49 protein-coding genes and 4 tRNA genes (1 of these 53 running past the window's edge) are annotated in these 57,671 nt (G+C 36.6%); 10 read left to right on the forward strand and 43 right to left on the reverse strand.

Annotated features, from left to right (window positions below; all coding sequences use genetic code 11):
• Positions 1–378: 378 nt before the first annotated feature.
• A complete protein-coding gene (locus FD31_RS09480; RefSeq protein ID WP_057892542.1) occupies positions 379–1,044 on the forward strand; it encodes a hypothetical protein in 666 nt (221 codons plus the stop codon).
• A 102-nt stretch (positions 1,045–1,146) separates the two neighbouring features.
• Entirely contained in the window at positions 1,147–2,121 is a 975-nt protein-coding gene (locus FD31_RS09485) for a hypothetical protein (RefSeq protein ID WP_147007350.1), read from the forward strand.
• On the opposite strand, the gene FD31_RS09490 is transcribed toward FD31_RS09485, so the two are convergent.
• On the reverse strand, positions 2,118–2,318 hold the full coding sequence (locus tag FD31_RS09490; RefSeq protein WP_057892544.1) for a hypothetical protein: 201 nt from the start codon (positions 2,316–2,318) through the stop codon (positions 2,118–2,120). The genes FD31_RS09485 and FD31_RS09490 overlap by 4 nt on opposite strands.
• Before the next feature lie 204 nt (positions 2,319–2,522).
• Here FD31_RS09490 and FD31_RS09495 point away from each other — a divergent pair, with 204 nt between their 5' ends.
• Positions 2,523–3,650 (forward strand): site-specific integrase, encoded by a 1,128-nt coding sequence (locus tag FD31_RS09495; RefSeq protein ID WP_057892545.1) that lies wholly within the window; start codon positions 2,523–2,525, stop codon positions 3,648–3,650.
• Positions 3,651–3,806: 156 nt separating this feature from the next.
• On the opposite strand, the gene FD31_RS09500 is transcribed toward FD31_RS09495, so the two are convergent.
• From FD31_RS09500 to FD31_RS09510, 3 genes are all read right to left on the reverse strand, one after another.
• Positions 3,807–3,880 (reverse strand) — tRNA-Arg (locus tag FD31_RS09500).
• Positions 3,881–3,931: 51 nt separating this feature from the next.
• Positions 3,932–5,158, reverse strand: a complete 1,227-nt coding sequence (locus FD31_RS09505) for a DEAD/DEAH box helicase (RefSeq protein WP_057892546.1) — start codon at positions 5,156–5,158, stop codon at positions 3,932–3,934.
• 1 nt (position 5,159) lies between these two features.
• On the reverse strand, positions 5,160–6,155 hold the full coding sequence (locus FD31_RS09510; protein WP_057892547.1) for a Gfo/Idh/MocA family protein: 996 nt from the start codon (positions 6,153–6,155) through the stop codon (positions 5,160–5,162).
• 122 nt (positions 6,156–6,277) lie between these two features.
• On the opposite strand from FD31_RS09510, the gene FD31_RS09515 reads away from it, so the two are divergent.
• The 5 genes from FD31_RS09515 (at position 6,278) to FD31_RS09535 (ending at position 12,273) form a co-directional block, all read left to right on the forward strand.
• A complete protein-coding gene (locus FD31_RS09515) occupies positions 6,278–7,627 on the forward strand; it encodes an APC family permease (RefSeq protein WP_057892548.1) in 1,350 nt (449 codons plus the stop codon).
• A gap of 277 nt (positions 7,628–7,904) precedes the next feature.
• Entirely contained in the window at positions 7,905–9,233 is a 1,329-nt protein-coding gene (locus FD31_RS09520; protein ID WP_057892549.1) for a PTS transporter subunit EIIC, read from the forward strand.
• The gene (locus FD31_RS09525; RefSeq protein ID WP_057892550.1) at positions 9,233–10,126 is read left to right on the forward strand and encodes an alpha/beta hydrolase; all 894 of its coding nucleotides are present in this window, start codon (positions 9,233–9,235) and stop codon (positions 10,124–10,126) included. Before FD31_RS09520 ends, FD31_RS09525 begins: the two co-directional genes overlap by 1 nt.
• Before the next feature lie 277 nt (positions 10,127–10,403).
• Entirely contained in the window at positions 10,404–11,513 is a 1,110-nt protein-coding gene (locus tag FD31_RS09530) for a sensor histidine kinase (RefSeq protein ID WP_057892551.1), read from the forward strand.
• Between the two features lies 1 nt (position 11,514).
• Positions 11,515–12,273 (forward strand): response regulator transcription factor, encoded by a 759-nt coding sequence (locus tag FD31_RS09535; RefSeq protein WP_057892552.1) that lies wholly within the window; start codon positions 11,515–11,517, stop codon positions 12,271–12,273.
• A 175-nt stretch (positions 12,274–12,448) separates the two neighbouring features.
• Here the strand turns inward: FD31_RS09535 and FD31_RS09540 are convergent, their stop codons facing one another.
• The 17 genes from FD31_RS09540 to rbsD all read right to left on the reverse strand — a co-directional run bounded on the left by FD31_RS09540 (position 12,449) and on the right by rbsD (position 32,223).
• Positions 12,449–12,661 carry a helix-turn-helix domain-containing protein gene (locus FD31_RS09540; RefSeq protein WP_057892553.1) on the reverse strand — a complete coding sequence of 71 codons (213 nt, stop codon included), beginning with the start codon at positions 12,659–12,661 and terminating at the stop codon, positions 12,449–12,451.
• An 877-nt stretch (positions 12,662–13,538) separates the two neighbouring features.
• Positions 13,539–14,897 carry a 23S rRNA (uracil(1939)-C(5))-methyltransferase RlmD gene (gene rlmD, locus FD31_RS09550; protein ID WP_057892555.1) on the reverse strand — a complete coding sequence of 453 codons (1,359 nt, stop codon included), beginning with the start codon at positions 14,895–14,897 and terminating at the stop codon, positions 13,539–13,541.
• Positions 14,898–14,956: 59 nt separating this feature from the next.
• The gene (locus FD31_RS09555; RefSeq protein ID WP_057892556.1) at positions 14,957–15,970 is read right to left on the reverse strand and encodes a diacylglycerol kinase; all 1,014 of its coding nucleotides are present in this window, start codon (positions 15,968–15,970) and stop codon (positions 14,957–14,959) included.
• A gap of 12 nt (positions 15,971–15,982) precedes the next feature.
• Positions 15,983–17,413 (reverse strand): Asp-tRNA(Asn)/Glu-tRNA(Gln) amidotransferase subunit GatB, encoded by a 1,431-nt coding sequence (gene gatB / locus FD31_RS09560; protein WP_057892557.1) that lies wholly within the window; start codon positions 17,411–17,413, stop codon positions 15,983–15,985.
• The gene (gene gatA, locus FD31_RS09565; protein WP_057892558.1) at positions 17,413–18,870 is read right to left on the reverse strand and encodes an Asp-tRNA(Asn)/Glu-tRNA(Gln) amidotransferase subunit GatA; all 1,458 of its coding nucleotides are present in this window, start codon (positions 18,868–18,870) and stop codon (positions 17,413–17,415) included. Before gatA ends, gatB begins: the two co-directional genes overlap by 1 nt.
• Positions 18,870–19,169 (reverse strand): Asp-tRNA(Asn)/Glu-tRNA(Gln) amidotransferase subunit GatC, encoded by a 300-nt coding sequence (gene gatC, locus FD31_RS09570; RefSeq protein WP_057892559.1) that lies wholly within the window; start codon positions 19,167–19,169, stop codon positions 18,870–18,872. The genes gatA and gatC overlap by 1 nt, the downstream gene beginning before the upstream one ends.
• A 12-nt stretch (positions 19,170–19,181) precedes the next feature.
• Positions 19,182–20,315: a CamS family sex pheromone protein gene (locus FD31_RS09575; protein ID WP_057892560.1), complete on the reverse strand. Its 1,134-nt coding sequence runs from the start codon at positions 20,313–20,315 to the stop codon at positions 19,182–19,184.
• Between the two features lie 10 nt (positions 20,316–20,325).
• A complete protein-coding gene (ligA, locus tag FD31_RS09580) occupies positions 20,326–22,344 on the reverse strand; it encodes an NAD-dependent DNA ligase LigA (RefSeq protein ID WP_057892561.1) in 2,019 nt (672 codons plus the stop codon).
• A 15-nt stretch (positions 22,345–22,359) separates the two neighbouring features.
• The gene (gene pcrA, locus FD31_RS09585) at positions 22,360–24,594 is read right to left on the reverse strand and encodes a DNA helicase PcrA (RefSeq protein WP_057892588.1); all 2,235 of its coding nucleotides are present in this window, start codon (positions 24,592–24,594) and stop codon (positions 22,360–22,362) included.
• Positions 24,595–25,309: 715 nt separating this feature from the next.
• Complete coding sequence (gene purB, locus FD31_RS09590; RefSeq protein WP_057892562.1) at positions 25,310–26,605, reverse strand: adenylosuccinate lyase; 1,296 nt, start codon at positions 26,603–26,605, stop codon at positions 25,310–25,312.
• A gap of 3 nt (positions 26,606–26,608) precedes the next feature.
• Positions 26,609–27,739: an ATP-grasp domain-containing protein gene (locus FD31_RS09595; protein ID WP_057892563.1), complete on the reverse strand. Its 1,131-nt coding sequence runs from the start codon at positions 27,737–27,739 to the stop codon at positions 26,609–26,611.
• Positions 27,740–27,757: 18 nt separating this feature from the next.
• Complete coding sequence (locus FD31_RS09600) at positions 27,758–28,339, reverse strand: xanthine phosphoribosyltransferase (RefSeq protein ID WP_057892564.1); 582 nt, start codon at positions 28,337–28,339, stop codon at positions 27,758–27,760.
• Between the two features lie 54 nt (positions 28,340–28,393).
• Entirely contained in the window at positions 28,394–29,041 is a 648-nt protein-coding gene (locus FD31_RS09605) for a glycoside hydrolase family 73 protein (RefSeq protein ID WP_083483639.1), read from the reverse strand.
• An 88-nt stretch (positions 29,042–29,129) separates the two neighbouring features.
• Entirely contained in the window at positions 29,130–30,326 is a 1,197-nt protein-coding gene (locus FD31_RS09610) for an MFS transporter (protein WP_057892565.1), read from the reverse strand.
• A 191-nt stretch (positions 30,327–30,517) separates the two neighbouring features.
• Positions 30,518–30,718, reverse strand: coding sequence for a cold-shock protein (locus FD31_RS09615; protein WP_041500642.1), 201 nt, complete (start codon positions 30,716–30,718; stop codon positions 30,518–30,520).
• A 188-nt stretch (positions 30,719–30,906) separates the two neighbouring features.
• Positions 30,907–31,815 (reverse strand): ribokinase, encoded by a 909-nt coding sequence (gene rbsK, locus FD31_RS09620; protein WP_057892566.1) that lies wholly within the window; start codon positions 31,813–31,815, stop codon positions 30,907–30,909.
• A 12-nt stretch (positions 31,816–31,827) separates the two neighbouring features.
• The gene (gene rbsD / locus FD31_RS09625; protein ID WP_057892590.1) at positions 31,828–32,223 is read right to left on the reverse strand and encodes a D-ribose pyranase; all 396 of its coding nucleotides are present in this window, start codon (positions 32,221–32,223) and stop codon (positions 31,828–31,830) included.
• 510 nt (positions 32,224–32,733) lie between these two features.
• On the opposite strand from rbsD, the gene FD31_RS09630 reads away from it, so the two are divergent.
• Positions 32,734–34,137, forward strand: coding sequence for a DUF6056 family protein (locus FD31_RS09630; RefSeq protein WP_057892567.1), 1,404 nt, complete (start codon positions 32,734–32,736; stop codon positions 34,135–34,137).
• Between the two features lie 18 nt (positions 34,138–34,155).
• On the opposite strand, the gene FD31_RS09635 is transcribed toward FD31_RS09630, so the two are convergent.
• The 15 genes from FD31_RS09635 to FD31_RS09710 all read right to left on the reverse strand — a co-directional run bounded on the left by FD31_RS09635 (position 34,156) and on the right by FD31_RS09710 (position 49,200).
• The gene (locus FD31_RS09635) at positions 34,156–35,607 is read right to left on the reverse strand and encodes a PH domain-containing protein (protein ID WP_057892568.1); all 1,452 of its coding nucleotides are present in this window, start codon (positions 35,605–35,607) and stop codon (positions 34,156–34,158) included.
• A complete protein-coding gene (locus tag FD31_RS09640) occupies positions 35,597–36,082 on the reverse strand; it encodes a PH domain-containing protein (RefSeq protein WP_057892569.1) in 486 nt (161 codons plus the stop codon). The genes FD31_RS09635 and FD31_RS09640 overlap by 11 nt, the downstream gene beginning before the upstream one ends.
• A gap of 201 nt (positions 36,083–36,283) precedes the next feature.
• Entirely contained in the window at positions 36,284–37,864 is a 1,581-nt protein-coding gene (locus FD31_RS13950; protein WP_157049162.1) for an SLAP domain-containing protein, read from the reverse strand.
• A 437-nt stretch (positions 37,865–38,301) separates the two neighbouring features.
• Positions 38,302–38,829, reverse strand: a complete 528-nt coding sequence (locus FD31_RS09655) for an SLAP domain-containing protein (RefSeq protein WP_057892572.1) — start codon at positions 38,827–38,829, stop codon at positions 38,302–38,304.
• 367 nt (positions 38,830–39,196) lie between these two features.
• On the reverse strand, positions 39,197–39,700 hold the full coding sequence (locus FD31_RS09660; RefSeq protein WP_057892573.1) for an SLAP domain-containing protein: 504 nt from the start codon (positions 39,698–39,700) through the stop codon (positions 39,197–39,199).
• 129 nt (positions 39,701–39,829) lie between these two features.
• Positions 39,830–40,675 carry a helix-turn-helix domain-containing protein gene (locus tag FD31_RS09665; protein WP_268872425.1) on the reverse strand — a complete coding sequence of 282 codons (846 nt, stop codon included), beginning with the start codon at positions 40,673–40,675 and terminating at the stop codon, positions 39,830–39,832.
• Positions 40,676–40,888: 213 nt separating this feature from the next.
• A tRNA-Leu gene (locus FD31_RS09670) sits at positions 40,889–40,974 on the reverse strand.
• Between the two features lie 125 nt (positions 40,975–41,099).
• Positions 41,100–41,561, reverse strand: a complete 462-nt coding sequence (locus FD31_RS09675; protein ID WP_057892575.1) for a SprT family protein — start codon at positions 41,559–41,561, stop codon at positions 41,100–41,102.
• Complete coding sequence (locus FD31_RS09680) at positions 41,561–41,995, reverse strand: hypothetical protein (RefSeq protein WP_057892576.1); 435 nt, start codon at positions 41,993–41,995, stop codon at positions 41,561–41,563. Before FD31_RS09680 ends, FD31_RS09675 begins: the two co-directional genes overlap by 1 nt.
• A 5-nt stretch (positions 41,996–42,000) precedes the next feature.
• Positions 42,001–42,981, reverse strand: a complete 981-nt coding sequence (locus FD31_RS09685; protein WP_057892577.1) for a glycosyltransferase family 2 protein — start codon at positions 42,979–42,981, stop codon at positions 42,001–42,003.
• The gene (locus tag FD31_RS09690; RefSeq protein WP_057892578.1) at positions 42,974–44,428 is read right to left on the reverse strand and encodes a glycosyltransferase family 39 protein; all 1,455 of its coding nucleotides are present in this window, start codon (positions 44,426–44,428) and stop codon (positions 42,974–42,976) included. Before FD31_RS09690 ends, FD31_RS09685 begins: the two co-directional genes overlap by 8 nt.
• A 1-nt stretch (position 44,429) precedes the next feature.
• A complete protein-coding gene (locus FD31_RS09695) occupies positions 44,430–45,623 on the reverse strand; it encodes an aminotransferase class I/II-fold pyridoxal phosphate-dependent enzyme (protein WP_235805349.1) in 1,194 nt (397 codons plus the stop codon).
• Between the two features lie 109 nt (positions 45,624–45,732).
• Positions 45,733–46,554, reverse strand: coding sequence for an ammonia-dependent NAD(+) synthetase (nadE, locus tag FD31_RS09700; RefSeq protein WP_057892579.1), 822 nt, complete (start codon positions 46,552–46,554; stop codon positions 45,733–45,735).
• A 2-nt stretch (positions 46,555–46,556) separates the two neighbouring features.
• Entirely contained in the window at positions 46,557–48,032 is a 1,476-nt protein-coding gene (locus FD31_RS09705) for a nicotinate phosphoribosyltransferase (protein WP_057892580.1), read from the reverse strand.
• A 94-nt stretch (positions 48,033–48,126) separates the two neighbouring features.
• Entirely contained in the window at positions 48,127–49,200 is a 1,074-nt protein-coding gene (locus tag FD31_RS09710; protein ID WP_057892581.1) for a glycosyltransferase, read from the reverse strand.
• A gap of 58 nt (positions 49,201–49,258) precedes the next feature.
• Here FD31_RS09710 and FD31_RS09715 point away from each other — a divergent pair, with 58 nt between their 5' ends.
• Positions 49,259–49,987 (forward strand): WecB/TagA/CpsF family glycosyltransferase, encoded by a 729-nt coding sequence (locus FD31_RS09715; protein ID WP_057892582.1) that lies wholly within the window; start codon positions 49,259–49,261, stop codon positions 49,985–49,987.
• A 224-nt stretch (positions 49,988–50,211) separates the two neighbouring features.
• Here FD31_RS09715 and FD31_RS09720 read toward each other — a convergent pair whose 3' ends face one another.
• From FD31_RS09720 to glpK (FD31_RS09750), 7 genes are all read right to left on the reverse strand, one after another.
• Complete coding sequence (locus FD31_RS09720) at positions 50,212–51,606, reverse strand: O-antigen ligase family protein (protein ID WP_057892583.1); 1,395 nt, start codon at positions 51,604–51,606, stop codon at positions 50,212–50,214.
• A gap of 202 nt (positions 51,607–51,808) precedes the next feature.
• On the reverse strand, positions 51,809–52,510 hold the full coding sequence (locus tag FD31_RS09725; protein WP_057892584.1) for a GntR family transcriptional regulator: 702 nt from the start codon (positions 52,508–52,510) through the stop codon (positions 51,809–51,811).
• A gap of 133 nt (positions 52,511–52,643) precedes the next feature.
• A tRNA-Gln gene (locus tag FD31_RS09730) sits at positions 52,644–52,715 on the reverse strand.
• A 5-nt stretch (positions 52,716–52,720) separates the two neighbouring features.
• Positions 52,721–52,803, reverse strand: a tRNA-Tyr gene (locus tag FD31_RS09735).
• Positions 52,804–53,560: 757 nt separating this feature from the next.
• The gene (locus FD31_RS09740) at positions 53,561–55,036 is read right to left on the reverse strand and encodes a peptide MFS transporter (RefSeq protein ID WP_057892585.1); all 1,476 of its coding nucleotides are present in this window, start codon (positions 55,034–55,036) and stop codon (positions 53,561–53,563) included.
• A 154-nt stretch (positions 55,037–55,190) separates the two neighbouring features.
• Positions 55,191–56,687 carry a glycerol kinase GlpK gene (glpK, locus tag FD31_RS09745; protein ID WP_057892586.1) on the reverse strand — a complete coding sequence of 499 codons (1,497 nt, stop codon included), beginning with the start codon at positions 56,685–56,687 and terminating at the stop codon, positions 55,191–55,193.
• A 39-nt stretch (positions 56,688–56,726) separates the two neighbouring features.
• Positions 56,727–57,671, reverse strand: partial view of a glycerol kinase GlpK gene (gene glpK / locus FD31_RS09750; RefSeq protein WP_057892587.1) — the 3' portion only. Its footprint extends 564 nt past the window's final position; the window shows 945 of its 1,509 coding nt (coding positions 565–1,509); its start codon lies beyond the right edge, outside the window; the stop codon is at positions 56,727–56,729.

Here is a 57,671-nt window from a genome sequence, read left to right on the forward strand (position 1 = left end):
TAACTTGTTATTGAAATTTTCGAATTAATATCTGGACAGGAATTCTAGATATTATCAACTGTGTTCTATTCGCCGTTTCATGGCCTATTATTTTTAGTACAGCTGCAAGTGACGCTTTTGGTGGCACTAACCTAACAAGTGGCACTGGTACATTCTTTTATGTAATGGCTGCTATTGGAATTATTTTGAATCTTATTGCCCTTATTCAAAGCAAACAACATAATATTTCAATTGTAGGACCCGTTTTAGGACTGATTGGTAATGCATTATTCTTAATATCTGCTGCAATGGCATTTCCTGCTATTGTTATTTTGATTATCGGAATAGTATTCATCTTTCTACATCACCCATCAAAAAATGTTAAGGCGGTGAACTAATATGAATAAAGATAAACCATTTTACAAAATTTGGTGGTTTTGGTTAATTGTTGTTATTTTAGTAGTTATTATTTTCGGTATGTTTGGCAGTGGTGGTTCAAGTAATGATGATTCTAGCTCTAACGTAAAGCAAACAAATACATCAAATACTACCAAAGATGCTGATGATTCAAATTCCGCAAAAAGTAAATCCAAAACTATAGACTTAGATAACGATGAAGCAACCATAATTAAAGAAATTAATTATGACCCTAATTACACTGACAATTCATGGGCTGGAACAAATGTAAATATTGACAGAGTTAAAGTTGCAACAATTAAACCCTTTAAAGATGAAGAAGAAAAAAACAATATATACAAGGGAATTGTTATCGTTCACTTCAATGTTGAGGCTTCAAGGGATATAGACTTTTATCCTACACAAGGTACTCTGGTAACTAGTGACGGGCAACAGGTTGATGCAAATTCTTATTCTAGTGATAATTTTGATGGTGAAATTGCTAAGGGTGCCAAGAAATCAGGTAATGTTCTATTTACCTTGACAACTTTGAATAATCCTAAAGATTTAAAAAATATCAGATTAAAATGGGACGCAGATTATCAAACAGATGATTTAGATGATGATGCTTCTAATAAAACATATGATATTACAATCAATTTAAATTGAAATAATTAGCCGGAAACGGCTTTTTTTAATAATAAAAGAAACAAATTTTGGGTATATAAAAAGCCATACCCTGAGGTATGACTAGATGATATGGTGACTAATATGGAAATATTTAAGGACCTAACAGATGCGGATCTAATCGAAAATGCAAAGGAAACCTATAACAAGGAAATAGATTATATTGGTATGGACGATTTATCCATATTCTCATGGAAAAACAAACATTTGAAATTAACTATGTTAAAAGTGTTTTGGGATAATGGCAATGATAATATGGCAATGTTTATGTATGCTGAAATATCAGACAAAGATGACTTTATTTATTCAGATATTACTGACCGTACTCACAATATTCAATTTGAAACATCCAACAATAATCTTGAAAGATTCGCATACATAAAAAGAAATATAATCAAAGATGCTAAGCCTATTTTTTCTTCATTGTTTACACATACGGGTAGTAGTTATAGCCTACATAGTTCATATACAGAAGATGGATCGAACATACTTGCTGAAATGGCTCCTTATTACTGGGGAAAAGAATTTGCAAAGAATGAATATTTGAAAGCTTCTAAGAACCTTAGTAAAAATTTGCTTGATGATTCCCTAGACTTAGTTAATAACAAATACTATACTGACAGATTTCATTTCAATGAAATTCTAAATGATATAAATAGCGAACAGTTCACACTTGAACTTAATGATTGCTTAAAGGCATATGAACATGGATTTTGGTTTGTATGTGCGACAGGTATTGGCAGTGTGATAGAACATCTCCTCTACTTATCTCTGAAACGATTAGATAATAAATATAAGGCAGAGCATACAGTAAAGGAATACATAAAAAAACATCCTCTCAAAGGACTATCAAAAGATCCAACTAAAATGGACTACATTAATCGTTTTGAACAATATGACAAAGATTTTAATTATAGAACCGAAAATCATATCAATTCAACATTCATACTAAGAAATTCCATAGATCATTATAGTTCTGGATATTCAAGTAAGAGTATCTGCGATATGATGTTTCAAGGCATTGCTGACTTCTATGAGGGTATTTATTTAAGATACTAAAGCTTTTTTAAAATGCCTTTTGCTATCGGTAAATTACCTAGCTCACAATTATCATATGAAAGGGTTCCATCTGGCATATAATAATATGGTTTACCATTAACGTCGTGATGTAAATCTTCTGCGTAATCTAAAATTTCACTATTTAAAATTTCACATAGATAGATTAATTCGTTTTCGGATAATTCAATTTTTTTCATCACTATCACCTTCTATTAAAATAACAATAATAATCATTTCTAAAAACATCAAGCCTAATTGGCTTTTTATTTTTAGTTCTCCAAGAACATACGTGCCCCTAAATCTTACACTTATATAAACAATGTAAAGCAATTATTAAAAAATACATCTAAATATTTTGAAATGTGGCCCTAAATCTTACATTGAAAGGAGGTGAGTAAAGTATGGCTCAAATTTACAAACGAAATAATTCCTGGGCATTTAGAATTTCATACTCCGACAGCACTGGTGAAAGGCACACGATAAACAGACAAGGTTTCAAAAAGAAAAGTGATGCTATCAACGAAGCTCGTGTTGTTGAAGTTAAAAAAAATCAAGTTGGCATATTCAGACAAAATGAAACTATCTCCCTAGCCGATTACTTCAAAAATTGGATTGAAACATACAAAATCGGCCGTTGGTATAAAAATACTGAAGGTAAATATCTTGCTGCAGAAAAATTCATTCGTGGATATTTCAAAAATACGCCTCTAAAGAAGATAAAAAAATCCGATTATCAGAAAATGCTTGATAAGTATGCTGAAACACATGTTAAAGACAGTGTGTCCCTCTTGAACTCCTATATCAGGACTTCAATCAAGGATGCGCTTGAACAACAAATAATCTATTTTGATTTCACCAGGAATATTCAAATTCAATCCAAAAAAGTTACTGATAAGAAAATTAAATATTTTGAGGTTGATGAAGCTAACGAGATCAGAAAAGAATGTCTGGAAACGGCCAGTATGAGGTATATCACTAAATATGAAATTGCTTTGGCCATTGCCACTGGAATGAGATACGGTGAAGTCACCGGTCTCACTTGGAAAGACATAGATTTTGAGACTAATAAAATCAATATCAACAAAACGTATGATTATCATAAGCGAACTGGATTTAAAAAAACTAAGACTGTCTCTTCAAATAGAATTATTGATATTGATCCAATAACTATAAATATGCTTAAACGTCTAAAGTATGAACAAGCTGAATTATTTCTTAAACAAGGCTATAGAAATGATATCGGTTTAGTTTTTAATAACTATGCTCATATGATTCCGACTGATAATGGAGCTAATAAAGCTTTAAAGAAAATTCAGCAAGAACTAAAAATAAAAGACGGCCACGAACTGACATTTCATTCACTCAGACACACCCATGCCTCTATTCTAATTGCTAATGATGTGAGTTTGGAATATGTGGCAGCTCGATTGGGACATGCAGATACTTCTATAACGTCTAAGGTTTATGTTCATTTATTGAAAGATAAACAAGATACTGAAGCAAAAAAGACCGTTACAATATTTGGTTAATCTGTGTGCAATTACGTGTGCGTGTACGCAAATGTGTGCGAATTTCATTTCATCTTTGCCAAAAGCCTATAACGATAAAAAAGAGGTAAATACCGTATTAATGGTATTTATCTCTTTTGTGAATTATTTGTGCATAACGTATGCCGAACGCTGTCAAGAACCCTCCCGGAATCGAACCGGGGACCTACTGCTTAGGAGGCAGTTGCTCTATCCAACTGGGCCAAGGGACCATAAACACACTTTTTATTTTACCGCAAAAAGTGTGTATTTTATAACTTAATTTAATCTTGTTTCTTGTGGAAACTACGTTTCCCTTTGTTCTTCTGATCACGTAAACGTTTCTTTGGCTTTGCAGTCTTAGCTTGCGTTTTACTATCGTTACGACGCTTATTCTTATCAAAAACAGGTTTCTTTGATAATTTACCTTCGTGATCAACATAGGCTTTAGTAATCTCTACATCGACAACATCTTGCAAATTTCGCATATCATGACTGTTACCGAAAGTAATTACATTACCGCTCTTACCCATACGACCAGTCCGACCAGCACGGTGAACATATTCACTGTCATCTCTTGGAATCATATAATTAACAATCATATTAACATCATCAATATCCATCCCACGGGCAGCAACATCAGTTGTTAACATCATGTTAACTTTCTTAGTTGAAAAGAGTTGTAACGCCGTTTTACGTTGTTGTGATGACATCTTACTGTCAAGTGACACAAAGTTAGTCTTGTTGTGATTCATATCACTGATGGCCTTATGTAATGATCGTGAATTATTAAAGAACACAATACCCAAGAATTTTTTGTTATGCGCTAGTTCACGCAAAATTGCATTTTTGATAAATTCATTGTTGGCATCCACAAAGTAGTGCTTGATTCCAGCTGTATAACTTGTATCGTGTCGTTGATCAATAACTAAGAAGTCTTGACCGAACCATTTGTGCATATCTTGAAAAATATCATTTCCAGTCGCAGAGAAGAATGTCATTTGCACATCAGCTGGCATTTGTGAAATTGTCTTACGAACACTTTCCAACTTGGTTTCGTTCAACATTTCATCGGCTTCATCAACGATTACGGTATTTATATTACCTAACTTAACTTTGCGTGATTCAGTTAATTCATTCAAACGGCCCAATGTTGCAACAATGATTTCAGGTTTTTCTTTCAACTTCTTCAATTGACGTGTGGGATTAGCACCACCAGTTAAAGCTTGAACTTTGCAATCAACTAATTTAGCTAATGGTTGAATGACATCACGAACTTGCATTGCGAGCTCTTGTGAGGGTTCTAGGATCAATACTTGCAATCCATCTTTGGGAACTAACGTTTCCAACATTGGCATAACGAAGCCTAATGTTTTTCCGGAACCTGTTGGTGCCATAGCGACTAAGTCTTTACCCTCCTTGAAAGGCATATAGACTGCGTCTTGAATCTTTGTTAATGTTTCAAATTGTTTTTCTTTAAAGTAGTCTTGATATAATTTTGGTATTTCCAATTTATTTTTCCTCATCTGCATCAAAAACAATGCCTGCGCTTGTTCTTGCCTGCTCTAGAATTCTATTTACCGTTCTAGCGTATTGTAATAGTTTATCATAACTTGCATGATCGTTCTCTGTCATTATTCTGGCAAATTCACGAGCTTCTGAGTCCATTGGATTTTCACTCTTAGTTGTTGGAATATCTGTAATATTTTTATTATCATCAGCCCAGTCAAGATGGTTAATATCCCCACCATTGTCGAGTAGTAACGTATCACGTCCAAAATATACTTCGGATGACATGTAAGAATTCTTGGTCTTACCAATAATTATATTGACGTCAAAGTTTGAATATTTCAAAGTCAAAGCGCCACTGCCATCAACTCCTGAATCAAGAAATTCAGCGTCATAATCAACTTTTTCAGGTTGTCCAAAGAGTACCACGGCATCGTAAACAGTATAGACACCTAAGTCATACAAAGCTCCACCAGAGAATTTAGTTGTGAAGACATTTGGATTCTTGCCTGCTTGATAAGCGTCATAACGGCTTGAATATTTCATATACGAGAATGTTGCTCCACTTAAATCATCACGGTGTTTCTCAACAACTTCCTCAATCTTCTTAAAAATTGGTTCGTGAATATGACGGGCGGCCTCAAATAAATAAAGCCCTTTTTCATGTGCTAATTTCTCTAAAATCGTAAATTCTTGAATCGTTGAAGTGCTTGGCTTTTCAACAATTACATTCTTACCATTCTCTAGAGCCTTTTGAGCTTGCGAGAAATGTAGTGCATTTGGTGAAGCAATATAGACTGTATCGAAGTCCTCTTTGAAGAAAGCATCTAAATCGGTACTGATTTTAATATTTTCCTTCTCTAAATCTTCAATGAAGCTTTCAGCCTTTGCCTCAGTACGTGAGTAGACATGCGTTAATGCAAAAGTTTTGGTTATATCGGTTGCCCTAACAAATTGTTCTGTGATCCAGTTTGTTCCTATTATTCCTAAACTAATCATAAAATCACCTCTGTTTTAATTTTACTGATATGTAAGCGTAATTACCAACAAAAAAATTCTCGAAATTTAATATTATGGTATATAATTTTACTTTAAACCATTGAGGGGAGTATTTTTGTTTAATGAACAATGAATCAGACAAATTTAGCCTGAAACGAGACCTCGGTTTCTTTCCAGCGCTATCAACAGTAATGGGTCTTGTAATCGGAGGAGGAGTTTTCTTCAAAATCTCCAGCGTTACAGCCGCTACTGGATCAGCTAGTTTAACTATTTTTGTATGGATCTTAGCTGGTTTTATCACAATCAATGCCGGTTTAACAGTTGCTGAACTTGCTTCGGCACTGCCTGTTGCTGGTGGTATTTACAAATACATCGAATATATTTATGGAAAAGTTCCTGCCTTTTTATTAGCTTGGGCCCAATCGGTTATCTACTATCCAGCTGGTATTTCGGCATTATCAATCATCTTTGCCACACAAGTTTTGAACCTTTGTAACTTGCCCCAAACTTGGCAAATTCCGATTGCCATTTCACTAGCTATTTTCCTATATTTGGTTAATCTCTTAGGTGCCAAAGTCGGTGGTAGAATTCAATCAATTGCTTTGATTGCTAAATTGATTCCAATCATTGTAATTATTGTGGTTGGTATTTTTACACCATCTGCTCACCCTGTATCACTTTTCCCAATTACATCTGGAAGTCACTCCGATTTCTGGTCTTCTATGGGTGGTGGCTTGTTGGCCACAATGTTTGCCTTCGATGGTTGGATGAATGTTGGTAACTTAGCAGGTGAAATGAAAAAGCCTGAAAAAGATCTTGCTAAATCAATTATTGTTGGTCTTTTCTTTATTACAGCAATTTATGTATTAATCAGCTTTGTTTTCATCAAAGAATTACCATTTCATTTAATTCCTGGAAATCAAAATGCCGCCTCAGAAGCAGCAATTAAGATTTTTGGTGATATTGGCGGCAAAATCGTCACAATCGGTATTTTAGTTTCAGTCTTTGGTTCAGTTAACGGCTACACAATGACAGGCCCTCGTGTGAGTTACGTTTTAGGTGTCGATGATGAAATCGTCTTTTCAAAATTCTTCGCCAAACTTACTAAAAATACCCGTGTACCAGCAAATGCCGGTTTCATTCAAACAATCATTGCTATCGTAATGATTTTCATGGGAAGTTTCGATTATTTAACTGACATGCTAGTTTTCGTCATGTGGATTTTCTCAATAATGATGTTCATTGGAGTCTTTATTCTACGTCGCAATGAACCAGAGCTTGAAAGACCATATAAAATAAGTTTCTACCCAATCCCACCACTCGTGGCTCTTCTAGGTGGAAGTTACATCATCATCTCAACCTTGTTCCGTCAACCTGGATTAGCATTTATGGGTATCGGTATAACTTTACTTGGCCTACCTGTCTACTACATCCATTATCTGAATAAGAAAAGAAACAAAAATAACATTTAGAAAAATAATAATAAATAAACACGACTAGTATTCCTATTTTGGACTGCTGGTCGTGTTTATTTATTATTCAATTGAGTGCTGAACCGCCTCCAGAAGCAAGAAATTTAGATTCATGTAAAGACTTTAGTCGGAAGAATCGAGAATAGTTACTGGAGACGGCATTTTTAACTAGCACCATACGTATATTATTAATAAAAAGGACGCTTTGATGGCAGCTTTTTTTATTGGAGGTTATAATTTTTGTGGAATCTATATTTGAAACAAAGCAGGTGCTTTCATGAAAGTACAATTCAACAGTAAACTTGAGGAAAATCTGGTTCGAGGGACCTTAAAAATTCAAAAGTTATTGATCTATCGAGTAATTCAAAAAACTTTACTCCTAATTTTTCCATTCGCGTTATTCGGTAGTTTCGTTAAAATAATTCAAACCGTCGTCATTGGCAAAGAAGGTTTCCTCACCGATATTTTGCCTCCATTTGGTAATGACGCTATTTTTCGTTTGATCGACAATGTAACTAACGGTTTATACAACTTATCACTGGGGTGGGTTTCCGTTATTGCTATTTTTGGAGCGGCCAAATATACTGCCAAGTATTATCATCGTGATGATCAATTGGCTGGTATTACCGGTATTAGTACTTTGCTTATCATGGATTACACATACTCCAAAACACAACCAATTTCCTTTCATGCTCAAATTTTAGGAATGCGGGGACTATTGTTTGCCATTATCTCAGGCATGGTAATTGGTTGGGTCTTCAAAATTTTCAGTCGTTCCGCACCCAATTTAGAAAAGAATCAGCTCTCAAATAGCATCTTGGAAAGAACTTTTATTTCATTACGTCCGATTATCATTACATTCATTCTTGCAATTATTTTCAGTACTTTAATTAATGTGACTTACTATTCTGAAGCTCCAGGCAACTTCATCAATGCCTTATCAACTGAAACCACACCTAGCAACGATTGGGCACAACTTGGTAAAACATTAATTTTTTCTATTTATACACTCATCATGTCATTTTTCGGATGGTCAGGAACTTATTCTGCACTCGGTGTAGAAAAAATGGATGCTTTATCGACCATTAATTTAAATTATGCCTTACAAAAACATACTGCTTGGAATGCTCCTAATCCTTTTACTAGTGCGACTCTCTACCACGCCTTTGCGACTTATGGTGGTACCGGCGCAATTCTCGGACTCATCATTGCAATCTTGATTATTTCAAAAGATAAAGACTTTCAAACTGTAGCTCGCTGGGCAATGATTCCGAGTTTATTCAATATAAGTAGCGGCGTTATGACGGGTATTCCCATTTTGTTCAACGTCATCTTCCTAATTCCATTTATCTTAGCTCCTTTGGCAAACATGTTGATGGCAGCCTTAGCTATTGCTCTGCATTTAATGCCACCAAGTGTCTATCCAGTTCCCATTGGGACTCCCGGGCCACTAACTGCATTCATTGCCACCAATGGTAGCTGGCAGGCTCTAGTCTTCTCTGTCTTGGCTATAATTCTCTCAGTGTACATTTACTTACCTTTCGTCAAAATGGCTGCTAAGGTGAAATTATTGGACAATTTGGGCATCGAAGAAGGTGAATCCTAATGCGTTTAAAATTACGAAATTTACGGAAGAATAAAAATTTTAAGTACTTAGTCGCATTATTTACAATTCTGATTTTATTAGGTATCCCTTCATACCTTTGGACAAAGAGTAATGTTACCACCTTAGCTGGACGTTATAATTCGCCAATGTCACCTGTCATTATGATTCCTGGTAGTAGTGCAACGGCCAATCGATTCGATGATTTAGTTAAAACAGTCAATCGTCAATACGGTGAACATCATAGTTTGTTAAAAATGACTGTCCATCCAAACGATAAAATCACCTACACAGGAAGTATCCGTCCCAATGACACACGTCCCTTCATCGTCGTTGGCTTTGAAAATAACAAGGATGGCTACGCTAATATTAAGAAACAGGCTGCTTGGTTCAACATTGCTTTTAATAAACTGAAAGATCGATATCGTTTCAACAACTTCAACGCCTTTGGTCATTCCAATGGCGGATTAATTTGGACATATTTCTTGGAACACTATTTCGATGATTCAACGATTACGATGAATCAAATGTTGACTGTTGGGACACCATATAATTTTGAAGAAAAGAGTACTTCGAATCGAACACAAATGTTAAACGACCTCGTTAGGGACCGTGACAAAATTCCTGAAGCACTAACATATTATTCGATTGCCGGAACGCAATTGTACACAGATGATGGTATCGTTCCGATTGGCAGTGTCGATGCTGGTAAATACGTTTATGAAGGGCACATTAAGCACTACACCTTAATTACCTTGACTGGTACCAAAGCCCAGCATTCTGACATGATAGACAATAATCAATTCATTGATATTTTCCATCAGTACATCGTCGGAAATGGTATAAATGGCCCAATACAAAATGCACCCAATAAGAAAGTCCCTAAAGGTCAATGATAATTAGCTTGTGTTACGTCAATTTTTTAAATACAATTAGCTTATGGTATATATAGATTGGCAACTTAGCTTAGTAGCGAACTTCTTCGTATTGTTTGCAATCTTACAGATGCATCGCTACTTTTTAAATTCATTTAATATAGGACATTTAATATCCGATATAGCCATTTCTCTAATATTTGGTTATATCGGATTATTTGTTGACGATATTTTTATTTTATTATTCGTCGGTTTCATTTTGCTAGCCAACTGGCTTTTGAACAAGCGACACCTAAATATGGAACAGTCGATTTCCTTAATCATGGCTGCCAATGTGGAGACAATTTTATTTAGTCTAGGTACTTATACTGCCCGAATTATTTTCTTCATTGCTCTCAACGAATGGAAATTACAAATCTTGGAGGAATTTCAACAAAACTTTATCCTCGTTTCCTTACTTATCAATACACTCTACCTAGTTTTATTTCTTCTATTTGCTAACTTTTATCGCGCAGCAACAGTCAAATTATGGATTCAAATTGAACAGTATCACTTAGGAAAACGTGTCTTCACGATGTCATTTGGCGTCTTTATCGCGTTTATGGTCATTCTACTCATCAGTGATATGCAGTCCGTTACAGCTACGTTACAGGCCAGTATTTTGCTTATTTTTACGATCATTCTAATTTTTACGTATCGCCAATTGATTTTCTTTGTCCGAACAATCGCTATCCAAAGACAAGCCCAGGCTAAGGTGATCTATAACAAGCAACTCAATGACTATTTAACTAGTGTGCAACAACAATATACTGATCTACGTAAGTTCAAACATGACTTTCAAAATATTATGTTATCAATGAAATCATTTGTTGATACAAGCGATTCGACGGAATTGAAACAGTATTATCAAGATATTGTCCAAGAACAAACTGAGATGTCGACTGTTGGCAACGGAAATATTGCCCAAATTCAGGCTGTTGATAGCGATGCCATTCGCGGTTTAATAATCCAAAAATTTTTCATTGCTAAAAGTCAGCAAATCGACTTTCAAATTGAATTGACTCAAGAAAAATACCATTTTGACGAAAATATTTTAATTATCGTTCGCATCTTAGGTATTCTTTTGGACAATGCTTTTGAATATGTACAAACGATTGATGAAAAACGTGTTACATGCGCTATCACTCAGGATGACAATATTACCGAAATAACCGTCGACAACCCAATCAATGAGTCATTAAATTTCAAAGATCTTTTTAAAACAGGCTATACGACCAAGGACAAACACACTGGTTTCGGCTTAGCAAATGCTCGACGCTTGATTACCGAAACTGATAATCTATACTTAGAGACAAAAATCATTCACGGTCATCTGTTAATGACATTAATTATCGTAGGAGGTGAATAAAGTGTTTCCCGTATATTTACTTGAAGATAATGCCATTCAACGTCAAAAATACGCTGAGTTTATTAAAAACGGTATTTTGATCAATGATGCCAATTTGGAATTAAAATCAATCTCTGATTCAACCGAGAGTTTTTATCAAGATTATATTCCACAGGAACAAGGTTTGTATTTTTTAGATATGGAAATAAATAGCGATAAATTAGCCGGTCTAAATATTGCTGAAAAAGTTCGAAAAGACACACCTTTAGCACAAATCGTTTTTATCACTACCCACGATGAATTATCTTTAACAACACTTGAGCGCAAGATTGCACCCATGGATTATATTTTGAAAGATAAAGGATTAGACGAAATAAAACAACGAATCACCGAAGACATCGAAGTAGCACAAATGAATCTGCAAAAATACAGTCATTCCTCAAAAAATTTACTAGACTACAAAATCGGCAGCCGTTATTTTTCGATAATGATGGATGACGTTATTATGCTTTATACCCAAAAAGACGTTCCCGGTCGCATCTTCATTATCACCAAAAATCAACTAGCCGAATTTAGCGGTTCACTCAATACTTTCGAAAACGACTACCCTGACCTCTTCCGCTGTAACAGAAGTTATCTGGTTAATTTAGAAAACACTACAACCTACGATAGCCATTCACGAACACTCTCATTCACAGATGGTTCAACATGTGAAGTTTCATTCCGAAAGAATAAAGAACTTATTAAAATACTTTCTAAGAAAAATAAATCTTCAAATTAAAAACACTGATTGATTCTTTCTTAGCCATAGACTCAATTACGAAAAAAAGACTAGATAAATTTCATTTACAAATTTATCTAGTCCTTTTTTAAATTATATTTTCACTTGTTAGCTATATCATACAAAAAGCAACTAATTCATTAGCCTCTATGTACAATAAATATTTCAATACTTCTTAATTGCGTCCTACTAATTTATCCAAACTCACTTCATAAACGTCCGCAAATCGCATCATCATGTAAATATCGGGAGTTCTTGTATTGTGCTCATATTTTGAAATCGTCGTAATATCGACATGCAACAATTTAGAAACTTCTCGTTCCGACAAATTACATCTTTTTCGACAACTTCTCAGGTTATCACCCAAGAAAACTTTTTCGTGATTCATGATATCCCTCAATTCTTACTTATGGCAATATTATATTTCATTGAGGATAAATTAAACGTAAACAGCTATGAACGTATCAATTTTACCGATTAACGTTAAAAAAGTAGTGTTCGTACTCCATAAACTAGTAAAAAAGCCGCAAAAGCTAAACTTGCAATCAAAGCTATTAAGGCCAAAATAAGTGGACTCGATTGCTTACGCAAATTGTTAAAGTACTGTTTTGAAATATAAATTTGCCAAATACCAATTAAAATCGCACCAATACCAAAAATAAATTTCACCACAATCACCCTTTTTCTAATTTAGACACTATTGCTGAAGGTTGAAAGTTAAATATGCTATGAAGATAGTAATAGGCCGCCTCCAGAAGCAAGTTTATTCTTTGTTTTGGATTAAGAGTAAATAAATTCAAGTATTACTATTTAGTTTGGCTATTTTCGCGTTAATGATGACTAGAGTACCAAGACTTAAACTAAGTTTTGAATTTTTCAACCTTTAGCAGTATTAGAAAAGCACTCAGTTAACCCTCGTTATTCGGGTAACTAGAGTGCTTTTCTCGTCACATAATATTAAATAATTCATTGTACTAGTTAATCTTTTACTATCATTTTGAATTCTACATATTACCGAAGTAACTTTGTAATACCTTAACATTTCACTAATTTTCAAATACTAAATTCAAATAACGAACTAGTCGGAAGAATCGAGAAACTTAACTGGCAGTGAAAGTGGCGTTAGAGCTTTAGCTCTTACACCGCCGGGCGTGTTTGGAGAATTGCGCTTTTCAGCAAGGCTTCAAACCGAGACCTGAGACCTTGGCTCAGATCGGTCCGCACAGCCAGTTAAGTTTTCTCGATTCTGGAGACGGCATTTTTAATTACTTCAAAGTTAATTTAGTAACACATTCGATATGGTTTGTTAGTGGGAACATATCAACTGGTGTAACATCACCAATTTCATATGTATCGCTCAACAATTCCAAATCACGTGCCAATGTAGCTGGGTTACAACTGATATAAACAATTGTCTTTGGCTTAATATTCTTCAATGATTCGATCAATGAGTTAGCCAATCCTTTACGTGGAGGATCAACCATCAAAACATCAACTGAAACTTCATTTTTAGCCCATTCATCCAAGACATCTTCAGTCTTACCAACAACGAAGTCAGTGTTAGTAATATTGTTCAACTTAGCATTTTGATCGGCATCTTTAACGGCATCTTCGATAACTTCAATACCAGTAACGTGTTTAGCCTTGTCTGCTAATGAAAGACCAATTGTACCAATACCTGAATAAGCATCGACGACATTTTCTTTACCAGTTAATTCAGCTTTGTCGATTGCTAATTTGTAAAGGTTTTGTGTTTGAACAGGGTTAACTTGGTAGAAAGATCTTGGTGAAATACGGTATGTGTGACCTAAAATCTTGTCATCAATATACTTCTTACCGCCAAGTAAAGTCATCTTTTGACCAAAGATAACGTTAGTGTTCTTGGAATTGATATTTAAGAACAATGACTTAACTTCTGGGTTAGCCAAAATTTCGTTTGTAATGTCTTTGTAGTGGGAAATATCTGGTGTTCTGGAAACTAAGACAATCATCATTTCGCCAGTAAAGTAAGCACGACGAACCATGATAGTTTTAATTTGGCCCTTTTGGTTTTGTTCATCAAAGCCACGAACATTGTATTTACGTAAGATATCACGGACACGGATAATCTCAGCGTCAATCTTAGGATCTTGAATCAAGAAGTTTTCCATTGGTACTAAATCGTGTGAACGACGACGGTAGAAACCAGTTGTCAACTTGCCGTTAACTTGGCGAACAGGTACTTGAGCCTTGTTACGGTAATTGAATGGTGATTCCATCCCAAGTGTTGGGTTAACTTTAACATCCTTCAAACCAATCTTACTGAAGTCAGTTACAACTTGGTTGTGCTTGAATTCAAGTTGCTTGTCATACTTCAAATGGCTCAATGGAGCGATACCTGTTTGAGCATAAACAGCATCAATATCATGGACACGATCAGGTGATTCAACTAAAACATCAAGTGTTCTGGCGAAACCGAAGTTTTTATTAACGCGTGTAATTACAGCCTTAACCTTTTCGCCAGGTAAAGCATTGTCAACGAACAACGTAAAGTCGTCAACTTTGGCAACACCCTTACCCTCATACGAGAGATCTTGAATGTCTAATTCTAATTCTTGGTTCTTTTTCAAATTTGGTTTTTCCATTTTTCACCTATACATAGAAAAAAGAAGTGTCCAAAATTGATACACTTCCCAATTCTTGTTTATTTTTTATCTGTTTCTTCTTTATCTTTATCGAGGTTCTTTTCTTCTTCGATAATCTTTTCACCGGCATCTTTTTCACTTAAAGTCGATGAATCAATTGCCTTCAATGGAATCGAATCAACATTGGCGTAAATATTCAAATGGTTATGCAAGTTAGTAAATTCCATCGGAGCATCCCCACCATATTCACCATCCAAGTTAACCATAACACGATTCTCATCATTTGCCTTCACACTGATCTTCTTAGTCTTAGTATAAATAACTTTTGGATTGTAAACATGACGACCGCCATTTAAAACTAAGGCAATCAAATGTACTAAGTCACGCAAGTTAGTTTCCTTAACAATGATCAATGAGAAAGTTCCGTCACCGATGACAGAATTAGGCGCAATTTGTTCCATACCACCAATTGAATTTGTCAATCCAATTAAGAACATCGTTGCTTTTCCATCAAAAACACCTTGGTCGTACTCAATGTGCATATCAATTGGACTGATACGAGGCAACATCTCAGCACCTTTCACCAAGTAAGCTAAATATCCCAAAATTGACTTGTAGGCTGAAGGCACTTCATAAGTCAATTCAGTCATTGAGCCACCACCAGCGATATTGATAAAGTATTTCTTACCAGCTTGACCAATATCAACAGGCAACTTTTGACCCTTCAAAATAACCTTAGCTGATTCAACCACATCATCACGTGGAATCTTCAAAGCTCGGGCGTAGTCGTTGGTAGTTCCGGCCGGAATAATTGCCATCTCTGGACGATGATCCAAATCAGCGATTCCGTTAACGACCTCATTGATCGTCCCGTCACCACCAGCAGCAACTATTAAGTCAAAGCCTTCCTTAGCAACCCGTCTGGCTTCATCTTTAGCTGAATTTTTCTTCGGTGTCGTTCGATAGGCACTAGCCTCATAACCAGCTTTTTCAATAATATTCAAAATGTCTCCAACATTACTGTTCATGGTCTCGTGGCCTGAAGTTGGATTATAAATAAGTCTAGCACGCATATCTTTCCCTCACTAACGACTATTTAACTCTGCCATCAAAATCTTATTAACAACCTTAGGATTAGCTTGACCGTGAGTTTGTTTCATGATTTGACCAACCAAGAAACCAACGGCACGATCTTTACCATTCTTAAAGTCATCGATTGATTGTTGGTTATTATCTAGGATTTCTAAAATCATTGGTTTCAAGACAGCTGGATCTGATTCTTGGACAAGTCCCTTTGACTTAACCCATTCTTCAGGTTCTGTACCATTGCTGATAGTTTCTTGGAAGACCTTCTTAGCAATCTTAGAAGAAATTGTTCCGTTTGAAATCAAGTTGATCATCTTAGCAAGATGTTCAGGTGTCAACTTAGTATCAAGTAAACCAATTTTCTTTTCGTTCAAGTAGGCGTTAACTTCACCCATCAACCAGTTAGAAACTAGTTTTGGATTAGCATCGTAGCTAACTGCTTCGTCAAAGAAGTCAGACATTTCCTTAGTATCAGTCAAGACACCGGCATCATATTCAGGAATTCCTAATTCATTGATGTAACGGCTACGTCTAACAGAAGCTGTTTCTGGCAAACTAGCTTTAATTTCAGCAATCCATTCTGGAGAAATTTCATAATCAGGTAGATCTGGTTCTGGGAAGTAACGATAATCATCAGCACCAGACTTAACACGCATTAAGAATGTTTCACCAGATTTTTCATCAAAACGTCTTGTTTCTTGACCAATTGAACCACCTTGTTTAAGGATAGCAGCTTGACGTTTTTCTTCGTAAGCAAGACCCAAACGAACGTGATTGAATGAGTTCAAGTTCTTCAATTCGACCTTTGTACCATAAGTATCTGAACCAACAGGACGGATAGAAATGTTGGTATCAACACGCATTGAACCTTCTTCCATCTTAACATCGGATGCACCAGTAAATTGGATGATTTTACGAAGGTTTTCAAGATATTGATATGCTTCTTCAGGAGACTTCATGTCAGGTTTTGAAACAATTTCAATCAAAGCTGTACCTTGACGGTTTAAATCGACATATGAATAACCGTTGTTACCGTGGGTATTCTTACCAGCATCTTCTTCGACGTGAAGTTCTTCGATACCGATACGTTTCTTTTCGCCATCAACTTCAATTTCAATATAACCATCGTGACCCAATGGTTTATCTTGTTGGGTAATTTGGAAAGCCTTTGGATTATCTGGGTAAAAGTAGTTCTTACGGTCAAAGTGAGTGTGGTTTTCAATATCAGCATTTAAAGCTAATCCGACCATCACACCAAGACGATAAGCATTTTTATTTACAGTTGGCAATGTTCCTGGAAAACCAAAGTCAATAACGTTGGTATTGATATTAGATTCAGCACCATAAGCAACTGGTGAAGGACTATACATCTTGGACTTAGTCTTTAATTCAACGTGGACTTCTAGTCCGATAGTTGTTTCAAAATTCATTAGTCTTCCCCCTTAAGTGCAGTTGGTATTTGTTCATAGAATTTATTTTCTTCTTGCAATGCATAAGCAGCATTGAAGACAGATTGTTCAGCAAATGGTTTACCGATAATTTGTAGACCAACTGGTAGTCCGTCAGCCAAACCTGCAGGAACAGAAGCAGCTGGTAGACCAGCCAAGTTAGCAGGAATTGTCAAAATATCGTTCATGTACATTGCCAATGGATCGTCAACTTTTTCACCAATCTTGAAGGCTGGTGTTGTAGTTGATGGTCCCATAATTAAATCATAATCTTTTAAGACATCGTTCATTTCATTAATAAAGATAGTTCTAACTTCAGCAGCTTTCTTGAAGTAAGCATCATATGCACCAGCTGATAGAGCAAAAGTACCAAGCATGATACGACGTTTAACTTCGTCACCGAAACCTTCTGAACGTGAGTTAACAAACAAGTCTTTGATGTTCTTTACATCTTTAGCACGGTAACCATATCTAACACCATCATATCTTTGAAGGTTAGATGAGGCTTCACTAGATGCCAAGACATAGTAAACTTCAACGGCATGCTTCAATGTTGGAAGACTTACTTCTTCAACGGTAGCACCCATCTTCTTGTAAGCATCAAGTGCTTTATTGACGTTATCCAAAACATCAGGATGTGTACCTTCGTGCCAGAATTCCTTTGGAACAGCAATCTTAACACCATGCATATCTTTACTCAAGTTTGCACGGTAATCAGGAACTTCTTTTTCAGAACTAGTTGAATCGTGTGCATCGTGACCAGCAATAACTGAAAGAACAGTTGCAGAATCTTCAACACGTTTTGACATTACACCGACTTGGTCAAGACTTGAAGCAAAGGCAATAACACCCCAACGAGAAACACGACCATAAGTAGGTTTAATACCGAAAATACCATTAAAGGCAGCAGGTTGTCTGATTGAACCACCAGTATCTGTACCTAAAGCAGCAACAACTTCACCAGCGGCAACAGCAGCAGCAGAACCACCAGATGAACCACCAGGAACACGGCTGAAGTCCCAAGGGTTAACTGAAGTTCCATAGAATGAAGTTTCAGTTGATGAACCCATGGCAAATTCATCCAAATTAGTTTTACCGGCGTCAATGGCACCAGCAGCGGCTAATTTTTCCATAACAGTTGCACTGTAAACAGGCATGAAATTGTAAAGAATCTTACTTGCAGCAGTAGTCTTGATACCGTTTGTAACGATATTATCTTTGATACCGATTGGAATACCAGCAAGTGGTCCGTTGATACCCTCTGCATCAACTTTTTTAGCATCCTCAATTGCCTTGTCATTAACAGTAATGAAAGTATTGAGTTGTTTTTCATTGGCCTTAATATTATCCAAAGTTTGGGCTGCTAATTGTTCAGCAGTAATGTCTTTGTTAACTAACTTCTCGTGCAAAGAAGCAATTGTTTCTTTCTTGATATCCACTATTCGTCGTCCTCCTTGTCAACAATTGTTGGAACTTTGATAAGGTTATCTTCAACTTCGGGAACATTTTCAAGCATTTGTTCTCTAGTTTGCGTATGGATACCTTTATCTTCACGGAAGACAGAATTAGTGTCACCCATATTGTAAGTTGGCTCAACACCAGTTGTATCGACTGATGCTAATTTACTTTCCATACCAACGATTTTATCTAATTGACTAACAAAACTGTCAACTTCATTGGCATCGATTTTCAAGTTAGCCAAAGCGGCGACATGTAGAATTTCATCTTTTGAAATCATTTGTTTCTCCTTTTAATCTGCATTATAAACATGTGAGTAGAACTTACCGTTTGTACGTGTGACAACGGCTTGTTGTGAATCAACAGTTTGAATATTAATATCTAGGTTTGCTCCAGATGGCAAGTACTTTTGGGCACTTGTTTGAACGAACTGAGTAAAACTAGTTACTTGTGCCAAGCCATCAAATTGGGTATTGATCGTAATATCCATAGCTTTCAAGTTTGTACCGTCATAATGTGCTTGAGCAGTAACTCCAGAAAGGTTAGGGAAATAATTTTGAATATGGGTCTTGAAGTTAGAGAATGCATCAGAATCACTACTATTAATAGCCGTATCGCCGTTAACAGTTGGTAACATTTGATTCTTGTATCCTAAATCACTCCAATTACCTAAACCATCACTCTTACTGAATGAATATTGGAAATAAGTTCCCCCGACTAAAGTATCTGCTGGAGCAACTGAATATAAACCAACAACAATTGGAATATTACCGACTTTACTGTTTTTACGCAAGCGCTGGACGACTTCTTTAGCGACACGTTCACCCTGAGCCTTTTGATCAGCCTCGGAAATAGTTGTCTTATAAGTAGCTCCATATTGCTTCTTTTGGTAATAGTCAATCTTGTTCATAGCAATCCCAATTGACATCCCTGCCAGTTTGTATTTTCCATTTTGTTTTTGAAGATAATCTTCTTCAAGCATTTGTTGGAAATACATTGGTGCTCGTTTATTTGGATCAGTTGAACCATTTGATTCTGGGTTCAAACCATTTGGATTCTTGGCTGACTTACGTGCTAACCAATCAGTAACTGTTCCAGCTGTCAAAACTTGACCTTCTTGGAAAACGTATGAATTTGTTGAAAATTGTTTCTTCGATAAATTCATCAATCCACTTTCAAAACTTCTGCTATTGAACTGGTTGCTATTGTCAGCAGCATTTAATCCCGAAATCGGACTAGTCTTATATTTCCCACCACTTAATAAAACATCGTAATTGCTAGAATCAGACGCCGAAGTTGTCTGAACTGAGCTCTTAGATGAGTCGCTACCACCTGATGACAAACTAGAATCTTGTAAATTACCACAGGCAGCCAGTAATAATGAGCACATCAGCAATAACGATGTAGTTTTTAAGAATTTTTTCAAAACTGTTCTCCTACTCTTTGGCATCATCTAAATAATCAGACAATGTTGCTTCATCAATAATCTGTGTTCCCAATTGTTGTGCCTTAGTTAACTTGCTACCGGCTTTTTCACCAGCAATCAAGATATCAGTCTTTTTCGTAACTGATCCCGTAACCTTAGCACCGAGATTTTCCAGCGTCTCGGCCAATTGTGAACGTTTATAATTTTGTAATGTTCCGGTTATAACAATTATTTTATCAGTAAAGTGACTATTTGTTTCATTAGAATTTGAACTACCGATAAAATTCATATTAATATTTACTGATTTTAGTTCATTAATCAACTTTTGAACATCATCATTTGCGAAATAAGTTGCAATACTATCTGCAATTATCTCACCCATTGTATTTACTTCAAGGATTTCTTCTCTGGAAGCGGACATCAATTTATCGAGGCTGCCAAAGTTCTCTGCTAAAATCCGTCCAGCTTTAGCACCAACATGACGAATTCCTAAGCCAAAGATCAATCTTTCGACTGAATTACTCTTGGAGTTATCAATTGCTGTTAATAAGTTGTTAATTGATTTTTCTTTAAAACCATCTAACGTTTCCAAATCATCGGCCGTTAATTTATAAATATCAGCCACATCCTGGACTAATTTTTTCGTATATAATTGTTCGATAATTTTAGGACCCAAGCCATCAATGTTCATCGCATTTCGTGAAGCAAAGTGTGTCAGTTGTTCTTTGACTTGTGCTGGACACTTAGGATTGATACAACGTAAGGCCACTTCATCTTCTAAGTGAATCAATTCTGAATCACAGTATGGACAGTGGGTTGGAATCTCAGCTGGCACTGAATCCTTTGGACGCTTGCTCAAGACGACTTGTGATACTTCCGGAATAATATCGCCGGCTTTGTGCAACAGTACTGTATCACCGACTCGAATATCCTTTTGACGAATCATATCTTCGTTATGCAAAGTTGCCCGTGAAACGGTTGTTCCAGCTAATTGAACTGGATCCATCACAGCAGTTGGTGTCAAAACACCAGTCCGACCAATGGTCCAAGTAATTTCATGAACAACTGATTCGGCTTGTTCGGGTGGGAACTTATAAGCAATTTCCCAACGAGGTACTTTAACAGTATTGCCTAGCGTCCGTTGTGTTGCTAAATCATCAACTTTCAAAACAACACCATCAATTCCGTAATCCAAATCATCGCGCAATTCGCCATAATGTTCAATGAAATCTTTCACACCTTGTAAGCCAGTTGTAATTTGAGCTGTGGGATTAACGTTAAAGCCTAATTCCTTCAATGTTGCTAAGGCCTCATGTTGGGTCGTAACATTCAAATCATCAAACGTCACGATCGTATACATGAATGTATCAAGTTTTCTTGAAGCCGTAACCTTAGGATCAAGTTGACGCAAACTACCTGCAGCCGCGTTTCTTGGATTGGCAAAAACTTGTTGTCCTTCATTTTCACGTTCTTGATTCAAACGTAGGAATTCTTTCTTAGACATAAAACATTCGCCACGAACTTCAAATGACAACGGACGGCTGAGCTTTTGAGGAATATCCTTGATAGTCTTAACATTCTCAGTCACGTTTTCACCGATAGTTCCGTTACCACGGGTTGATCCTTGAACTAAGATACCATTTTCATAAATAAGTGATAGTGATAAACCATCAATTTTTAATTCAACATTATAATCTACTTCATGTCCAACGTTTTTTTCAATTCGATCATTAAATTCAGCTAATTCACTTTCAGAAAAGACATCCCCCATTGAGAGCATCGGGATATCATGAGTTACTTTATTGAAATCTGGTAATGTCACATCACCAACTTGCTGCGATGGCGAATCAGATGTAACTAAATCCGGATATTGTTGTTCAATCTCCAACAAGCGATTATAAAGTTTGTCATAAACATTGTCCTCAACAACGGGGGCATCCTTGGTGTAGTACGCATCACGCCATTCATTCAGTTGCGGACGAATCTTTGCCAATTCCTCATTAGCTTGTTCTTTTGTTAAAGCTGCCATGATTTCACCTCTTAATTAATCAGTAACTTTTTTAATTGGGGCATATTCAGCCAACAGACGTTTGACACCTTCACTCTTAAAGGCAACATCTAGTTCAGCATTTTGACCATCACCATTAACTTTGACGACCGTTCCTTGACCCCACTTCTTATGTTCAACCTTATCACCGACAGTCCAGTGTAGCTTTTCAGCACCAGAAGCACCTTTAGATTTCAAAGTTGGTGATTGGAAAGTTGCAGTTGTTGCTGCAGCTCGACGATTTTGACTACGACTGAATGGATATTTGCGTTCACCAGGACGACCAGTGTTACCAGCATTGCTATTAACACGGTCAATGGCATCGTCTTTGATTTCTTCAACAAAACGTGAAGTTGGATTGTTTTGTAAACGACCATAAAGCATCCGGCTGACAGCATTTGTTAAATACAAACGTTTTTCAGCACGAGTGATACCAACATAAGCCAAACGACGCTCTTCTTCAAGGTCATCTTCTTTAAGCAACGAACGACCGAGTGGGAAAATTCCTTCTTCCATTCCAACTAGGAAGACCACTGGAAATTCCAAACCTTTAGCGGCGTGCAATGTCATCAAAGTAACTTCTTTTTGTTCTTCTTCGATATCATCTTGATCACTCACCAATGATAATTCGGTTAAGAAAGTTGTTAGGCGTGTTTCATCAACATCTGGATCAGGTTCATAAGCTTGGTCAAATTGCGTTGTAACAGTCAAAAGTTCTTCAATATTTTCAACTCGTGCTTGTGATTCCAAATTATTTTGTTGTTTCAAATCTTCAACATAACCAGAATCTTCCAACAAATGATCCATCAAGATAGTCATTGATTGGTCTTCAGCAAGCTTTGTTAAATCGTCAATCACTTTAGCAAAGCCACCAATAGTCTTACGAGGTCGAGCTGCTAGTGGTGAAAGTTCAATATTTTCAGCAGCTTCAAGCAATGACCAATTGTGTTCATCAGCGTAAGCTTGCAATTTTTCAATCGTACCTGGGCCAATACCACGTTTAGGACTGTTGATAACTCGTTGAAAACTCATTGAGTCATCGTGATTAGCAATCAAACGTAAGTATGCCAAGATATCTTTAATTTCCTTACGATCGTAGAACTTATGTCCACCAATAATCTTATATGGCATATTAGCTTGCATAAGTTTCTCTTCAAAGGTACGTGATTGTGCATTAGTTCTATAAAGCACTGCAAAATCACCGTAGTTAAAGCCTTCTAGCAAGAGATTCTTAATTTGATCAATTACATACAAGGCTTCATCAGATTCGTTTTGACCACGGTAAAATTTAATCTTATCGCCATCTTGATTATCAGTCCACAAATCTTTTGGTTTCCGGTTACCATTGTTGTTAATAACTTCATTGGCAGCCTTCAAAATTGTTTTAGTTGAACGGTAATTTTGTTCCAATTTAATTGTGGTTGCTTCAGGATAATCTTTTTCAAAGTTCATAATATTTTGAATATTAGCACCACGCCAACCGTAAATACTCTGGTCAGCATCACCAACAACACAGACGTTGCGGTATTTAGCACCTAATTGTTTAACAAGTTTATATTGAGCCTCGTTGGTATCCTGATATTCATCAACGTGAATATATTGAAATTTTTCTTGATACTTTTCCAATACATCAGGATTTTGATCAAACAATTCACTGGTTTGCATAATTAAATCATCAAAATCAAGTGAATTATTCCGATCCATTTCTTTAGCATAGGCATCATAAACGTTGGCAACGGTTTGTTCATAAGGTGAAGCCGCAACTTTGACATATTCAGCAGGCGTCTGTAATTCATTCTTCGCATTGCTTATAGTACCCAAAATAGCCCGTGGATCGTAACGTTTAGGATCCAGGTTCATCTTCGTCAAAATTTGCTTCATCAATGTCCGTTGCTCACTAGGATCGGCAATCGTAAATGTCTTAGGCTTGCCCATCTTATCAATATCTCTTCTTAAAATTCTTACACAAAGAGAGTGGAAAGTTGAAACCCAGACATCGTTAGCAGATTCGTCCAACAATTTCCCGATTCTTTCCTTCATTTCTTTGGCAGCCTTGTTAGTAAAAGTAATTGCCAAAACATGCCAAGGCATAATATTCTTTTCTTCAATCAAGTAAGCCACACGGTGAGTTAAAACACGAGTTTTACCAGAACCGGCACCAGCCATGATCAAAAGTGGTCCTTCAGTAGCCTTAACCGCATCTTGTTGCTCGGGGTTAAGACCTTTTAACATAGTATCGTCCAATTTTAAAATCCCTCAAATCTTTGTGTAAAAAGTTTTAGTTGTACTTAAAAAATAGCTGTTTATATTGTAGCAAATTTTTGGTGCTAGGGCGAAAGACATGACACTAAAATTGAACATATGTTTGCTGTGCCATCTCCGGGGATGAGATTTTTTTAACCTGCTATGCGGACCGATTCGAGCCAAGGTCTCGAATCTCGGTTTGAAGCCTTACAAGTTCGGTAAGTCTCCAAACACGCCCGGTGGAGTAGGAGCTAAAGCTCTAACTCCACTCTCACAGCAGGTTAAAAAATCTCATCCCCTCCGACTAATTGGTTAAATACCTCATAATATTAATTTATGAAGTTTTAAAAGCTAACCTACCTATTCATTATTTATTGCCTACGTACTTAATTACGAAATACCATTTGAAACTTATGCAATATTTATTTCAAAATGTGGATATTCGTCACATATAAAAATCAAATTAACTAATACCCTAGCAGAGGAGTGCAAGCGCCTAAGACAGCAGTGACGGTGGTGTTAGTGCTTTAGCACTTACTCCACGGACGTATTTTGAAATTCGAGTGCCCTTCTCGAAGTTCAAAATCGAGATGCGAGACCTTGGCTCGCACCGGTTCCACAGCAGGCTTAGTCGCTTGCATTCCTCTGCGGAATCACTAAAAAATCTCAACCGAAAATTTTCCAGTTGAGATTTCTGTTTGTTTTATTCCAAACCAACACGTTTAAAAATTTCGTCAACGTGACGTAAGTGCCAGTGATAATCAAAAGCATCGTCTAAGTCGTCTGATGACAACTTATCAGTTACTCTTGCATCGTTTTCGAGCATTGTTCTAAAGTCTTTCTTTTCGTCCCAAGCCTTAGCTGTCATTGGTTGAACGATATCATATGATTGTTCACGTGAATAACCTGCTTCAACTAACTTCAACAAGACGCGTTGTGAGAAGATCAAACCATGTGTTAGGTTCATATCTTCTAACATCTTATCTGGGAAGACTGTTAGGTCTTTAGTAATCTTTGTAAATCTACGTAAGATGTAATCTAACAATTCAGTCGTATCAGGAATGATAATTCTTTCGGCTGAACTGTGTGAGATATCTCTTTCATGCCACAATGGCACATCTTCTAAGGCTGTAAAAGCATGTCCACGAATGACACGAGCCAATCCAGTTACGTTTTCTGAACCGATTGGGTTACGTTTGTGAGGCATAGCTGATGAACCTTTTTGTCCGGCAGCAAAGAATTCTTCAGCTTCACGGACTTCAGTTCTTTGAAGATGACGTACTTCTAAAGCAAAGCGTTCGATTGATGTAGCAATCAAAGCCATTGTTTGAATGTATTCAGCATGTAGATCACGTGGTAAAACTTGTGTTGAGATTTCTTGAGCACGGATGCCTAGTTTGTCACAAACAAATTTTTCAACGTCTGTTGGTACATTAGCGTAACTACCAACGGCACCACTGATTTTACCAGCTTCAACACCCTTAGCAGCACGGTCAAAACGTTCGATATCACGTTTGATTTCAGAATACCAGTTAGCTAAAACTAATCCGAAAGTTGTCGGTTCAGCGTGAACACCGTGAGTTCTACCGATCATAACAGTATCTTTGTACTTAAGAGCTTTCTCGCCGACTACTTTGAGAAATTCATTTAAATCTTCACGAATAATATCATTAGCCTGTTTCATCAAGTATCCATAGGCTGTATCAACGACATCAGTTGATGTTAATCCAAAGTGAACCCACTTCTTTTCAGGTCCAAGATATCTGGAAACATCTCTTGTAAAAGCAACTACGTCATGTTTTGTTTCTTTTTCGATTTCGGCAATCTCTGAAACATCGAACTTAGCGTTTTGAGCAATTAACTTAGCATCTTCAGCAGGGATTTCTCCTTCTTTGCTCCAACCTTCAACGGCGGCAATTTCTACCTCGAGCCAAGCTTGAAATCTGTTTTGGTCAGTCCAAATTGGTTTCATTTGTTCAGTTACATATCTATCAATCATGAATTATTCTACTCTCCAAATATTAGTTGTTAAGATATCATTTTTTAATTCTTCGACATCGTCTGAGAAAATTGAAATATATCCGACATCCCGGTCGGCTTGATTCTTAGCTTTAAAACCAGTGTAATAATTAAATTTCCACTGGGCCTTTTCCTGGAGCAAATCCAAACTCTGTGGCAAGTTTCCCTCAATAATCTTTAAAGTCGCCGCATTGACCATTGGAAAAATCTCGGGAATTGGCCAATCACAAATGGCTCTGATATGTAATTCAAATTGCGAAATACCGGTTGCTTCTTGATAAACATTGGCTGAATAATTGATTCCTGGAAAAATGCGTTTGACGTACAACACCCCGGATTGAGATAGGATAAAACCTATGCCAAAAATTCCCACGTAGTTAATATTTTCAGCCACCATCAAGGCAACACGTTGCATTTCTGCTTCCACATCTGGGTTGTTCTTCTTAAAAATGAATGAACTCATCAAATGTGTGCCATCATAAATTTCTTTGATCATTGGGAAAGTATGGATCTTTTGGTCATTTCCCTTACTGACCATGATGGAATATTCTGTTTTCGTATCAATCCACGCTTCAAGAATGTATGTACCATCCTGAAGCAACTTCTGAACACGTTCCACATCATTATCGTTATATAAAACATGTCGTTTCAAAACGGTTTGGTTCTTCTGAATCGGTTTCAAGATACATGGAAAGCCAATCTCTTCGACTGCTTTTTTGATATCGTCCACGGTCACAATCGAAAAGAATGGTGGCACATTAATGTTTAAATCGTTTAAGAAGGTTCTTTCGATATAACGGTCTTGAGCAATGGCTAATAAATCAGCACCTTGAGCAACATTAAAGTTTTTCGCAAGCTGTTTTAAAAGATCACTGTCAAAATTTTCGTCCATATACAAAAGAAGGTCACTTCTATGGCCCAATTCACTTAGATTCTCGATGTTTTCTAACTGACCGACTAAAAAACTGTCGGCAGCCTGTGTCGCAATATCCTTCTCTTCATCGGTCAAAAGCATGGTCCTAAAGCCCATTCTCTTAGCTTCTAATTCAAAAATATATGTTTCACTTCCGCCACCAATTATGCCTAATGTTTTACCGGGCGCAATAAAAGTCATAATTCCACCTTCTTATTACTAATCGTCTTCTTCTTCGAAAACCACTTGTCCATTTTCAAAAGCTTTGATTTTAGCTAGTGAATAGATTGGAGTACCTGATTTGTCAATCATTTGTCTTCCCTTTTGGAAGGACTTTTCAATTACGATACCGATACCGGCTAAGTTTGCGCCAGCGGCTTCAATAATTGTGTTCAAACCATTAACGGCTTGACCATTAGCTAAGAAATCATCAATGATCAAAACTTTATCATCACTAGATAAGTATTTTTTAGCGATACTAATGTGATTAGAAGTCTTCTTTGTGAATGAGTAAACCTCTGATGTATAAAGATCATCACTCAATGTTACAGATTTGTGCTTTCTAGCAAACACAACAGGTACTTGGAACTTCAAACCAGTCATAACAGCTGGTGCAATCCCTGAAGATTCAACTGTCAAAATTTTGTTGATGCCTGAATCCTTAAAGTGTTTGTAGAACTCTTCACCCATTCGTTCCATTAACATTGGGTCAACTTGATGGTTTAAAAAACTATCGACTTTAAGCACGTCCTTGCCTAAAACTCGACCATCCGTTCTGATTCTTTCTTCTAATTCCTTCATTACCGTTCTCCCTACATTTACATAGAATAATTAGAGTCTATCATACTTTGATTTTCACTTGATACCTTCATCGTATTTTTTCAGATTATATTTCTGAATAATCCGAATAATTTTGCTCGTATACCCAGGATCAGTCGCATATCCATCAGTCTGTAAAGCGAGCGCCGCATCAATATAATCTTTCGATTGTAAAACTTGCTTGTATTGTTGCGAATTCCACGAGGTACCGTTAACTAATAATTTTGTATGATCTTTCATCGACTCACGAAAATCCGAATAAACGCGAAAACGACCATTGATCGTTATCCACTGACCATTTGTATATTCTTTAGTTTGCAAAACCTTGGTATTTGAAGGGTCATCCCCTTTAATCCCAAAGTAATTATTATACTGCGTGGCCAGTGAACTCGTCCCCCAATCACTCTCTAAAATCGCTTGAGCAATTGTAATACTTGGCAAGACACCATAAGTCTTTCCTAATTCGACCGCATATGGGGCAATCTTTTTAACAAAAGCACTGTGTTCTTGTTGAGCCATTTCAACTTTTGTATCGTTTTGGTATTGGACATATCGCTTGTAACCAAAATAGCTGGCAACAAAAAGTGCCACGATTGCTAGTAAAATAACAGTCGTATTATTATTCTTTCTACTTTTACGCCGAGTAGTTGTTCGACGTGCTGTGTATCTCCTCTTTTGTGGCAATTGATCTATCCTTTGTAAGTTTGTTAGTTCTAATTATAGCCGATATCCTTGAAGATTTTATGATTTGAAATAGAATTTTAACAATTGCTTATGCTTGTTGAAAATTCCGTTTCTTTGAATAATATAACCATGAACCTAAAGCTATCAGTTCCAAGAACGCGGAGAATAAAAAGATACTCTTATATCCAAAACCAATTGCAATCCAAGCCGCAAGCATCGGTCCGAGGACGTTACCAAATGATTGGGCTGATTGATTATAACTGAAAACTCGACCAAAGATGGAGTTTGGTACATTTCGTACAGTTAAAACTTGAATTGAAGGAATCAATGCAGCATCAGAAATTCCCAAAATAAACCGTAAAATAATTAATTGCCAAATATCCTGAACTAAACTGGTTAACAACAAACAAATAATTGCAGAAATCAAAAAAATTATCATACTTCGGAGTGCTCCTAATCGGTCTATCAACGAGCCTACGACTCCTGCCATTAAAATTGTCGCAAAACCTGGAGCTGCTGAAACGATTCCGGTCATAATTACTGCATTTTGCCCACTAGAATCAAGTTCTCGGACAAGTAAACTGAGCATTGGTGTAATTGCATTGGTTGTAGCCTGAACGGCTAAGAGCGACCCAAACAGGGCAATAAAGAATGACCAGCCAATTTTCTTCATTAAAGGTAAAGCTGGTTGTAAGTCCTTTTTAGTAATCGGAGTAAATTCTTCGCTAACACCTAACCAAGTTGTCAAAAAAACAACAGCCATCAAAAAACTCGTTACAAAAAAAGCTCCCCGATAACCAAACCAAGTTGCTAAGAAACCACCAATCAGTGGCCCTAACAAAGATCCGGTAATACTACCAGTTACTAGTTTACTCATAACTCGGCCTTGGATTTTGCTTGGAGTGGAAACAGACATCAAGGCATTTGCATTATTAATGTATCCGGAAAAGGCACCTTGTAGAACACGAAAGAATAACAAAAACCAAACATTTGGTGACAACCCGATCATAAAAATTGTAAAGGTCATGACACCAGACGCACGTAAACACATCAATTTTCGTCCCTTCAGATCAGCTAACCGTCCCCACAATGGAGAAACAATAGCTTTGCTCAAATATGTCAGTGAAAAAGCCGCAGCACCTAATAAATTTAATTCGGCATTATTGAAATTACCTAACGTATCAATAAATAGCACAATAAAAGGCAGTGTCATCGCATTACCCATGTCAGTTATCAAACTACCAAACCATAAAATTCGAAAGTTTTGTTTCCATTCTTCCTTCATAATGCTCCCCTGACGTATTTACTTTTTGTCTTCTTTGGTAGATAAATTTGTTTATTAGATTCACCCCTAGCTATTAATAATAGCCGAGCAATATATATTTCTTGTAAATTTAATGTAAAAAGAAATTTGGGCAAGAAAAAAAGAGCTGACTCCTAAGAGTTAGCTCTTTATTAAACTTTATTATTTTATAATTAAGCTTTGTTAACGTTTGAAGCTTGTGGGCCACGATCTGAATCTTCGATATCGAATGTAACTGCTTGGCCTTCTTCAAGTGTCTTGTATCCATCACCTTGGATAGCTGAGAAGTGAACAAATACGTCACTACCATCTTCGCGAGTAATGAAACCATAACCTTTTTCTGCGTTGAACCATTTAACTGTTCCGTTTTCCATGAGACAAATCCTCCTGATAACTAAAAAATTTTTTTGTGCATTATTTCGTGGTACATCATGGAAGAAAGTCTAAAATACGAAACATTCAAACCATTCGAACCATTCACCATTCAAAAATACAACTATTATATTAACATGTTTGACCAATAATTTCAATCCACTTAGCGTAAAGTTTCTTTTACAAATACTTAAATTTCAACATCTCTAACATGAGGAATCGAATTCTGAGCACCTTGAGTTTGAACCGTAATTGACGATGCTTTACTAGCAAATTTCATTGCTTCCTCGATATTACTTAAATCTGAATTTAGTTGTGAAGCTAAATAACCGATAAATGTATCACCAGCAGCAGTTGTATCAACTGTGTTAACTTTGTAGGCGTTAACAAAACCACTCTTTTCGTTCATTGAATAGAACGATCCATTAGCACCAACGGTTATTATAACATTCTTTACACCCATTGTATGCAATTTATCAGCGGCAGCAGCCATTGAAGGCTCATCTGTTACCTTGATTCCAGTAATTGCTTCGGCTTCAGTTTCATTAGGAACAATAATATCGGTAAGTTTCAACAACTCATCTGGAATATTAGTTTTAGCTGGAGCTGGGTTCAAAATTGTTAAAACATTATTCTCTTTAGCAATTTTAAAAGCCTCAATTGAAGCTTCTAGTGGTGTTTCAAATTCGGTAATCAAGCAATCGGCATCGGCAATCGCAGCAGAAGCGTTTTGAATGTCCTCAGCTGTAATCGTCTGGTTAGCTCCACCATAAATCAAAATACTGTTTTGACCATTGTCATCTAATAGAATATAGGCTTGACCAGTACCAGCCTTTTCATCCTTAGTGACATGATCAATATTTAAGCCATCATATTTAAATGTGTCTAACATAAAGTCAGCTGAACGATCTTGACCAATTTTGGCAATAAACGAAGTCTCAGCACCAGCACGAACAGCAGCAATAGCTTGATTAGCACCCTTACCACCACCAGCGGTAGAACGGTTACTCATTGCCATTGTTTCACCAGGTAAAGGCAAACGAGCAATATTTAAAATAATATCAACATTGATTGAACCTAGTACAACAATTTTTTTCATATTAAAGATCCTCTAAAAGACAACTCCACTTTCAAGTAAAATATTTGAATATGGTGTTTCCTCACCTGTACGAATAAATGCCTTCGTATCACTCAAATCTTTCTTCATTTCTTCATGCGGAATGAATTCGATTGGCGTATCGCCAACAGCTTTTTTTACAGCAGCTAATTGTGCTGGGTTTTGAATTTTGATTTCTTCAGCTAAGTAAACTTTTTGAACTTCTAGTTCGCTCAAAACATTTTCCAAGACTTGGATAAAGTTTGGTAAACCGGCCTCAACAGCCAAATCAATCTTTTCTGTATCAGCAGGAACTGGCATCCCAGCATCGCCAATTCCAATTGTATCGAAGTGTCCCATTTGGGCAATCACGCGTGATATATTTGAGTTAATAACTCTCGTTTTTTTCATGAAATTCTCACCTTTTTCTGTAATCGTTTGCAAAATTAATACTAACATGCACCATTATCTAAGTAAATATTTTATCAATTTGGTTATAGAAGTAGCAAGTACATATTTTTATTGATTACCAATCTGGTTCATTATATCCTTATATGAGATGTGCTTGCGGCAGTCTGCAAGGATTATAATATGCCGCCTCCAGGAGCAAGAAATTTAGGTCGCTATGGGGACCGGTTCGAGCCAAAGTACGGTCTCGAGCCTCGATTTTGAACTTCGCAAAGGACGCAAATTTCAAAACTCGTCCCGTGGTGTAATAGTAAAGTCCTAACGCCACCTTCACAGCGACCTAAATTCTTGCTCCTTCCGGCTAGTTTGTTTTTGACAGATAGTCAGATGGTTTTAAGTATAATTAACAATCAAATGTATTTTCAAATAACGCTATTTTTAAACATGAAATTATATTGATTCATATATAATGACTTTATTGAATAATGTTCATTAAAAATTAGAGGACAAAAAATGACACGAACAGCTAAACTTAGTTTTTATTTCATTATCTTTATAATCTTCGGTCTCGTCGGTATGTGGATGCCACTATTGGGCGATGACTTGCACTGGGGAACTTACTTTGGTAGTAATTATTTCCCACAGGGTATTTTCTTAAAATATGACGGTCGCTACTTGGGTGATTTGCTAGTCATTACTATGACGAAGTTCAAACCAATTGCTTTTCTTGGTTACGGAACTTTCATGACGGCAATTGTTTACTTGATTCAACTTATCAGGGAACAAATCAAAGCACCTAAATCAATCGGTTTAGTATCAGCTTCCTTGGCAACTATTTTTATTTTTCTAACTCCTAATGCAATTTTTAAACAAATTCTTGGTTGGCATGCTGGTTTTGCTAATTATGTTCCATCATTAGTATTTCCATTATTCATGCTCTACTTAGTTTTAAAAAATTATGATAATAAAAATGTTCATTATTATCGGACTAGTACTTACTTAATTTTCTTTGCTGCTATCTTTGCCCAGTTCTTTGCTGAACACGTGACCATCTTAAATGTTTTCAACGTCGTTCTTGTTTGGTTATTCTTCAGAAAACACTTTGGGGATGAATTTAAGAAAGTATTGAATTTCATCGTAGCGGGTAACTTTATTGGTGCCTTTCTAATGTTTATCAATGGTGCCTATATCAAGATTCTTTTCGGAACCGATTCTTATCGTTCACTTAAAGGATCAAGCAATTCAGACACGATGTTTAACTACATGCGCATTCAATTCACACCTAAACATTTAATTTTACTAGCTGTAGCAATCCTAATTTTCACGGCAGTTGTTATTATTTACTCTCTCAAGGTTAGAAACACTAAGCAAAAGATTGCCAACTTCGCCCTTTTATTATCAGGATTTGTCGTTGTTGCTCCATTCTTAGTCGTTTCACCTTTTGGTTCCAGATGTATGTTTGCAACTTACATGTTCTTCGTAACCATTTTCGTCATCAACTTTGATATCTTAATTGAAGCGTATGAAAAATACCTTCTCCCACTCTTCCTCTTGGCTGCTGTTGGATTAGGTGTTAAGACCGATGCAATGGCTCACAATTATGGAAAAACATTCAATATGCAAGTTGAATATTCAACTTACCAAAACAATGTTCAACGTAATACTCAATATTTCTTACAATATAAAGATACAAAACACATTTGGTTAACTGCTCCAATTGAAAGCGACGCTAACTTTGCGGAGTTATATGTCAAAAACAAAGATCGGAATATGGTTCCAATCAACTATTATGACTGGACCGATGCCTTGAGAAAGATTAAAGGTAAGAAATTTAATTCACACGATGCTTATATGAAAGCTTTTGATCAACAAATCTTGAAAAAAGTTAAATTGATTCAAGCAAAAGAAAGTAAATAAAAAAGTTCTGGGTAGCAACTACTCAGAACTTTTTTTGTACCATGAAACCACGTTATCAACTCGAGACTGTGGTAAATATTTAACTTGCAAAATTCTCTCTTCAATTCCAGAACGACAACTTAGACGTAAGTGAGCAAAACCTTTCTTACCTAGCCAGATACTCTGGCGTCGATCCAACAATTGAATACTGCTTTTGGGAACAAAGTAAGTGTTCTTAGAAGTAATTTGATTGTTTTGCAGGCAAACATATTTATCGCTAATAGCCGCTAAATCAGCTCGTCTAGCATTCAAATAGGCCGGTATTAACCAAATAGCCGCTGATAAAATCACTACTATTGTTAACCATAATAACGAAATTTTTAATAGAAACAAACCAGCTAATACATCTGTAATCAAGCTAAAAATCAACGCATTGCGTAAGTCATAATAATACGTTCTAGCATTGGTAGCAGTTGATTGCCACGACTGCATAGGAATATCTGGGAAAAACTCGTGGAAGAAAGCTTCCAGTTTATTTGTCGCAATCACAGGCATTACGATAATATCTTTTTCCGTTTCTTCTTTTTTAGAATTTGAAATAATCACTAATTTAACCGTCGCAATATGCAACATTCGCCTTAGTAGTGTTTGCTTAACAACCACAGCTTGAATCCGACTTTGAGAGATACTTGTTTTCTTCGTCTTAAAAAAGCCATACTGCATTTCAAACTGCTTGTTTTCGAATGTTAAATGGAAATGATAATATTTCGCAATCAAAACAAAAACAGACACAATGTAGAAAACTAAAACTATTAGCAACATCCCAACTGCAACGATTATCCACCCTAAGTGAACAAACTCCTGGGCAGCCAAATCGTACATTTGCTGACTAATTGAATGTTGAACTTTACCATAAATAGCCAAGATGACTAATAATCCCGACAAAAAAGCTGGTGACGTCAGTGAGAATCTAACCAATTCCCGCCACGTTATGGAATACGATTTGATATTACTTTTGCTATCTTTAACATCGCTTGCCGGTGCCTCTTGGTGTTGAACTTTTTGACGATATTGATTCAATTCATTTTTAAAGTCCACCGAAACAGCTACTAAACTGACTTCTGGGCCTTCAGAATGACCCGCCGTTTCAATTTCTAACTCTTCTAGCTTGAATGGCTTTAGGAAAAACCACTGATTAGCTGTCACGTTTTGAATACGGTCATAAGGAATATGATTAACCTTTTTAACAAACAAACCTTTTTTAACGACTATTTCATTATCAAATAATTGATAACTAAACATGAAATAAGCTATGACATCCCCGGTGATAACCAAAACCAGCAATGCAATCAAGCCGATAATCGTCCAAAACTTAGCATGCTGAAACACAGCAAGGGCAAAAATAGCTACCGGAATGAACAAATCCTTAATATCTTTATAGAAGAAAAATAAAATAGCGGCTGGGCTTAATTTTCTCGGCTTAGATATCATTCTTAGCCTCCTGTGCCAGCTTCATAATTGTTTCTTTCAACTGATCAGCTTGTTCTGATTTGATGCCATCAATTTCACTCTTACCCGATGCAGTCACAATGACCACCTTTTGCAAATCTTTCCAGCGTAAGATGGGTCCTTGTTTTAAAGTAACATTTTGCACTCGGGCAATCGGAATAATAACTTGTTTACGGAAGAAATAACCACTGTGTAACTGGACTTGTCGTTCATCAATATAATATGTCCAAAATTTCCATAAATAATTGACGAGGAAAAAACTCCCTATCAAAATTACCACACCGATTCCACTAATGATTCCCCAAATAATATTAAAGTAATTTTGTGCACCCGTTGGTAAAACTAGTTTTAATAAACCGACCCCCAACATAATTATCAGAAAAATTCCAAATTCGATCAGAGCATGCACACGCCAAATCGTTTTAATACTTTTGGGTAACTGTTCAACTTTCTCCATATAATTCTCCCCTTAGATATTTTCTTGAGTATATCAAAGAAAAATTCTCCTTCCAATGTGAAAAAGGTCATGAATTGGTCATTGAATCTAAAAAGATGCCTGTGAAAAACTACGTATTTTGAAGTTTCTCACAGACATCCTTTTAAATTCTAATCGGTTATTATGACATTTCTACATATTATTATAGAAGAATTGAATTCTTTAATACGTATCGACTGCTTGAGCGCTGACCCAACCATCGGTTGATACACGATACATTTTAACTCCATCAATAAATGCACAACCATCGGTACGCCATGCACTACCTTTTGGCAAGATTCTTTCGGTACTCTTACCAAGAGAATCATACAGAGTAGCTTTCTTAGTAATCTTTACAGCTGTTGGTTTAGTTGTCGGTGTAAATGCTAACGCATCATCAAGCGGTACAAATTCATCTTCCGCTACTTGATAATAACTAGCACCATCAATTTTGACAGTACGGCTATACTTCCAAGCAGTATTTGGTGATAAAGCTTTACCCAAAGGTTGACCGAATGCATCAGCAGGCTGAATAGCTGAGCTGAAAGTTCTTAGGATACCTGATTTTGCCGATTCAACAAAATGGTAATCACTTGCTTCAATAAATTCACCGTCACCAATCAAATAAAATTTCTTACCATTGATTGTAGTTGTGGCTTTGACACCCATACTTGCTAATTTAGCATCCGGACCAGCTGAACTAGCCGATAGATAATGTAAGGAAACTTGTTCACGCGCGATTGGTTTAGCTTTCAAAGTTGGCTTTGCAGCTGGCTTAAGTGCTTTTTTACCAGAATCCGAAGTTGACATTGATCTCTTTGGACGTGCCTTTGAAGTTGCCTTAGGCTTCTTTGTTCCAGATTTTGCTCCCGGTTTCTTAGCAGATGTTCCTGTGCCAGGCTTTGCTTTAGGCTTAGTTCCTGCTGGTGTTTTAGTTCCAGCGGGTTTCTTTCCTGCCGGCTTTGTTCCTGCAGTTGTTTTAGTTCCTGCTGGTTTTGTTCCTGCGGTTGTTTTAGTTCCTGCTGGTTTTGTTCCTGTAGTTGTTTTAGTTCCGGTTGTAGATGTAGTACTTGGCTTTGGTGTTCCACTCGTAGAAGTTGAACTAGTTGACGAAGTACTTGGTGTTGTGGCTGGAGTCGTAGTTGCTGTTGTTGTACCAGTTGGTTTGCTTGTCGTTGCAGCACCTGATGTACTTGCTGGGGTCGTAGTTGCTGTTGTACTTGGTGTACTTGCTGGAGTTGTAGCTGTTGTTGTACTTGGTGTACTTGCTGGAGTCGTAGCCGTTGTTGTACTTGGTGTACTTGGTGTACTTGCTGGTGCTGTAGTTGTCGTTTCAGTGGATGTAGTTGAGGTTTCTGGCTTACCTGTTGGTGTTGATGCAGCAGGTGTAGTACTTGATGTACTTGTTGGAGCTGGTGCTGATGTAGTACTTGTCGTTGTTGTGCTTGTTGTCGCTGGTGCGTCAGTTGCGGTGCTTGTTGTCATTGTACTTGGGGCACTTGTTGATCCAGCGGCCGCTCCTTTACTAGGTTCACTTGAAGCTGTTGTACTTGTTGTTGCACTAGTGGATGTAGCACCTGTTGTAGTTGTTGTTGGTAGAGTAGTTGTACTTAATGGTGCTGAACTTGCTGGTGCAGTTGTCGAAGTAGCTGATGTTGTATCAGCTGTCGTGGCCGCCTTAGCCGTTTGACTCGATAACGTCGTTAATAACATCGTTGAAAATAGTGTTGCGCCTAAATAAATAAATTTTTTGTTGGATTGCATATCGCTTATCCTTCTTTCTAATTTTGACGCCATTCTAATTCAAAAATATTTGTATACCAACCAAATGATATTTATCTAAAAGTTTGCTTATATCGTTTTACTACTGCCACAAGGAGATTCCGAGTTTCAGGTATACCGGTTGTAAAAAAACACCATCTTTTTTTATTCTAAAAAACAAAAAAATCTATGAGATTTTTACGTCCCACAGATTTTATTCCATTTTAGGAAAACGGTTCTTACAAAAACTGAATCAAAATGAACCCTAAATGATAGTAAACTACGAATTGTATTAAGGAATGACCTCTATATATATTAAATAATCTTTAAGTACATTTGGCAGTGTACATAAAAATTGAGATATACAAAAAAAGATATCAACGGTCGGCATACCGAAGATATCTAAAGTAATAATTCACACACACATAGAAATAAATAAATTAAATAGTAGCGCTAAATGATTGTTCCACTACATCGTACATGGCAACGTACTCATCTGGAGCAACACGCAAAAAAGGAACACCGTTCGAATAATTGATTTCAGTATCAGTAGCCCATTTACTATTTGGGGCAAGTTGAACATCATTTCTTTGAACTAAATTATGATCATAAACATTTACATTTTTATCTGCACCGTCGAGTGATTGAACTTTGATAATCATTCGGCGGTTTTTGTATGTAAAGCTATCTTTGGCACTAAGATAACCATTACTTGAAACTTGATAGTAATCTGATCCATTGATACTTTGTGTTTTGGCAACTTGCCAAGTACTATCTTTGTCTAAGGCAACATTAGTCTTGTCACCATTTTGATCGTAGAGTTGAGCTGCGTCGCTACTTACTTGAGCATAATTTCCCTTTTGAGTAACTGTTTGAGCATTAACATCAGTTACAGAACTAGCTGCAGTGGCAACTGCACTACCAGTTCCTAATAGCGCACAGGCTAATAGTAAAATAGTTTTTTTCATAATAAAAATGACCTCTATATATATTATTTTAATCTTAATCCCCTGTACGCCATTTTTTGGCAGAAAAATAGTGTACAAAAAAATTGAGTTTGTTATACAAAAAAATTAATTCTTTTAATAATTCACACATTTGCTTATACAGATTTGGCATAATCCTAAGCAACTTTATAGTACAAGGTATTGACCAATATTTCAACATAATTTTGTGAATAATGTCATTTATTTCTATAAAATTATTTATATATTGATTATTCCAATAATATTGAAACAGATATAACCCTTGCGCCATCTACTTTCGTAGACTGTTGATTTTTGAAACTAAAAAAAGAGCATTCAAAAAATTTTTTTTCGAATTCCCTTTTAAAAACTAGTATTTTTCTGTGAATGATTGTTGGATCACGTTCCACATACCCACATATTCATCGGTCGCAACTCGAACAAATGGCATTCCATCTGGAGTCGTAATAACACGGTCAGAATACCAGTAAGTACCTGGAGCCAAAGCAACACTTGAGCTCTCAACGAAGTCGTGGTTATAGACGGGAACGTCTTCGTCGGTCTCTACTCTAATAACTTCTGGTCTATCACGATACATATAACTATCACTAGAACTTAAATATTGATCCGTCCCAATTTGATAATAATCTTTACCATCGATGGTTGCCGTTCTCCCAAGAATCCAACAACTATTTTCCGGTTCAGATTTTCCTAATGCATCTCCTGAAGAATTGTATACTTCCGCAGAACGTGCACTCACATCAACAAAATATCCGCTAGTTACGGATTCAGCCTTGACACTTTGGATTGGTAAAAATGAAAGTCCCATGCTTAGTAGAATTACGAAAAACACTACTATAACCTTTCTTTTCATTTTGGTACTTCCTTAGTCTCCTTAGACTAATTAAATTATATTATGTTTAAACATATCCAACAATATTCTAGCTTATCTATATATTTATAAAAAAAATCACCAGTCATAATAGGCTGATGATTTTTTTTATTATAAATTCATTTTGGCGAGTAGTGAATCGTTCTTATTTGACTTAGCTAAATACAAAGCTAAATTATAATGATCTTCGTAATTTTGTTTTTCATCCTTGTCATCTTTCAATGCAAGTGCGGCTTGGTAATTAAGTTCATCCAAGAAATAAGAAACGTGTTCTGAGTGCGCAAATCTAAGTCCACATTGGCTAAAACCAAATGATTCCTTAGGCAAATTCATTTCATTATATGATGCGGCAAGCGTTTTACAAATGAAGAGAATTTCTAAATCACTTGCATTAGACAATTTAGAATCTTCGTCCACCGAGTCATCAATCATTTGGAAGTAATATTGGGCACGATCATTATGTTCTTGTCCCAAATAATTCAAACCTTTGAATAAGTATGCCAACAAAGTATATACATCGTCATTAGCCGATTTAGTAAATTGAAGAACTTTATCTAAATTAAATAGTGAGACATCATAATTATCATTCGAATAATCAACTACCCCACGGATCAATTCATACTGCTTCATATCATTGTTGCTTAGTTTACCTTCCAACGATGACATTCTCTCATCAATACTTGAGGTTTGCTTGAGCAAAACATCTCGCTCAATTTCATCTAGAATACTTTCTTCTTTGGCCGACGACTTGCTTGAAAAATCACTAAAAACGTCATTCAAAGTTAAACCTAATTTCAAACAAATCTTAATTAGGATATTAACCGTTGGTGCTATATTGTGCTTTTCAATCTTACTTATCGTATTTTGAGTACAAATATCGTTAGCTAACTCAATTTGCGTCAAATTCATTTCTCGTCTTTTATTATAAATAATAGATCCAAGAAACAATGGCAACACACTCCCATCTATCGTTATGACATTTATCAATTATCAATAATACTATACCACCACATCAAAAAATATATGCTTTTATCGTAAATAATTAATCTAAATTCGAAATATATCTTTATAATATTTGCATCTGCACAAATTTTATTGTGAATTATGACGAGGCTTACATATTTAGGCAAAAAAAAAGTAGCTGAACAAATTGTTCAACTACTTTAGTGATGCGGGTAAGAAGATTCGAACTTCCACGGAGATAATTCTCCACAAGATCCTTAGTCTTGCGCGTCTGCCAATTCCGCCATACCCGCATGCACGTTCTACTATACACATAATCAAAAATAATTTCAAGCGATTTCGGAGAGATTTTTAGAAGATAATTTCACAAGAAAATTGGCCGTGCAAAAACCACTCCTAGAATCGAAATACCACTCAACTACCCTAAGATTTCATCCTTAACATACTTCAATTTTCCCCGACATTTTCCACAGACATACCTACGTGTATTAATTTTTTTAACTCGTCGATAAATATGATGGCAATTAGTACATTCATAAATATGATATGTTCTTTTCTTAACCTGACTCTCAATTGGCGAATATCGTAATCCCCCAACTTGTTGCAATAAAATTTTAAATGTTCGATCACGATGTTGTGCTGGCAAGCCGTCATTATATAAATGATAATGACAAAGTTCATGTTTAATCACGCCCACTAATGTTTCGTAACCAAATTGTTGGTAGATTTTAGGATTGATATCGATGTGTCTATCCTTCAGATGAAATCTACCGCCAGTTGTTTTTAAACGACTGTTAAAACATGCTTGATGAATAAAAGGCTTCCCAAAATATTCTTGGGAAACCTTTTTAATTAACGCTGTTAATTCTTGGTCTGTCATTAAGCTAAATCAGTCAACTTTTGGATTAATTTAGAAAACTTATCCATATATTCATCTTGCTTCTTTTCAGCTTCATCAAAAGCATGACGCTCAACAGTCTTATCCGCACCAATACTGGCAGTCATTTCGCCACAACCTTCAACATATTTCTTGAATGATGAGACAAGTGAGATGTGTGTTCCCATCAAACGTGCTGGTGCCTTGCCTTTTTCAAGTTTAGCTAAAGTTTCTTGATAATTCTTTGTTCCAGTTGCGAAATCTTTTTGTATCTTGGCATATTCAACATCATCGATTTTATCGACTTTACTACGATCCAAAGCTTCACGAATCTTTTCATATTCTGGATTCAATTTATCTTGTTCTTCTTGAATTGATTGAACAGTATTGTTAATCAATTGACCATATTGCATAGCTCTTTTTTGTGCGGCATTCATAATAATTACCTCTTGTTTTCTTCTTGTGTTTTTTCAGTATAAATATCACGTTCAATCGTAAATCTCGGACGTTGTTTAACTTCGCTAAAGATCTTTCCGACATATTCACCGATCACACTAATACTAATTAATTGTACACCACCGAGTGCCCAAATAGATATCATTAATGACGACCAACCGGGGATAACATCCCCATTGATTTTTCGAATAAAACTGTAGATTAATAGTAAGAAACTAAACAAAACGATGAAAAATCCTAAGCCCATAATCAGCTTAATTGGCACGATTGAAAATGACGTAACACCATCAATCGCAAATTTAAGCATCTTCTTGAGTGGATACTTCGATTCACCAGCAAAACGTTCTTTCCGAGCGTAGTAAACTTTAGCCGATTTAAAACCAACTAACGGTACGATGCCACGCAAGAATAAATTCCGTTCCCGATAACTCAACAATACTTTACAAGCACGTTGACTCATCAAACGATAATCGGCTGAATCAGGCACCAATTTTACACCCAAAAAGCCCATGAATTTATAAAACATTTCAGCTGTACTTCGTTTAAAGGCTGTATCAGTATCACGATTATTTCTGACACCATAAACAACTTCAGCTCCATCAAGATATTCGTCAACCATCTTAGGAATTGCATTAACGTCGTCTTGTAAATCAGCATCTATCGTTATAACGGCGTCAGAATCTTCGGCAGCACTTGTCACACCAGCCAATAATGCCCCTTGGTGTCCAAAATTACGACTTAACTTAACGCCTGATACAATGTCATATTTTTTAGAAAATTCATCAATCAATGACCAAGTTTTATCTTTACTACCATCATCAACAAACACAATTTTACTCGTAGATGTAATCTTTTTCTCAGCAATTAAGTTATCAACAATTGCTGTTAACTCTTTAGTGGTTTCATGTAGTACTTCTTCCTCATTGTAACAAGGTACTACGATACTTAATTTAAATAAATCAGACATTCATTTTCCCCCACTTTGATCTTATCCATTCACAAATCGTAAATAGCCCTAAACCGCCTAGAATAGCGATAACGGGTAAAAATTCAAGTCGATATCTGCCTTGTACTTCAATTAATAATTGTACGACAGCATAGGCCATAAGTGGAAGTAATAACACGAATGTTTTTACACTTGGATTATTTTTTAAAAGCTTCAAAGAACCGAACCAAGATAAAATAATCAAGACGATTGTTCCCATGTAACCTAATAGCTTAGCTAAATTACTTACTCTTAAGGAATGTTGTGTCTCAAAACCAGTAAAATCAACCGTAGTTGAGCGACTAGCCCAAAGGGTCTCATTCTTATTCCAAAATAACTTCAACCAACCGTGTGTAGCATTCAAGTTCTGAATATTCTCATGAATTATCTGATGTTCTTTTTGGCTCATCTTTGCCCGACTAGCTTTCAAATCAAAACGGTTAACCATTCCTTGATCGTATGATCCATTTGAATTAGCGTCCAATCCGACAACGAACTTCCATTCTGAATCACGATTAGTTAAACCATAACTGTTCAAACCAGAACCCTTAATCGCCATACCGGCTGCAGAAAAGATAACTTGATAAATTACTAAAGTAATCAAAACTTTCCCTAAACCGGACCAGTGAATCTGATTGTTTTGAATAAATAAATAGAGCAAAGCGTAGACTACAATTCCCGCTATAACGACTGGACCAATTGGACGAATGATACTACCAACGCCCAATGTTATACCAGCCAGTGCATAAGTCCAATATTTATCTTTTATAACTAAGTAAAACGTTACTAAGAATAATAGCATCCCTAAATACTGATTATCGGCCTGACTATTTAAAGCAAACCAATCCAAATCAATCATCAGAATAAAGACTGTTAAACGAGCAATTTTAACTTTATTGAATAACTGCATTGCTAGAAGATACGACATCAATAAAATCAAAACTTGATAAATCACGTTCAACAACTGAATAGCAATAACCTTGTGACCAAAGATTTTGACCACCGTCATAACGTAGACCAAAAAGCCGGTTTGATAAGCCCATTTAGCAAAATAGTCATTATCATATTTATAAATAGCTTTTCCTTCTAACGCTTTCGGCGCCGTTCGCCAAAAGGCCTTGAAATCACTAACTTGCGTCTGTGGTACAAGCTTCAACCAAATAATTGCGACTATCGCAAAAATTAATAATAAACTGATCAAAATCAATCGGTTTAAATTGGTGTCGTCATCACGCACATGATATAAGAAATATCCGACCCCACCGACAAAAATAATTGCACAAAGAAAAACCAGTACTGCTAATACTGGTTCAACTTTTAAATAATTGATTGTAAAAAAATGTCCCATTTGTATCAGTACGACTGTCGTAAAGATAGCGAGGCAGATTAAAACAATTTTGCTGATAATGCCTTGAAATTTGCTTAGCATTTTATCCCTCTATATTTGCTAATTTTTTACGGCTTCCCAGGAAACTGTGTAGCTTGGAAATACACTGTTCAATACTTTCCATGCTGGCAGCATAACTGAAACGTAAGTGTCCTTCGCCACCAATACCAAAGAAACTACCTGGTAGAATTGCCAAATGTTCTTCATCCAATAACTCATTAGCAAATTTAACGTCGTCTTGCTCGTATTCTTCAGGAATTTTAGCAAATAAGTAGAAAGCCCCATCAGGAGTTGGGCATTCAAAGCCCAAATCTTGCAGGCCTTCATACAAGGCGTCGCGTCTTACTTGATATTGTTCTTTCATTGCTGCTGGATCATCATAGCCGTTCGTATATGCTTCGAGTGCCGCATACTGTGTAATTGATGTAATTGAAGTTGTTGCCAACTCGTGAATCTTATTAATTTGTGAAATGACCTTTGCTGGTCCACAGACAACTCCAAAACGCCACCCCGTCATGGCATGTGATTTGGATAATCCGTTCAAAAGAATCGTTTGTTCTGGCAAAATATTACCAAAAGAAACATGTTTATAGTTATAAGTTAACTCACTATATATTTCATCACTAATGACGAAAATATCGTGTTGTTTCAAAATATCTGCTAAAGCTCGTAATTCATCCTCAGTATAACTAACCCCCGTTGGATTACTTGGATAGTTAAGTAAGAAAATTTTGATACGTGGATTCGTTCTCAAAACTTCCGTTAAGACATCTGGCGTTACTTTAAAACCTGTCTTTGAAGTGTCCAAGTAAACCGGTGCTGCACCATTAAAATCAGCATCTGGACCATAAATGGTAAATGCTGGTGATGGTATTAATACTTCGTCACCGTCTTGTAAGATTGCATTGAAGGCTGAGAAAACACCTTCGGTTACACCCGTTGTAGCGACGATCTGTGTTTCTGGATCATAGTTTAAATCGTACTTGTCATGCAAGTACTTAGCTACAGCGCCTAAAAGTTCATGATCACCTTCAGGAACGGTGTAATGCGTACGGTCATCTTCAATGGCTCTGATTGCAGCCTGTTTGATGTGTTCAGGAGTATGGAAGTTGGGTTCACCAACGGTCATATTAACAGCTCCTGGTATTTTCTTGGCCCGCGCATTGAACTTAAAGATCTCTTGTTGCTTAATTGCAACAACAGACGGTTTCATTAGGGAGATTAAATCACTTTTCACTGTTATACACCTCTTTTAGAAGATTACACTTTCATTCTAACATACGATATTTGGTAAAAAAAAAGACATTCGAAAAATCTGAATGTCCAATTGTGAATTTCCTTACAATTTACTGGATATCAAATACTGAATATGGAAGACGACGTTTGTGGGCTGTCTTCTTATACCAGTTCTCAATAATCTCAGCACTTTTATCATCAATGTCCTTACCTTCAAGATAATCATCGATATCTTGATAGGAAACGCCTAATGCTAATTCATCAGGTAAACTAGGACGATCTTCTTCCAAGTCGGCTGTTGGCACCTTTTCATAAAGGTTCTTTGGTGCATCTAGCTTAGCTAGCATTGCCTTACCTTGACGCTTATCTAAACGGAATAACGGCGTTACGTCAGCAGCACCATCACCATATTTCGTATAGAAACCAGTGATGTTTTCTGCCGCATGATCAGTTCCTACAACAACGCCCTTGTTATCACCAGCAATGGCATATTGAGCAATCATTCTAGTTCGAGCTTTGATATTACCCTTGTTAAAGTCAGAGATAGTTAAGCCATTAGCTTCAACGGCTTTTACCATTGCATCAACGCTATCCTTGATATTGACACGTACGACTTTGTCAGCTTTCATCCACTCAATTGCTTGCATACAGTCTGATTCATCGGATTGTTCACCATAAGGCAAACGTACAGCGATAAATTGATAAGCCTTATCACCTGTTTCCTCACGCAATTCAGTCATTGCCATTTCGGATAATTTACCAGCTAACGTCGAATCTTGTCCACCAGAAATACCTAAAACTAGTGTTTTTAAAAAGCTATGTTGTTTCACATACTCTTTAAGAAAGTTGACAGAACGTCTAATTTCTTCTTCTGGGTCGATTTCTGGTTTAGTATGTTCAAATTCAATAATTTCTTTTTGCAATGGTCTCATTTTTAGTCACCTAATCTAATGTTGTTTACGTCATTTCTAATCTTCTCAATATACTTCATCTTATGGCTGTATAGTTTTGAAGATAAATCAACAGGATAGACTTGAGGGTTCAAAATACGCTTGTATTCATCCCAAAGTGAATCGAGGTTGTCAGCACAATACTTCCGGATTTCTTTTACATTTGGCAAATCATAAACTAACTTACCATTTGTAAAGATATCGTGCAGCATTGGCTTAGCTTGGAAATCTTCCACAGTCTTATTGATATAAGTATATTGTGGATGGAACATATAAAGTGAACTGTGTTCTCTTGGATCTTCATTCCAAAATGTTACATAGTCACCTTCAGATTTATCATTTTTTTCATTATTAGTAATGCGCCAAACTTGTTTTTTACCTGGAGTTGAAATCTTGGCAGCGTTACTTGAAAGTTTCAAGGTGTCCATCATGTTACCTTTGGCGTCTTCGATACTAACAAGCTTGTATACGGCACCTAGAGCTGGTTGATCAAACGCTGTGATAACTTTAGTACCAATACCCCAGACATCAATTTTAGCATCTTGCATCTTCAAATTAAGGACAGTTTTTTCATCCAAATCATTTGAAGCATAAATCTTAGCATTAGGAAAACCAGCTTCATCAAGTTGTTTTCTAACACGTTTAGAAATATACGCCATATCACCAGAATCAATTCTGACACCTTGGAAGTTAATCTTATCGCCCATTTCACGAGCAACTCTGATAGCACTAGGAACACCACTCTTCAAAGTATCGTAAGTATCGACTAAGAAGACACAATTCTTATGTGTTGTAGCGTAAGCTTTGAACGCATCATATTCGTTTCGGTATGTTTGAACCAAAGCGTGAGCATGTGTTCCTGAAATAGGAATACCAAACAACTTACCTGCTAAAACATTACTTGTTGCATCGAAACCAGCAATATATGCAGCACGTGTACCCCAAATAGCAGCATCAACTTCTTGCGCACGACGAGACCCAAATTCCATTACTGGATCATCACCACAAACAGTCTTGATACGAGCTGCCTTAGTAGCAATCAAAGTTTGGAAATTAACCATATTCAAAATGGCTGTCTCAATCAATTGACATTGTGCTAAAGGTCCTTCAACTTGCAAGATTGGCTCTTCATTGAAAACCAAGTCACCCTCCAAAGCTGAACGAACGGTACAACTGAATTGCATATCTTTTAACCAACGTAAAAACTCTTCATCAAATTCCCCGTATTCACGCAAGTAATCGATATCCGAATCTGAAAAACTTAAGTTCTTAAGATAATTAACGACATGTTCCAGTCCTGCAAAAACGGCAAAACCATTATCAAATGGCAAACTTCTGAAGTAAACTTCAAAAACTGCACGGCGGTTGTGCATCCCCTTTTTCCAGTATGTATACATCATGTTAAGTTCATAATAATCAGTATGCAAAGTTAAATCTTCATTTTGAAATTGAGTCATCATAACTCCCTTATAAATTTATATTAACGATGTCTCAAGGCTAATGACCCCGAAATGACATCCCTAATTCTTTGTTAACAACGTATATTTTACATTATTAAGCATTTAAAGTCTGTTCGTAACCGTCATTTACTTTATGTGCTAATTCTTCAATTGAATAGTGATCTCTGACCTCTTGATAAAGTGCTAAACCTTTTTGATCAAGGTTGCCATCACGCCACATTGAGTGGGCATCAGTCAACGCTTTAATCAGGCCTTGTTCATCACCAGAATCGACTAACCAACCAGTATCATCGTTGATAACTTTATCGGTAGCACCAACATTTGTTGCAATAACTGGCTTTCCATAAGCAGCTGACTCAAGATAAACTGTTGGCAAACTCTCTGATTTAGAAGTCAAAACTGACACATCACATTCTTGATAGTAGTCACCAGTATTTTCACGGAAACCAACGAAATCAACTTTATCCTTGATACCTAGCTTTTTAACCAAATCACGCAAATCATCCATCAATGGTCCGTCACCAACTAAAGTCAAACGATAGTTAAACTTAACCTTGCTCAAGGCCTCTAATAACAAACGATGATTCTTGACTTCAACTAATCGAGCCACTTCCAATAAACTGAAAGTTGGTTGACGATTGAATCTTGGATTGATACCTGAAAAATCAATTGCATTGAACACTTCAAATGTTTTGCTTGATCTAATTTTCAATGATTCGAAGTATTCTTCCAAGTCCGGGTTCATATAGAAAAGTGAATCTGCGCCCTTTAGAGCGTGTAGATTTAATTTGAGCATAACTTTACCTTTGAGACCTGAAAAGTCGATACGGGGGTCAGAATGGACTGTTATGACCCATTTAGCATTGATTTTCTTTCTGATCAAAGACACGATATAGTTAGCACGTGGTCCATGTGTGTGAACAACATCGAAATCATTATTATTAATATATTTTGTTAATGGTTTTAGAATCGATAAGTCAAAGCGTTGCTTTTGTTCCATAACGGAAACACTTAAGCCGTTTTCACGCGCCATTTTCGAAACTGGTCCTTCTTGAAAAGTTAGCAAAGTACTCTTCTCGCCAATCAGTTTTTGACCTTTCATCAGGTTAACAATATATGTACGAGCTCCGCCGTCTTCATTGCCGGCATTAATATGTAAAACCCTCATTAAGACACCTCTCAAATTAATCTTTCTCGTGTATAATAATACATTAAAGGAGAACGCCATGCACAAAAATAGAGTAAATATTTTAGGTACAGAGTTTGATAATTTCACTGAAAAACAATTTCACAAATACTTGGATGATGATTTGGATGTAAATGCAAACAAATTTATCGTAACACCTAATCCAGAAATTGTTCTTTCTGCTAGAAAAGATACCAATTTTTCAGAAATTGTCAATAATGCCGATTACGTTATTCCAGACGGAATTGGAATTATTAAAGGAGCTAAGAATCTAGGAACACCGCTCCATGAACGGATTACTGGGTTCGATACTTTACAATATTTAGTCGATACGGCTAACCGCAAACTATTGAAAGTTTACCTACTTGGTTCTAAGCCCGAAGTAATTCAAGCTAGTGCCGAAAAAATTAAAAAAGATTATCCACAAATTGACCTTGTTGGTTATCATGATGGTTACTTCAAGGATGAATCAGATATCGTTGCGGAAATTGCTGAAAAGCAACCTAACATCGTCTTCGTTGCCTTAGGTTCTCCTAAGCAAGAGATTTTCATCAATAAGTATCGTGATAAGGCTAATGCAATTTGGATTGGTGTCGGTGGTAGTTTCGATGTCTTCTCAGGAACTAAACAACGTGCTCCTAAGATTTTCCAAAAATTGAATCTTGAATGGTTCTACCGTTTATTGAAAGAACCTACACGTTTTGGTCGTATGCTTGCAATTCCTAAGTATATGAATTTGATTAATAAAGAAAAGAAGAGTCGTAAGTAATTATCGCTAATAAATGTACTAAAAAAGCTAGTTATCCTTTTGGTTTGGGATTACTAGCTTTTTTGTTTTGTATTTTTGAATTATATGGTCTGTGGCTCTGAAACGAGCTACACAAGGGCAACTCCTTCCGCTTTTCATAACTTGATAAATCACCCGCAAAATCAGCGGGAAATTCATCAAGTTACGAAAATGCTCGGGAGCTGACCGCCCTGTCTCCGCTCTCTCTAATCTTCCACATCAATTGTCTCAGGATCTTGATCATTTCTAATAAAGACTCTGGCATTCAACATGGCGTAACTTAAAATCGAAACGAAGTAAATACTTACTGAAGGTGCTTCGATAACGTGTCCTGTCATCAAAGCCATTCCGAATCCTAATGCAACACTAGCAACTAACATTGCCCACTTATATGACCACATATACTTGAATTTTCTCACGAAAGCTCCAATGAGATAAAGCAAGCAATATAGTAATGGTACTAAGTAAACAATTGTTCCCAGAAATCCAAATTGGAAGAAGATATCAATGTAATCCATCTCAACTAATTTAGCTTTCTTTTCACTCTTAAAGCTTGTGGCATAGCCCATACCAAATGTTTTTTGAGCTATGCTTGCTTTTGAATAATTGTGAGCTGCATTTTCAAAGTAAACTGTCCGACCACTTAGCAAATATGAAACAGTCTTGTTTGTTTCAACATACTTCTTTTGATCTTTAGTAATACCCTTTTTAGTCTTAGCTTGTTTCTTCTTGTACTTAATCATGTCACTGTGTAATTCAGCTGTTCTCGAAACGGCCATTGCTGGATATGCTGCGAAAACTCCGCCCAATGTCAAAACCAATAAAGCTACGATTCCTGCATTGAACTTGCGATTGCCACTGTCTCGAAAGAAGTGGATTACTGCTGCCAAGATAGCCATACATGTACCGAAGAGGATTGCTAACAATGAACCTTTAGTACCAATCAAAAGTGCTGAGTAAATGGCTAAGATGATTGTTAACCAGTAATAAATTCTTGACCAGTTACTAATCTTTTTCAATGCATACCAAACCATGATTGGAAATGCGATTGAAACGATAGCACTCAACTCATTAGCGGCATAGAACCAACCACTCTCACCTAACTTGTAGTATGCATAAGAACTGAAACTAGTGTTAGTAAAGTGAGCGACAATCATGATAACACTGATTATATTAACTGCGTAGAAAATTACTTTAGGGAAAAAGCGGTTGATGATTCGATCTTCTGCCAATTCTTCAAATGCATAAAAGTATCCCAGTAACATGACTGGATAATATAAACTCTTAGCTAAAGTTGTTATTTCTAGCGATGGAATAAATAATTCCTTTTGTTTGTAATTTATAAATAAACTAATCACCGAAACTATTCCTAAAACAACGAAATAGGCAATGACTCGAAACCCATGTTTATTATCCCGATTAAGTATCAGGAATATCAGGATGTAAAATACGGTCACCGCCATAACGGCCATTCGTATCAAAACCCCGAACGTAATATTAATATGTGCTTGAGCCATCAGTCCGGTAACAGCATCTAATACAGGTTGAAAAACAATATATAGCATCAAAAAGATACTGTACTTTTTTATAAAGCTTTGCATAAGTGACTCCCAGTTAAAAATTTAAAAAACATATCAGGTTATATCTTACCCTAAATCTAATTTGAAAGAAATTAATTATCCTATTTGTTTTTCCAAGTTAATTTTACTTGCAGACGATAATAAGAAACCTCTATCCACAATCAATTGATAACTACATAAGAATAGCAAAATAATTTTGAATCTTTCAACTATGAACTTTGAACTATCTCTCTAAGTAAAATTCGAAACGATCGCCAGCATATTGTGAACGAACGTATTCGAATGGACGTTCATCATCTAATGTTGTAACTTGGCGTACACGTAGAACAGCGGAACCACGTTTAACATTTAAAAAGTTAGCAATTTTTTCTGATGCGAGAATAGCTGAAACAGTTTGTGTTGCGTTACCTAATTTTAATCCCGCTTTATCTTCAAGAGCTTTATATAACGAAGACGTAATGTCCTTTTTATTTAAGCTATTAACGATACCAATAGGAATCGTCGCAACTTCAAAGCAAATTGGTTGTTGGTCCGCATAACGGATTCTTTCCATTCGTAAAACTTGATCACCATTTTTGAGTTTTAATTTTTCAATTTCGCTAATCGAAGGATCGGCTACATGATAAGACACAGTTTTACTGGAAGGTTTCTTACCTTGACTCTCAGTTATTTCAGTAAAACTGGTTGTTCCAGACATTTTTTCTTGTACTTTGCTACTAGCAACATAAGTACCTGAACCAACTTGTCGTTGTAAAATTCCCTCATCAACAAGTGTTTGAATAGCTTGGCGAAGCGTCATCCGACTAACATCGAAATCTTGAGAAAGTTGTCTCTCAGATGGAATACGTTCCCCCACAGCCCACTTGCCAGATTCAATTTCTTTTCTAATTTCATTATGAATTTGTATATATACTGGTACCTTCATTATCATGGACTCCTTTACGAGCATTACTTCTGTTAATTATACCGTATTTCGATAAAAAATTAAGAATTGGTCTAAAAAACTGAAAAAAATAAAAAGGCAAAATTCAAAGTATGAATTTTGCCTTTTTAAGTTATTGGGTTAGCTGGATTCGAACCAGCGCATGACGGGATCAAAACCCGTTGCCTTACCACTTGGCTATAACCCAATTAATGGAGGGGAGTGGATTCGAACCACCGAACCCGAAGGAGCGGATTTACAGTCCGCCGCGTTTAGCCAGACTTCGCTACCCCTCCATGTGTTTAACACATGTCTCATTCGACTTAAATAATATTACCGAAAAACTATATCCATTTCAAGTAATTTTTTAATTTTTTTTGGAATAATTTTTTAAGAATGTGGTTTTTGCTAAATATGCCGCCTCCAGAGCTGAAAAAATACTCACCTGCTATGCGGACCGATCCGAGCCAAGGTCTCGAATCTCGGTTTGAAGCCTTGCAAGTTCGGCAAGTCTCCAAACTCGCCCGGTGCCGTAAGGACTAAAGTCCTAACGGCACTCTCACAGCAGGTGAGTATTTTTTCAGCTCCTCCGACTGGTTTTATCCTTTGAATTTGATAGCAACCTTACTAATAATAATCAACCGGATTAGTTTATTTAATATATATCTAATAAAATTCTCCATATTAAATATTCTAGGTCAGACAAAACGCCCTAAGATTCTTAGAACTTTTCATTTAACATTTTTTTGTTTATACACACCCATCCCGTTTAATATATCAATCAAACTAAAAATCAAGTTATCTGCGAATAAACTAGCCGGAAGGAACAAGAAATTAGGTCGCTATGAAGGTGGCGTTAGCACTTTAGTGCTTACACCACGGGACGAGTTTTGAAACTCGCGTACTTTGCGAGGTTCAAAATCGAGGTCTGAGACCTTGGCTCAGACCGGTCCCCATAGCGACCTAATTTTCTTGTTCCTGGAGGCGGCATAATTCAATACAAAAAACAAAAAAGCCGCAGCATAAAAGCTACGACTTAGTTTAATTTATATATTAGTTAACACCCTTCATCATCTTCTTAATCCATGGAACACAAAGGATTAACAAGACTGCAGCGACTAGTGTAACGATACCTGTAACGCCGAAGAACATCATTTCGTTCTTTGGATCACCAGGTACGAACAACTTAACGATTTGAGCATTAGCAGCTTGTCCAGCTGAATCAGCTAGGAACCACATACTCATCATTTGACCAGAGAATGCCTTTGGAGCCAACTTAGTTGTGGCTGACAATCCAACTGGAGAAATCAACATTTCACCAATTTCGATGATACCCCAACTCAATACAAGCCAGAGTGGACTAACTTTTCCGTTAGCACTTAGACCCATCAAAGGAATAATCAATACGAAATATGAAATAGCTGTAGCAACCAATCCCATCCAGAACTTAGATGGTGATGATGGTTGACGTTTGCCTAACTTAATCCATAACCATGCAAAGAATGGTGTATAGATAATGATAAAGAATGGGTTAAGCATTTGGAATTGTGGTGCTGACAAATGCAAACCAGCAAAGTTTAGTTGTGTTTGTTCAGCAGCAAATAGAGCTAGAACAACTGAACCTTGTTCTTCAATTGCCCAGAAAATCATGGCAGCGATGAACAATGGGATATAAGCGAAGACACGTGATCTTTCAATCTTAGTAACTTTCTTACTTGTTAGCATCATAATGAAGTAACCAACAGGTAAACCGATACCTAAGATACTGATAATTGTAATAACGTTATCGATTGTAAAGGCATGTGCAAAAATCAACACAGCAACGATAATGATTACAGCAACGACTGCGATAGAAACACGTTTGATAAAGCGTCCACGTTCTTCGTCTGTGATTGGATCTGGAGCGTGAAGACTTGATTCTGGCAAGTACTTACGTCCGTCCCACCAGTAAACAATTAAACCGATAAACATACCGATAGCAGCTAATGAAAAACCTGCATGGAAATTAAAGGCATTACTCATACTGTTAACAGCTTGTGGTGCAAATAGGGAACCTAAGTTGATACCCATAACGTAAATACTGAAACCAGAATCACGTCTTGGGTCTCCTTCTGAATACAATCCACCAACCATTTCGGATACGTTTGGCTTCAAAAGTCCAGTACCAATAACAATAAGACCAATAGATAGGAATAATCCTGTTTCACCAATTGGGAATGATAGTACGATGTGACCAAGCATGATCAACACACCACCCCAGAAAACAGTTCTTCTGGCTCCCAGTAATCTATCACTGATGAATCCACCAAGCACACTTGACATGTAAACTAGTGAACCATAAATTGACATAATTGAAGCGGCTGTAGTACGGTCCATTCCTAGACCGCCCTTTGTTACCGCATAGTACATGTAGAACAGCAAAATGGCACGCATACCATAATAACTGAATCTTTCCCAGAACTCAGTTAGAAATAATGTACGCAAGCCTGTCGGTTGTCCGAAGAAACCTCGATCTTTTTTCTCGTCCATTAAAAAATTCTCCTCACATTACACAATGAATGTATTAATATTAAACTTTCAAATTCTTGATGTCAAAACATTTTTAATAAAAACTCTACAAATCCTTATATACCAACAAAAAAAAATAAGAGCCCTTTAATATAGGCTCTTATTTTTTTAACGTTTAATGTTTGAACGCCATCGTTGCTGCGACGGCATCTTCCCAGCCTGCGTATAAATCTTGGCGACGTTTGTCGTCCATTTCAGGCTGATAAATTTTTCCAGTTTGATAATTTTTTTTGATATCATCTAAATCTTTCCAAAAACCAACACCAAGGCCAGCCATAAATGCTACCCCGAGAGATGTTGTTTCCAGCTCTGATGAACGTTGCAAGTCAATTCCTAAAATATCAGTTTGAAATTGCATCAAGTAATCGTTAGCCGATGCCGCTCCATCAACTTTTAAAACTTCAATTGGCATCTTAGCATCCGAACTCATCGTTTCAATAATATCCTTGGTTTGATAAGCAATCGCTTGTAACGTCGCTTTGATCAAATCCTTGTCGGTTGTTCCGCGTGTAATACCAAAGATTGTTCCATGAGCCTTATTGTCCCAATATGGGGCACCTAACCCGGCAAAGGCAGGTACCACGTAGACTTCATCTTGACTCTCAGAATCTCTAGCTGCTTCTGAAGTTTCCGGCGTATTGTTGATCAAACGCATATCATCACGGAGCCACTGTAACGCCGCACCAGCGATAAAAACACTACCTTCTAAGGCATATTTAATCTGACCATTAATCCCATAGGCAATCGTTGTCAATAAATTATTATCTGACAAAGCTGGTTTATCACCTGTATTCATCACGGCAAACGCACCAGTCCCATAAGTATTTTTAACCATACCTTTTTCAAAAGCCATTTGACCAAATAATGAAGCTTGTTGTGAGCCAGTCATCCCAGTAATTGGAATTTCTGAACCATAAAATTGATAATTCTTCGTTACCCCAAACATCTCAGAGTTCGATTTAACTTCTGGCAACATCGCCTTAGGAATATTAAAAAGTTTTAATAGATCATCATCCCATTGCAAAGTGTTGATATTATAGAGCATTGTTCGACTAGCATTGGCACAGTCAGTCGCAAATTCTTCACCATCGGTCAATTTCCAAAGCAACCACGTGTTGACTGTTCCAAAGAGTAGCTCGCCTTTTTCGGCACGTTCTTGCGCACCTTCGACATGATTCAAAATCCAGCGTATTTTAGTGGCGGAGAAATATGGACTAATAATCAAACCAGTTTTTTGATGAATTTCTTCCTTATAACCAGCTTTAATTAAATCATTCGCTAAATTCGAAGTTTGACGACTTTGCCAAACAATTGCGTTATAAATTGGCAATCCAGTCTTCTTATCCCAAACAATCGTCGTTTCCCGCTGGTTAGCAATCCCAATGGCTTTGATTTGTTGTGGTTTGATACCAGAATCAATCAAAGCAGTGGCAATTGTCGTTTGAACGGCGTTCCACAGTTCACTAGGATCATGTTCGACCCAGCCCGGATTTGGCAAAATTTGTTTAATTGGATGTCTAGCAACAGCTACCTTTTTTCCACTGTGATCAAAGATAATTGCCCTAGTTGTCGTTGTCCCTTCATCAATTGCTAAAATATATTCTTTTTCCATTATTAACTCCCACACACCAAAAAAGGCGCAACACGCCTTTTAATTTCTTACTTTATGTTTGAATTTTCTTGTTGCACTGACGGCATCTTTCCAGCCTTCATACAAATAATCAGCTCGCTTAGGATCCATCTCAGGGTCAAAAGTTGCACCAGTTGCATATTGTTTCTTAATATCATCTAGGTTATCCCAATACCCTACTGCTAGTCCAGCTAAAAATGCAGCACCCAATGCAGTTGTTTCCAAATCACTAGCTCGTTGGACTGGCGTTTGTAAAATATCAGCTTGGAATTGCATCAAGTATCTATTATTAGCAGCTCCACCGTCAACCTTCAATGTTGGAATTGCAATTCCAGTATCACGTTTCATTGTTTCCAAAACATCACGTGATTGATAAGCCAATGATTGTAACGTGGCTTTAATAAAGTCGTCTCTTGTTGTTCCACGTGTCAATCCAAAGACAGCCCCACGAGCATCAGCATCCCAGTATGGTGCACCTAATCCTGTAAAAGCAGGTACAACATAAACTTCGTCATCATCATTGGATGCCAAAGCAGCCTCTTCAGATTCTGGAGCTGAATCAACTAAGTGCATCGCATCACGCAACCATTGAATAGCTGAACCAGCAACGAAAATACTACCTTCCAAGGCGTAATAAACTTTGCCGTTAATACCATAACCAATTGTTGTTAACAAATTATTATCGGATAATTGTGGCTTTTCGCCAGTGTTCATCACGATAAAAGCACCAGTTCCGTACGTGTTCTTCACCATTCCCGGTTCAAAAGCCATTTGACCAAAGAGTGCAGCTTGTTGATCACCAATCATACCAGCAATAGGAACTTCTGAACCATAGAAATGATATCCCTTAGTTGTTGCATAAACTTCAGAGTTAGGACGAGCTTCAGGCAACATAGCCTTCGGAATATTCAAAGCTTTCAAAATGTCGTCGTCCCACTTTAATTCGTGGATATTGAATAACATGGT

The sequence above is a fragment of the Companilactobacillus nantensis DSM 16982 genome (genome assembly GCF_001435815.1).
GTDB lineage: Bacteria > Bacillota > Bacilli > Lactobacillales > Lactobacillaceae > Companilactobacillus > Companilactobacillus nantensis.

What these genes read in the sequence shown, in the direction of transcription:
- FD31_RS09480 (WP_057892542.1), top strand. Translation starts at nt 379, where the DNA reads ATGAATAAAGATAAACCATTTTACAAAATTTGGTGGTTTTGGTTAATT.
- FD31_RS09485 (WP_147007350.1), top strand. Translation starts at nt 1,147, where the DNA reads ATGGAAATATTTAAGGACCTAACAGATGCGGATCTAATCGAAAATGCA.
- FD31_RS09490 (WP_057892544.1), bottom strand. Translation starts at nt 2,318, where the DNA reads ATGAAAAAAATTGAATTATCCGAAAACGAATTAATCTATCTATGTGAA.
- FD31_RS09495 (WP_057892545.1), top strand. Translation starts at nt 2,523, where the DNA reads ATGGCTCAAATTTACAAACGAAATAATTCCTGGGCATTTAGAATTTCA.
- FD31_RS09510 (WP_057892547.1), bottom strand. Translation starts at nt 6,155, where the DNA reads ATGATTAGTTTAGGAATAATAGGAACAAACTGGATCACAGAACAATTT.
- FD31_RS09515 (WP_057892548.1), top strand. Translation starts at nt 6,278, where the DNA reads ATGAACAATGAATCAGACAAATTTAGCCTGAAACGAGACCTCGGTTTC.
- FD31_RS09520 (WP_057892549.1), top strand. Translation starts at nt 7,905, where the DNA reads ATGAAAGTACAATTCAACAGTAAACTTGAGGAAAATCTGGTTCGAGGG.
- FD31_RS09525 (WP_057892550.1), top strand. Translation starts at nt 9,233, where the DNA reads ATGCGTTTAAAATTACGAAATTTACGGAAGAATAAAAATTTTAAGTAC.
- FD31_RS09530 (WP_057892551.1), top strand. Translation starts at nt 10,404, where the DNA reads ATGGAACAGTCGATTTCCTTAATCATGGCTGCCAATGTGGAGACAATT.
- FD31_RS09540 (WP_057892553.1), bottom strand. Translation starts at nt 12,661, where the DNA reads ATGAATCACGAAAAAGTTTTCTTGGGTGATAACCTGAGAAGTTGTCGA.
- rlmD (WP_057892555.1), bottom strand. Translation starts at nt 14,897, where the DNA reads ATGGAAAAACCAAATTTGAAAAAGAACCAAGAATTAGAATTAGACATT.
- FD31_RS09555 (WP_057892556.1), bottom strand. Translation starts at nt 15,970, where the DNA reads ATGCGTGCTAGACTTATTTATAATCCAACTTCAGGCCACGAGACCATG.
- gatB (WP_057892557.1), bottom strand. Translation starts at nt 17,413, where the DNA reads ATGAATTTTGAAACAACTATCGGACTAGAAGTCCACGTTGAATTAAAG.
- gatC (WP_057892559.1), bottom strand. Translation starts at nt 19,169, where the DNA reads ATGATTTCAAAAGATGAAATTCTACATGTCGCCGCTTTGGCTAACTTG.
- ligA (WP_057892561.1), bottom strand. Translation starts at nt 22,344, where the DNA reads ATGGCAGCTTTAACAAAAGAACAAGCTAATGAGGAATTGGCAAAGATT.
- pcrA (WP_057892588.1), bottom strand. Translation starts at nt 24,594, where the DNA reads ATGTTAAAAGGTCTTAACCCCGAGCAACAAGATGCGGTTAAGGCTACT.
- purB (WP_057892562.1), bottom strand. Translation starts at nt 26,605, where the DNA reads ATGATTGATAGATATGTAACTGAACAAATGAAACCAATTTGGACTGAC.
- FD31_RS09595 (WP_057892563.1), bottom strand. Translation starts at nt 27,739, where the DNA reads ATGACTTTTATTGCGCCCGGTAAAACATTAGGCATAATTGGTGGCGGA.
- FD31_RS09600 (WP_057892564.1), bottom strand. Translation starts at nt 28,339, where the DNA reads ATGAAGGAATTAGAAGAAAGAATCAGAACGGATGGTCGAGTTTTAGGC.
- FD31_RS09610 (WP_057892565.1), bottom strand. Translation starts at nt 30,326, where the DNA reads ATGAAGGAAGAATGGAAACAAAACTTTCGAATTTTATGGTTTGGTAGT.
- FD31_RS09615 (WP_041500642.1), bottom strand. Translation starts at nt 30,718, where the DNA reads ATGGAAAACGGAACAGTTAAATGGTTCAACGCAGAAAAAGGTTATGGT.
- rbsK (WP_057892566.1), bottom strand. Translation starts at nt 31,815, where the DNA reads ATGAAAAAAATTGTTGTACTAGGTTCAATCAATGTTGATATTATTTTA.
- rbsD (WP_057892590.1), bottom strand. Translation starts at nt 32,223, where the DNA reads ATGAAAAAAACGAGAGTTATTAACTCAAATATATCACGCGTGATTGCC.
- FD31_RS09630 (WP_057892567.1), top strand. Translation starts at nt 32,734, where the DNA reads ATGACACGAACAGCTAAACTTAGTTTTTATTTCATTATCTTTATAATC.
- FD31_RS09635 (WP_057892568.1), bottom strand. Translation starts at nt 35,607, where the DNA reads ATGATATCTAAGCCGAGAAAATTAAGCCCAGCCGCTATTTTATTTTTC.
- FD31_RS09640 (WP_057892569.1), bottom strand. Translation starts at nt 36,082, where the DNA reads ATGGAGAAAGTTGAACAGTTACCCAAAAGTATTAAAACGATTTGGCGT.
- FD31_RS13950 (WP_157049162.1), bottom strand. Translation starts at nt 37,864, where the DNA reads ATGCAATCCAACAAAAAATTTATTTATTTAGGCGCAACACTATTTTCA.
- FD31_RS09655 (WP_057892572.1), bottom strand. Translation starts at nt 38,829, where the DNA reads ATGAAAAAAACTATTTTACTATTAGCCTGTGCGCTATTAGGAACTGGT.
- FD31_RS09660 (WP_057892573.1), bottom strand. Translation starts at nt 39,700, where the DNA reads ATGAAAAGAAAGGTTATAGTAGTGTTTTTCGTAATTCTACTAAGCATG.
- FD31_RS09675 (WP_057892575.1), bottom strand. Translation starts at nt 41,561, where the DNA reads ATGACAGACCAAGAATTAACAGCGTTAATTAAAAAGGTTTCCCAAGAA.
- FD31_RS09680 (WP_057892576.1), bottom strand. Translation starts at nt 41,995, where the DNA reads ATGAATGCCGCACAAAAAAGAGCTATGCAATATGGTCAATTGATTAAC.
- FD31_RS09685 (WP_057892577.1), bottom strand. Translation starts at nt 42,981, where the DNA reads ATGTCTGATTTATTTAAATTAAGTATCGTAGTACCTTGTTACAATGAG.
- FD31_RS09690 (WP_057892578.1), bottom strand. Translation starts at nt 44,428, where the DNA reads ATGCTAAGCAAATTTCAAGGCATTATCAGCAAAATTGTTTTAATCTGC.
- nadE (WP_057892579.1), bottom strand. Translation starts at nt 46,554, where the DNA reads ATGAGACCATTGCAAAAAGAAATTATTGAATTTGAACATACTAAACCA.
- FD31_RS09705 (WP_057892580.1), bottom strand. Translation starts at nt 48,032, where the DNA reads ATGATGACTCAATTTCAAAATGAAGATTTAACTTTGCATACTGATTAT.
- FD31_RS09710 (WP_057892581.1), bottom strand. Translation starts at nt 49,200, where the DNA reads ATGAGGGTTTTACATATTAATGCCGGCAATGAAGACGGCGGAGCTCGT.
- FD31_RS09715 (WP_057892582.1), top strand. Translation starts at nt 49,259, where the DNA reads ATGCACAAAAATAGAGTAAATATTTTAGGTACAGAGTTTGATAATTTC.
- FD31_RS09720 (WP_057892583.1), bottom strand. Translation starts at nt 51,606, where the DNA reads ATGCAAAGCTTTATAAAAAAGTACAGTATCTTTTTGATGCTATATATT.
- FD31_RS09725 (WP_057892584.1), bottom strand. Translation starts at nt 52,510, where the DNA reads ATGAAGGTACCAGTATATATACAAATTCATAATGAAATTAGAAAAGAA.
- FD31_RS09740 (WP_057892585.1), bottom strand. Translation starts at nt 55,036, where the DNA reads ATGGACGAGAAAAAAGATCGAGGTTTCTTCGGACAACCGACAGGCTTG.
- glpK (WP_057892586.1), bottom strand. Translation starts at nt 56,687, where the DNA reads ATGGAAAAAGAATATATTTTAGCAATTGATGAAGGGACAACGACAACT.